The organism is Pseudacidobacterium ailaaui (assembly GCF_000688455.1).
GTDB lineage: Bacteria > Acidobacteriota > Terriglobia > Terriglobales > Acidobacteriaceae > Pseudacidobacterium > Pseudacidobacterium ailaaui.
On record NZ_JIAL01000001.1, the window covers coordinates 57,672 to 115,342 of the forward strand.

41 protein-coding genes, 1 tRNA gene and 1 pseudogene (2 of these 43 cut by a window edge) are annotated in these 57,671 nt (G+C 55.7%); 29 read left to right on the forward strand and 14 right to left on the reverse strand.

Features of this window, described 5'->3' with window-relative positions:
- The 15 genes from N655_RS0100285 to N655_RS0100360 all read left to right on the forward strand — a co-directional run.
- Positions 1-721 carry the 3' portion of a hypothetical protein gene (locus N655_RS0100285; protein ID WP_155987441.1) on the forward strand. 179 nt of this gene lie to the left of the window's left edge, so 721 of the gene's 900 nt are visible here — the last part of the coding sequence; its start codon lies off the left edge, out of view; it ends in the stop codon at positions 719-721.
- Positions 722-750: 29 nt separating this feature from the next.
- Positions 751-1,410 carry an SEC-C metal-binding domain-containing protein gene (locus N655_RS0100290; RefSeq protein WP_162173458.1) on the forward strand — a complete coding sequence of 220 codons (660 nt, stop codon included), beginning with the start codon at positions 751-753 and terminating at the stop codon, positions 1,408-1,410.
- Positions 1,411-1,951: 541 nt separating this feature from the next.
- The gene (locus N655_RS0100295; protein WP_026441388.1) at positions 1,952-2,908 is read left to right on the forward strand and encodes an ArdC family protein; all 957 of its coding nucleotides are present in this window, start codon (positions 1,952-1,954) and stop codon (positions 2,906-2,908) included.
- Positions 2,908-3,318 (forward strand): DUF6908 domain-containing protein, encoded by a 411-nt coding sequence (locus N655_RS0100300; protein ID WP_026441389.1) that lies wholly within the window; start codon positions 2,908-2,910, stop codon positions 3,316-3,318. Before N655_RS0100295 ends, N655_RS0100300 begins: the two co-directional genes overlap by 1 nt.
- Before the next feature lie 75 nt (positions 3,319-3,393).
- Positions 3,394-4,995, forward strand: a complete 1,602-nt coding sequence (locus N655_RS0100305) for a ParB/RepB/Spo0J family partition protein (RefSeq protein ID WP_026441390.1) — start codon at positions 3,394-3,396, stop codon at positions 4,993-4,995.
- A 225-nt stretch (positions 4,996-5,220) separates the two neighbouring features.
- A complete protein-coding gene (locus tag N655_RS0100315) occupies positions 5,221-7,905 on the forward strand; it encodes a type I restriction-modification system subunit M (protein WP_026441391.1) in 2,685 nt (894 codons plus the stop codon).
- Complete coding sequence (locus N655_RS16490; RefSeq protein ID WP_049961153.1) at positions 7,902-8,738, forward strand: restriction endonuclease subunit S; 837 nt, start codon at positions 7,902-7,904, stop codon at positions 8,736-8,738. Before N655_RS0100315 ends, N655_RS16490 begins: the two co-directional genes overlap by 4 nt.
- 118 nt (positions 8,739-8,856) lie before the next feature.
- Positions 8,857-10,380 (forward strand): IS21 family transposase, encoded by a 1,524-nt coding sequence (gene istA / locus N655_RS0100325; RefSeq protein WP_026441392.1) that lies wholly within the window; start codon positions 8,857-8,859, stop codon positions 10,378-10,380.
- Complete coding sequence (gene istB, locus N655_RS0100330) at positions 10,377-11,156, forward strand: IS21-like element helper ATPase IstB (RefSeq protein ID WP_026441393.1); 780 nt, start codon at positions 10,377-10,379, stop codon at positions 11,154-11,156. Before istA ends, istB begins: the two co-directional genes overlap by 4 nt.
- 267 nt (positions 11,157-11,423) lie before the next feature.
- Positions 11,424-11,690 carry a restriction endonuclease subunit S domain-containing protein gene (locus tag N655_RS0100335; protein WP_026441394.1) on the forward strand — a complete coding sequence of 89 codons (267 nt, stop codon included), beginning with the start codon at positions 11,424-11,426 and terminating at the stop codon, positions 11,688-11,690.
- Between the two features lie 12 nt (positions 11,691-11,702).
- A complete protein-coding gene (locus N655_RS0100340; RefSeq protein WP_026441395.1) occupies positions 11,703-13,463 on the forward strand; it encodes a DUF262 domain-containing protein in 1,761 nt (586 codons plus the stop codon).
- On the forward strand, positions 13,460-16,588 hold the full coding sequence (locus N655_RS0100345; RefSeq protein WP_026441396.1) for a type I restriction endonuclease subunit R: 3,129 nt from the start codon (positions 13,460-13,462) through the stop codon (positions 16,586-16,588). The genes N655_RS0100340 and N655_RS0100345 overlap by 4 nt, the downstream gene beginning before the upstream one ends.
- Positions 16,585-17,271 (forward strand): M48 family metallopeptidase, encoded by a 687-nt coding sequence (locus N655_RS0100350; RefSeq protein ID WP_026441397.1) that lies wholly within the window; start codon positions 16,585-16,587, stop codon positions 17,269-17,271. The genes N655_RS0100345 and N655_RS0100350 overlap by 4 nt, the downstream gene beginning before the upstream one ends.
- A gap of 280 nt (positions 17,272-17,551) precedes the next feature.
- Positions 17,552-18,370 carry a type IV toxin-antitoxin system AbiEi family antitoxin domain-containing protein gene (locus N655_RS0100355; RefSeq protein WP_162173459.1) on the forward strand — a complete coding sequence of 273 codons (819 nt, stop codon included), beginning with the start codon at positions 17,552-17,554 and terminating at the stop codon, positions 18,368-18,370.
- Positions 18,367-19,233: a nucleotidyl transferase AbiEii/AbiGii toxin family protein gene (locus tag N655_RS0100360; protein WP_026441399.1), complete on the forward strand. Its 867-nt coding sequence runs from the start codon at positions 18,367-18,369 to the stop codon at positions 19,231-19,233. Before N655_RS0100355 ends, N655_RS0100360 begins: the two co-directional genes overlap by 4 nt.
- 371 nt (positions 19,234-19,604) lie before the next feature.
- Here N655_RS0100360 and N655_RS0100365 read toward each other — a convergent pair whose 3' ends face one another.
- Both N655_RS0100365 and N655_RS21125 read right to left on the reverse strand, forming a co-directional pair.
- Positions 19,605-20,882, reverse strand: coding sequence for a tyrosine-type recombinase/integrase (locus N655_RS0100365; protein WP_155987442.1), 1,278 nt, complete (start codon positions 20,880-20,882; stop codon positions 19,605-19,607).
- A gap of 49 nt (positions 20,883-20,931) precedes the next feature.
- On the reverse strand, positions 20,932-21,207 hold the full coding sequence (locus N655_RS21125; RefSeq protein WP_432757641.1) for a helix-turn-helix domain-containing protein: 276 nt from the start codon (positions 21,205-21,207) through the stop codon (positions 20,932-20,934).
- A gap of 265 nt (positions 21,208-21,472) precedes the next feature.
- Here N655_RS21125 and N655_RS0100370 point away from each other — a divergent pair, with 265 nt between their 5' ends.
- From N655_RS0100370 to N655_RS16495, 3 genes and pseudogenes are all read left to right on the forward strand, one after another.
- On the forward strand, positions 21,473-22,465 hold the full coding sequence (locus tag N655_RS0100370; RefSeq protein WP_026441401.1) for a LysR family transcriptional regulator: 993 nt from the start codon (positions 21,473-21,475) through the stop codon (positions 22,463-22,465).
- A gap of 426 nt (positions 22,466-22,891) precedes the next feature.
- Positions 22,892-23,056 (forward strand): annotated as a pseudogene (locus tag N655_RS20810) (DUF1738 domain-containing protein); the annotation flags it as partial.
- A gap of 29 nt (positions 23,057-23,085) precedes the next feature.
- Positions 23,086-23,385 carry an IclR family transcriptional regulator domain-containing protein gene (locus tag N655_RS16495; protein ID WP_049961154.1) on the forward strand — a complete coding sequence of 100 codons (300 nt, stop codon included), beginning with the start codon at positions 23,086-23,088 and terminating at the stop codon, positions 23,383-23,385.
- Between the two features lie 46 nt (positions 23,386-23,431).
- Here N655_RS16495 and N655_RS0100385 read toward each other — a convergent pair whose 3' ends face one another.
- The 4 genes from N655_RS0100385 to N655_RS0100405 form a co-directional block, all read right to left on the reverse strand.
- Positions 23,432-25,462, reverse strand: a complete 2,031-nt coding sequence (locus N655_RS0100385; RefSeq protein ID WP_049961155.1) for a right-handed parallel beta-helix repeat-containing protein — start codon at positions 25,460-25,462, stop codon at positions 23,432-23,434.
- A 194-nt stretch (positions 25,463-25,656) separates the two neighbouring features.
- Positions 25,657-26,502 carry a hypothetical protein gene (locus N655_RS0100395; protein WP_026441403.1) on the reverse strand — a complete coding sequence of 282 codons (846 nt, stop codon included), beginning with the start codon at positions 26,500-26,502 and terminating at the stop codon, positions 25,657-25,659.
- 114 nt (positions 26,503-26,616) lie between these two features.
- Positions 26,617-27,876 (reverse strand): tetratricopeptide repeat protein, encoded by a 1,260-nt coding sequence (locus N655_RS0100400; protein ID WP_026441404.1) that lies wholly within the window; start codon positions 27,874-27,876, stop codon positions 26,617-26,619.
- An 89-nt stretch (positions 27,877-27,965) separates the two neighbouring features.
- A complete protein-coding gene (locus N655_RS0100405) occupies positions 27,966-31,292 on the reverse strand; it encodes a TonB-dependent receptor (protein WP_049961156.1) in 3,327 nt (1,108 codons plus the stop codon).
- A 408-nt stretch (positions 31,293-31,700) separates the two neighbouring features.
- On the opposite strand from N655_RS0100405, the gene N655_RS20140 reads away from it, so the two are divergent.
- Positions 31,701-31,874 carry a transposase gene (locus N655_RS20140; RefSeq protein ID WP_081823488.1) on the forward strand — a complete coding sequence of 58 codons (174 nt, stop codon included), beginning with the start codon at positions 31,701-31,703 and terminating at the stop codon, positions 31,872-31,874.
- A gap of 213 nt (positions 31,875-32,087) precedes the next feature.
- Here N655_RS20140 and N655_RS16500 read toward each other — a convergent pair whose 3' ends face one another.
- The gene (locus tag N655_RS16500) at positions 32,088-33,092 is read right to left on the reverse strand and encodes a phytanoyl-CoA dioxygenase family protein (RefSeq protein ID WP_069955795.1); all 1,005 of its coding nucleotides are present in this window, start codon (positions 33,090-33,092) and stop codon (positions 32,088-32,090) included.
- Here N655_RS16500 and N655_RS0100420 point away from each other — a divergent pair.
- A complete protein-coding gene (locus N655_RS0100420; RefSeq protein WP_026441406.1) occupies positions 33,091-33,846 on the forward strand; it encodes an SDR family oxidoreductase in 756 nt (251 codons plus the stop codon). The two genes, N655_RS16500 and N655_RS0100420, sit on opposite strands and share 2 nt — an antisense overlap.
- Before the next feature lie 9 nt (positions 33,847-33,855).
- Here the strand turns inward: N655_RS0100420 and N655_RS19570 are convergent, their stop codons facing one another.
- Entirely contained in the window at positions 33,856-34,674 is an 819-nt protein-coding gene (locus N655_RS19570; RefSeq protein ID WP_026441407.1) for an AraC family transcriptional regulator, read from the reverse strand.
- A gap of 148 nt (positions 34,675-34,822) precedes the next feature.
- On the opposite strand from N655_RS19570, the gene N655_RS16510 reads away from it, so the two are divergent.
- The 7 genes from N655_RS16510 (at position 34,823) to N655_RS16525 (ending at position 48,120) form a co-directional block, all read left to right on the forward strand.
- Positions 34,823-36,184 carry a glycoside-pentoside-hexuronide (GPH):cation symporter gene (locus tag N655_RS16510; RefSeq protein WP_044933717.1) on the forward strand — a complete coding sequence of 454 codons (1,362 nt, stop codon included), beginning with the start codon at positions 34,823-34,825 and terminating at the stop codon, positions 36,182-36,184.
- Between the two features lie 12 nt (positions 36,185-36,196).
- Complete coding sequence (locus tag N655_RS16515) at positions 36,197-38,665, forward strand: glycoside hydrolase family 31 protein (RefSeq protein WP_049961157.1); 2,469 nt, start codon at positions 36,197-36,199, stop codon at positions 38,663-38,665.
- Positions 38,666-38,928: 263 nt separating this feature from the next.
- A complete protein-coding gene (locus tag N655_RS0100440) occupies positions 38,929-39,636 on the forward strand; it encodes a hypothetical protein (RefSeq protein WP_026441408.1) in 708 nt (235 codons plus the stop codon).
- A gap of 590 nt (positions 39,637-40,226) precedes the next feature.
- Positions 40,227-43,889 (forward strand): TonB-dependent receptor, encoded by a 3,663-nt coding sequence (locus N655_RS16520; RefSeq protein WP_044933719.1) that lies wholly within the window; start codon positions 40,227-40,229, stop codon positions 43,887-43,889.
- Positions 43,890-43,958: 69 nt separating this feature from the next.
- Positions 43,959-44,951, forward strand: a complete 993-nt coding sequence (locus N655_RS0100455; protein ID WP_026441410.1) for a tetratricopeptide repeat protein — start codon at positions 43,959-43,961, stop codon at positions 44,949-44,951.
- A gap of 2 nt (positions 44,952-44,953) precedes the next feature.
- Complete coding sequence (locus N655_RS0100460) at positions 44,954-46,711, forward strand: tetratricopeptide repeat protein (protein ID WP_044933722.1); 1,758 nt, start codon at positions 44,954-44,956, stop codon at positions 46,709-46,711.
- 41 nt (positions 46,712-46,752) lie between these two features.
- Positions 46,753-48,120: a sensor histidine kinase gene (locus N655_RS16525; protein WP_044933724.1), complete on the forward strand. Its 1,368-nt coding sequence runs from the start codon at positions 46,753-46,755 to the stop codon at positions 48,118-48,120.
- Here the strand turns inward: N655_RS16525 and bshA are convergent.
- Positions 48,045-49,232 carry an N-acetyl-alpha-D-glucosaminyl L-malate synthase BshA gene (gene bshA, locus N655_RS16530; RefSeq protein ID WP_044933726.1) on the reverse strand — a complete coding sequence of 396 codons (1,188 nt, stop codon included), beginning with the start codon at positions 49,230-49,232 and terminating at the stop codon, positions 48,045-48,047. The two genes, N655_RS16525 and bshA, sit on opposite strands and share 76 nt — an antisense overlap.
- A gap of 94 nt (positions 49,233-49,326) precedes the next feature.
- The gene (locus tag N655_RS0100475) at positions 49,327-50,166 is read right to left on the reverse strand and encodes a ChbG/HpnK family deacetylase (RefSeq protein ID WP_238324404.1); all 840 of its coding nucleotides are present in this window, start codon (positions 50,164-50,166) and stop codon (positions 49,327-49,329) included.
- Between the two features lie 114 nt (positions 50,167-50,280).
- Here N655_RS0100475 and N655_RS0100480 point away from each other — a divergent pair.
- Positions 50,281-50,357 (forward strand) — tRNA-Val (locus N655_RS0100480).
- A gap of 247 nt (positions 50,358-50,604) precedes the next feature.
- Positions 50,605-51,855: a flavodoxin-dependent (E)-4-hydroxy-3-methylbut-2-enyl-diphosphate synthase gene (ispG, locus tag N655_RS0100485; RefSeq protein ID WP_026441413.1), complete on the forward strand. Its 1,251-nt coding sequence runs from the start codon at positions 50,605-50,607 to the stop codon at positions 51,853-51,855.
- A 21-nt stretch (positions 51,856-51,876) separates the two neighbouring features.
- On the opposite strand, the gene trmFO is transcribed toward ispG, so the two are convergent.
- The 4 genes from trmFO to N655_RS0100505 all read right to left on the reverse strand — a co-directional run.
- Positions 51,877-53,220 carry a methylenetetrahydrofolate--tRNA-(uracil(54)-C(5))-methyltransferase (FADH(2)-oxidizing) TrmFO gene (gene trmFO, locus N655_RS0100490; RefSeq protein ID WP_026441414.1) on the reverse strand — a complete coding sequence of 448 codons (1,344 nt, stop codon included), beginning with the start codon at positions 53,218-53,220 and terminating at the stop codon, positions 51,877-51,879.
- Complete coding sequence (locus N655_RS0100495) at positions 53,217-53,705, reverse strand: GNAT family N-acetyltransferase (protein ID WP_026441415.1); 489 nt, start codon at positions 53,703-53,705, stop codon at positions 53,217-53,219. The genes trmFO and N655_RS0100495 overlap by 4 nt, the downstream gene beginning before the upstream one ends.
- Before the next feature lie 72 nt (positions 53,706-53,777).
- The gene (locus tag N655_RS0100500; RefSeq protein WP_044933728.1) at positions 53,778-56,867 is read right to left on the reverse strand and encodes an efflux RND transporter permease subunit; all 3,090 of its coding nucleotides are present in this window, start codon (positions 56,865-56,867) and stop codon (positions 53,778-53,780) included.
- A protein-coding gene (locus N655_RS0100505) for an efflux RND transporter periplasmic adaptor subunit (RefSeq protein WP_044933729.1) crosses the window boundary here: on the reverse strand, positions 56,860-57,671 show its 3' portion. 469 nt of this gene lie beyond the right edge of the window; 812 of the gene's 1,281 nt are visible here — the last part of the coding sequence; its start codon lies beyond the right edge, outside the window; its stop codon occupies positions 56,860-56,862. The genes N655_RS0100500 and N655_RS0100505 overlap by 8 nt, the downstream gene beginning before the upstream one ends.

Consider the following 57,671-nt stretch of genomic DNA (forward strand, 5'->3'; position numbering starts at 1 on the left):
GGAATCGTATGATCTCGATATTGTCTGCTACCTTCCATCGGAGAGCGATGCCGCTGGAAAAACGCTCCAGGAAATTTACGAGAACATCCGAAACTGCCTCAACAAGAGCTATTACGTCGAGGAAAAGACCTCGGCGCTGCGGCTTAAAGGCAATGCGGCAGACAACTACATGCGCGACTTTCATATCGATGTCGTGCCTGGGCGATTCACTGACGAAAGTAAGTCGGATTGCTTCATCTACCAGAAGTCTGCGGAGAAATGCCGTCTAAAAACCAATCTCGACACCCACATTGCGCACGTGAAAGGAAGCGGTGTTGTCGATGCGATCAGGCTACTCAAACTTTGGAAAACGCGGAAGGGGCTACGCGTCAAGCAATTTGTGTTCGAGCTCCTGATCATCGACCTACTCAGCGGAATGAAATCGAAGCCACTCGCGGATCAACTCCTCCATGTGTGGAACGAGATCGCTGACCACGAAGAACCAATTCACGTCGAAGATCCCGCGAACCCGAACGGCAACGATCTCACCGACGTGATGACTACCGTATGGGCAACGCTCCGTGTAGCTGCGACCGACACACTCAATACGATCAAATGGTCGGGTTGGGAAGCGGTATTCGGTTCGGTGGCGGCAGCGAAGTCTTTCACTGTTGCGGAACGGGCACAACGCGCCACGGCGTCCGTGAGCACACCGAACAGGCCGTGGTGCCCACGCGGATGAAGAGGTCTTGGTACGAGAAGAACCCTGGTGTGCTGCGCGATATGGAGGCGGAGATTGCGGCGAGGTATCCGGACCTACGGGTGGTGATGGAGCAGGGCACTGTTTATATCCGTGGCAGCTTTCCCATCATGGACGCAACGGATGTGCTCGATCGCTTTCAGATCGAGATCGAACTGCCAGCAGATTTTCCAGAATCCATTCCGGTTCTTCGGGAGGTTGGCGGCAGGATTCCGTGGCACGAGAACCGACACGTGAATAATGGCACCGGAGAAGCGTGCCCGATTGTTCCCGAAGAATGGCTGGTGCGAACGGAGCGCGACTCGATACTCGCATTCTTGGACGGTCCTGTGAGGAACTTCTTTCTCGGGCAGATTCTTATCGAAGCTGGGCAACCGTGGCCCTTCGGAGAGCGATCGCATGGCATTGATGGACTCTTTGAAGCATACGAAGACATAACTGGGATTTCTGACCGGAATACCATTGTCCGTTATCTCGAATGCCTAAGTCGAGACGTCTTTAAGGGACATTGGGCATGCCCGTGTGGGAGCGGCAAGCATCTGCGCAATTGCCATTTGGAACAGCTCAAAGCCCTACAAGCGAAAGTTCCTGCATTCGTTGCGCGAAGCGCACTTGCAAGAATTGACGAGCAGCTTCAATTGCGGCGAGGAATCCGAAAACACAAACGCTGATCTTCTTGGAGTTTATCCAGTCAATGCTGCGAAAAAGCAAGAGAGCCGCTCAGTCAATATCACCGGATCAATCTCCCTTTTCCGTTATTGTGCAGTAGAACATACATTACCTTTTGGCCACATACATCCGACAACCTATCATCTCCGTCCCCGGCGGGGCTGCTGAATTTGTAGCAGGCTGCTGGCGCCCTTCCCCCACTGCGACCGCCGGTGAGACTGGCGTTCTACGCTTCCCATCCATGCGGGCCTGTGTCCTGCCCGCAACGCCGACCCTGAAAAACAATGCGGTGCAGCCTTCGGCTGGACCTCCGGTTCGACATTCGTTTCCCTGCGAACTCTAGGCTTCGTTCGGCTCCTTCTGTCAACCCCGCTTGTGCAGCTCCGCGCGGCATACAGCGCCGTGCTCGCTTCCGCGCCCCTTCGGGCTTCGGGGGTTGACAGCGCCTCTCTGCGCCCTTTTCGCAGCTATGAAACGAATGTCTTTTTTTAGCCCTCCCAGGGCTGAAAAACGGCAAATCCCACTCCGAAGGAGCCGAAGATCATGACCTACGCCAGCAACAGCACCGCCAACACCGCGCCGCACAGCAACAATGCGGCGCTACGCGGCGAATCCCCCTACCAGCAGCGCACTACCGAGCGCGAAAACCCCGCGCAGCAACTCATCAAGCAGGCCGTCGAGTTCCTGCTCCAGCAGCTTGAAGCAGGCAAGAGCGAGACCTTGACCGCGTATCTGGCGGCGATGGCCCGCTTCCACAATTACTCGTTCGGCAACATTCTCGCCATTGCGCGGCAGCGCCCGACCGCAACCCGCGTTGCGGGCATCCGTACGTGGAACGAGTTGGGCCGGTTTGTGAAGCGCGGCGAGAAGGGCATCCAGATTCTCGCCCCAATCATCGGCCACCGGCGCAGGAAGAATGCAGCCAACGAGGAGCAGGATGCAGACAGCCAGGCGAAGCCCGCGCCCGTGCTGATTGGCTTCCGCGCGGTTTACGTCTTCGATGTCTCACAGACCGAAGGCATGGACCTGCCGGAGTTCGAGCACAACATCGGCGGCGAAGTCGGCGCACACCGCGACCGGCTGATTGCTTTCCTCAACGCGCAGGGCATCAAGCTGGAGTTCAACGAGAAGATCGCCCCGGCGCTTGGCGTCAGCTACGGCGGACGTATCGCGTTACTGCCCGGCCAGTCGAAGGCCGAGGAGTTCACCACGCTGGTACACGAAACGGCGCACGAGCTTTTGCACAAGACCGAGCGGCGCACCATGACGACCGCGACCGTGCGCGAGACCGAAGCCGAGGCCGTGGCCTTCATCGTCGGCCAGGCCGTCGGCCTTGAGATGGGCACCGCCAGCAGCGACTACATCCAGATGTACGCGGGCAACGCGGCGCTACTGACCGAGAGCCTCGAAGTCATCCAGCGCACCTCTGCCGTGATCCTCGGAGCCATTCTCTCCGAGGACGCGGCCAGCGAGAGGAACTCACTCGCGGAGGTGGCGTAATGAAAACCATCCTCCAGATTCTCGCGGCGGCGGGCGGGTTCCGCCGCAACCTCTATCTGCGCATCGAGAACCCGCCTTATATGGCGCTTGTCATCGAGGCCACGCCGGAGCCGGGTCCGCTCGGCGCTCCGGCCATCTCCATCGCGCACTACGGCGAACTGAACGGTGACCTGATGCGCGACCCGGAGATGTGTTTCGAGTTGACCAACCCGGCGCGTTTGGGCTGGATGATGACGCCGTATTACTTTCGCAACGATTACCTCGGCATCGAGCAGTTTTCGCGCATGCGCGACGCACAGAACTACATCTTCTATCCAGACCTGTTTCACCAGCACGAAAGCTTTGCCCGCACGTGGGACCGCAACTTGCGCGCGCAGAGGTTCCTTGAGGCATTCCAGCGCAGCCGCTAACCCGCCAATCACCGGGCGGGTTCACGTGGCCCGCCCACGCCTTCACGCAAGACAACCTGAAAAGGAGAATCGATCATGACGAACACCATGCAGTCTGAATATCGCAACCTGCCGCTTGACGCGCTCACCGAGTCGCCAAACAATCCCCGCAGGAGCTTTGACGAGGCCAGCCTGAACGAGTTGGCCGAGTCGATCAAAGCGCAGGGCATTCTTGCGCCGCTTGTGGTCCGGCCCGTCGATCATCACTTCGAGATCGTGGCCGGTGCCCGCCGCTATCGCGCCGCGCAGCGGGCTGGACTCGAAACCGCGCCGGTGCGCATCGTCGAGTTGACTGACGCCCAGGCGCTCGAAACCAGCATCGTCGAGAACCTCCAGCGCCGCGACGTTCACCCGCTCGACGAGGCGCAGGGCTTCGCAGCCCTGATGCGCCTGGAAGAGCCGAAGTACACCATCGAAATGATCGGCGCAAAATGCGGCAAGAGTCCGGCATACGTCGCCGCTCGCCTTCGCTTGACGGAACTTGCCGCGCCTGTCGCCGAAGCCTTCGCCAAGGACGAGATCGGCGTCGGCCATGCGCTCTTGCTGGCCAAGCTGCAACCGGCGCAGCAGGAGGAAGCCCTCGCCGCTTGCTATCAGGAGCAGTACAGCAACGGCACCGGCAAGCCGAAGCGCATCCTGCTCCCGGTCCGCCACCTGCAACAGTGGATCGAGCACAACATCTTGTTGAAGCTTGCCGCCGCGCCTTTCTCGAAAGAGGACGCCGCGCTTGTGCCCGAGGCCGGCTCGTGCGTCGATTGTCCCAAGCGCACCGGGCACAATGTTCTGCTCTTCCAGGGGATCGCGTCGCAGCATGATTCCTGCTCCGATCCAAAGTGCTACGCGGCAAAGGTAGACGCGCACGTCCGCCAGACCATCGCCGCCAAACCTAAACTTATTCAGATCAGCACAGCCTACGGCCCGGCGAAGGCCGACAGCCCGGTTGTGCCGCGCAACAAATACGTAGAGGTTCGCACCGACAAGCCCACTAACCAGAAGCAGCGCGACTGGCCGGAGTACAAGACCTGCAAATTCACTACCGAAGCCATCGTCACCGAGGGCAGCGAGAAGGGGGAACTGCGGCGCATCTGCGCGAATCCCGATTGCCCGATTCACCACGCCCGCAAGCAGCGGCCCGCGAACGATGCGGCATTCAAGGCCGAGCAGGAGAAGCGCCGCCACGAAGAAGCCATCGCACAGACAACCGGCCTCCGCGTCCTCAAAGCCATCGGCGATGCGGTTCCGATTCGCCTGATGAAGCGCGACCTGCTCTTTACCGCCGAACGTCTCACCGCCGCGCTGGACGAGCGCCGCATTGCAATCCTGCTACGGCTTCACAGCGTCGGCAAGGCCAACGGCACCACCGACGCCCCGGCCAAACTGTTTGCGTCCTTTCTCCGCAAGGCCGACGAGGGCACGCTCGGCCGAGTTTTGGTCGAGGTTGCCGTTCTCCAGTCGGCCCACTCGCCGACCGACGCCCCCAAAGCCCTCCACGAAGCTGCCGAGTTCTACAAGGTGGACGTGGCCGCAATTACGGCCAAGGTCAAGCAAGAGTTCGCGGCGAAAGAGAAGGACAAAGAGACGAAGAAGGCCGCGCCCAAACCAGCACCCAAAGCCGCCAAGAAGGCCGCAGCAGCGTAACCGTCAACCCCGCAAAACCTCATCGCGGAGCCGGCAAACGGCTCCGCATTTTTATGCTCAGCGCCCGTCTGCCCGCCCTCATTCGCGCTCCCGCCACGGCAGGAGGCCATTTTCCCCCGCCCGACGGTCACGCCCGCGCTGCGGAGCAGCGCACTCTTCCAGAAACAGAATCAGCACCGGCACCAGACTTCCTTGATGCGTGGAATATCATTGGGACACGCCATTATGGACCGCGAAAAAATCACTCTATCCAAACTCGAATCGTTCCTCATGGGAGCCGCCGACATCCTGCGCGGCAAGATGGATGCCTCTGAATTCAAAGAGTTTATCTTTGGGATGCTCTTTATCAAGCGTCTGTCCGACGAGTTCGACCTCAAGCGTGAACACCTCCGCAAAAAAGTATTCGCCCACATTACCGATCCCGCGCTCCTGGCGGAGCTACTCGAAGACAAATTGTCCTACGGCGAGACGTTTTTCGTTCCCGTCAGAGCCCGCTGGAATGAGCCGTGGGCAGATGAGAGCGGCGACCTGGTGCCCGCCCTCAAAGATCTCAAAACTGACATCGGCAATATGCTCAACAAGGCGCTCGCCGCCATCGAGGACACCAACGACGATCTCAATGGCGTCCTCAAGAACAACATCAATTTCAACGCAGTAAAGGGGCAAACGAAAATCCCCGACCAGAAGTGGAAGGACCTCCTTGACCACTTCAACCAACCCGATTTTGTGCTGGTCAACGACAACTTCGAGTTCCCCGATCTGCTTGGAGCGGCCTACGAATACCTCATCAAGTATTTCGCAGACAGCGCTGGCAAAAAGGGTGGAGAGTTCTACACTCCCGCCGAAGTGGTCCGGCTCCTGGTTCAACTCGTCAAGCCGCAGGCCGGCAACACCATCTACGATCCGACCGTCGGCTCCGGCGGCTTCCTCATCCAGAGCCATCAATATGTGGAGGAGCAAGGCGAAGACGCCAACAATCTCGCCCTCTACGGGCAGGAGTCCGCCGGAACCGTCTGGGCCATCTGCCGGATGAACATGATCCTGCACAACATCACGCGGGCCACCATCGAGAACGGCGACACGCTGGAGGACCCCAAAATCCTCGACCACGGCCAGATTCGCCGTTTCGACCGTGTCCTTGCCAATCCGCCCTTCTCGCAGAACTACAGCCGCGCCGCCATGAAATTCCGCGACCGCTTCCGCGAGTGGTGCCCGGAGACCGGCAAGAAGGCCGACCTGATGTTCGTCCAGCACATGCTGGCCAGCCTCAAGTCCGATGGCCACATGGCCACCATCATGCCCCACGGCGTGCTCTTCCGCGGCGGCAAAGAGAAGCTCATCCGCGAAATCTTCATCAACGACGATGTGATCGAGGCCATCATCAGCCTGCCGCCCGGACTCTTCTACGGCACCGGCATCCCGGCTTGCGTTCTCGTCATGAACAAGAGCAAGCCCGACGAGCTACGCGACAAAATCCTCTTCATCAACGCCGACCGCGAGTACGCCGAGGGCAAGAATCAGAACAAGCTCCGCCCCGAGGACATCGAGAAGATCACCTATGTCTTCACGCACAAGCGCGAGATCCCCAAATACAGCCGCCTCGTCCCCAAAGCCGAAATCGTGGACAAGCACGACTACAACCTCAATATCCGGCGCTACGTGGACAACACGCCCGACCCGGAGCCGGAGGATGTGCAGGCGCATCTCATCGGTGGCGTGCCTCAGGCTGAGGTTGCGGCCCGTCAGCCGGACTTCGCTAAGTTCGGCGTGCAGACCGATTCGCTCTTCCAGCCGGAACGCCCCGGCTATCTCGCCTTTGTTCCGGCCATCGCAGCCAAGTCGGCTATCAAGGCCACGCTGGAGGCCGATCCCGCGCTGCTCGCCACCATTCAGGCCCACGGCCAGGTGCTCGCCAACTGGTGGAGCATGGCCCAGAACGACTTTGCCGAGCTGCGCAACGGCAAGAAGATGCCCGAGGTTCGCCACGAACTGCTGACGACACTCAAGGAGAAGCTGATTCCCCTAGGCGTGCTCGACGAGTTCCAGAGCGCCGGAGTCTTCGTCAACTGGTGGCAACAGATTCGCTACGACCTCAAGACCATCATCTCCTCCGGCTGGCACCACTCCCTCATTCCTGACTCTTACCTCATCGCTGCTTTCTTTCAGGCTGAAGCCGATGCCATCGAAAATCTGGAGGCCGCCATCGCCGAGGCGCAGAGCGAACTGGCCGAGGCCGTAGAAACCGCGCAGGAAGTCGCAGCCTACGAGCCTGAGGAGGATGAGACCGTCACCGCCGCCGTCATCAAGAAGGCGCTCAAAGAGCTGATCGACGATCTCGCGAGCAGCACCGGCGCCTCGGCCGGCAAGGAGCGCGAAGGGCTGCAAGCCCAGCTCAAGACGATTACAGAGATCGAGAAACGCATCAAGGACGCAAAGGCCACGCAGCGCACCCTTGCCAGCGAGCTGGAACTGAAGATGCAGCTCAAGCGGCTGGGCGGCGAGGAGTTCAAGGCAGACAACCAAAAACTGCTTGCTCAGGTGGATGCAGAGCTGGCCGGCCTTGACCCCGGCAAGAAGGACGAGAAAAAGAAGATCAAGGCGCTTGAAAAGGACAAGGCCACGCTCCAGGCGAAGATTGCCGCCACGGATGCGCTGCTGGCTTCGATCGGCGGCCAGCTCACGGACGACGAAGCCAGGACTCTCATCCTCAAAAAGCTCCATGACCTCGTCAGCACGGAACTCCATCGCTATCTGAATGCCGAAAAGCGGCGTCTCGTTCAGGCGGTCGAGAATCTTTGGGACAAGTACGCCGTCTCCGCGCGTACGCTGGAAGCGAGTCGCGCCGAGACACTCAACACGCTGAATGATTTTCTGGCTGGATTGGGGTATTTAAGGAGGGTTGGACAATGACCCTTCCAGACACTTGGCAAACGAAGACATTAAAACAATTGGCTTCAATTAACTACGGTAAGTCTCCTGCGCAAATCTTGGATGATTACGGACAGTATCCTGTCCTTGGTACAGGGGGAGAAGGGCGCCAAGGAAACAACTTCTTGTATGAAGGCGACTCCATCATCCTTGGGAGAAAAGGAACGATTGACCGCGTCTTCTTCGCCTCAGGAAAATTCTGGACAATTGACACTGCGTACTACCTCAGCAATTTCGTTGAGGCACTTCCTCGTTGGTTGTTCTACTTCTTACAAACGCAAGTTTTGCGGCAACTGAACGAGGCAACAGGCGTTCCGAGCCTAGCCCGCGAGACACTTTACAAAATTCAGATTCCGACGCCACCTGCTATTGAACAAGCCAAGATTGCTGAGATACTTTCGACGGTGGACCGGGCGATTGAGCAGACGGAGGCGTTGATTGCCAAGCAGGAGCGCATCAAGACCGGCCTGATGCAAGACCTGCTCACACGCGGCATCGACGAACACGGCGACCTCCGCTCCGAATCCACCCACCCGTTCAAAGACTCCCCCCTCGGCCGCATCCCAGTCGAATGGGATGTCTGGAGGATTAATGAAATCGCTAAGGTTTCCTATGGTATTTCGGATGCCATCGATACAGACAACAAAACCGGAATCGCGACGGTCATGCTGACTTGTATTTCAGCTTCAGGCGAACTTAACCTAAACCCCAGCCTTCTAGCCTATACCTCCTCAAAGATCATAAGTGGGAGGGATATTCTCGAACCCGGAGATTTACTTTTTAACTGGAGAAACGGCAGCCAGAGTCACCTCTGATTTTGGCATTCTGGTCTGGCCCAGCCGCGGCAGTTAACTTTGGCCCACCTGAGAGGGTGTTGGCTACGCTTCGAGGATGGGGCGATGGAAGCGTAGCTGGCTGACCAGGAGGGAGAAGGTGGAGCTTTTCGAACAGATACGCCGGGAGTATGAGTTCGGCGTTGGAACGATCGCGGGTGTGGCGCGGAAGCTTGGCGTACACCGGCGCATGGTGCGGGAAGCGCTCGGCAGCGCAGAACCCGCAGCCCCTAAGCCCCAGCAGCGGCGGCTTCGCAAGCTGGACGGAGTCACCGATTTCATCGATCAGATACTTCGAACGGATATGGCGGCACCGCCCAAGCAGCGGCACACAGCGCGTCGCATCTTTGACCGGCTGCGAAGCGAGCTGCCGGATTTCAGCGGCAGCGAGCGGACCATACGCGGCTATGTGCAGCGCCGGCGCCAGCAACTGGGCCTTGAGTACCGCGAAGTGTTCATCGCCCAGACCTACGACTGGGGATCTGAAGCGCAGGTCGATTGGTACGAGGCCTGGGCGGTTCTGAGTGGCGAGCGGGTTAAGCTGCAGGTCTTCGAGATGCGCTCGATGGCCGGCGGGGCGAGTTATCACCGGGCCTACACCAACGCCACACAGCAGGCTTTTCTTGAAGCTCATCAGCTGGCGTTCGCCTACTTCGATGGCGTTTTCCGGACGCTGCGCTATGACAACCTGAAGAGTGCCGTGAAGCGGATCCTGCGCGGTCATCGCCGCGAAGAGACCACCCGGTTCATCGCCTTCCGCTCGCACTGGCGGTTTCAGAGCGAGTTCTGCAACCCGGCCCGCGGCAACGAGAAGGGTGGCGTGGAAGGCGAAGGCGGCTACTTCCGGCGCAACCACTGGGTGCCACTGCCGGAAGCTGGCAGCCTGGATGAGCTGAACGCATATCTGGAACAGTGCTGCCGCGATGACCAGAACCGCATCTTGGCCGGACGTTCGGAGACGGTTGGGGCGGCGATGCTCACCGAGCAGGCGTACCTGCTGCCGCTCGCGACCGAGCCGTTCGACCTGGCCGAGATCAGCTTCCCGACCGTGGACGGACTGCGCTCGGTGCGTGTGCGGACCAACCGCTATTCGGTGCCGTTGCGGCCAGGAACGATCGTCGAGGCTCGCGTGAACGCCGACTCGGTCGAGCTATGGCATGAAGGCAAGCGCGTCGCCCGCCATGAACGCTGCTACAGTCGCCAGCAGCAGATCCTGGATCTGGAGCACTATCTCGATGTGCTCGAACGCAAGCCCGGCGCCTTGGCCGGTTCGACGGCTCTGGCCCAGTGGCGCCAGGCCGGGCGCTGGCCAGAGTCCTTCGACCGGCTGTGGCAGGCGCTGAACGTTCGGCATGGCCGCCAGCATGGCGCACGGCAGATGATCGAGTTGCTTCAGCTGGGCACTGGCCACGGCTGGGAGCCGTTGCGCTCCGCCGTGGAACAGGCGCTCACGCTTGGCTGCCATGATGTAGCCGCCATCCGCCACTTGATGCTGGCGGGACATCTTGATCGTCCCACAGTGATGTCCGTCGATATCGGCCCGCTTGCCCGTTACGAACGGCCGATGCCGGTGATGACCAGCTATGACCAGTTGCTGAGCCACTCGGCGGAGGTGACGGCATGAAGGCATCGACCGAGAACCTGGAACAAGCCGCGGTCCAGCAGCAGTGCCGGTCCCTGCGCCTGCCCGCGGTTGCCGAACAGTGCGCACCGCTGGCCGACGTTGCCACCAAACAACGGCAGACTTATCTCCGCTACCTTGAAGCTCTGCTCACCGCCGAGTTGGAAGAGCGCGAACGCAACACCATCGCCCGGCGTATCAAGGATGCTCGCCTGCCGCGCATGAAGACGCTCGATGAGTTCGACTTCAGCAAAGCACCGCAAGTACCCGCAACCAAGATCCACGAGTTGGCCAACGGCGGCTATATCGAACGCGCCGAGCCGGTGATCCTAATCGGCGACTGCGGGACCGGGAAAACGCATCTGTTAACTGGCCTGTGCGTGGCTGCCTGCAGGCAGAAGCGCCGCGTACGGTTCGCCACCGCGGCGGCTCTGGTGAACGAACTGGTCGAGGCCAAGCAGCAACTGCAACTTCGCCGCGTGCTGGCACGCTGGGAACGCTATGATCTGATCGCTATCGACGAGGTTGGCTATGTGCCGATGGCTGAACTAGGCGCCGAGTTCCTGTTCCAGGTCATCGCCGAGCGGGCTGAAAAGGCGGCGGTCATCCTCACAACCAACCTGCCCTTCTCCGAGTGGACCCAGGTGATCCCCAACGCCCGCCTCTGCAAGGCGCTGCTGGACCGGATCACGGATCGCGCCCACATCATCGAAACCGGCGCCGACAGCTACCGCTTCCGGCGAACGGTCGAGAAAGGACGGGTCAAACCTGCGGGCTAATCGCCGCCCCCGCTGGGCTTCGGGCTTCCGCTACGCTCCAGCCCGAAGCCCAGCGCATCTCCATCCCTCTACGCTGTCCAGCAACTTGCCCCAAGTGGGCCAAAGTTAACTGCCACAGCTGGGCCAAGAAAACTTGCCAAACGCAACCTCGGGAAAACCGCATATTTCGACAGCACTGAAGTATTTACTCATGTTGGTTTTTTACTCAAGATCAGAACGCTTAGAAGTAAATGCGATCCAAGGTACCTATGGTTTTTGATGAACTCAATGAAATCCAACGGCTATTTTCTAACCGCGAAGATTCAAGTAAACAACACCTTCAATAGCGGTGAACTCAACGCGGTTTTTGTTGCCTTGCCACCACTGGCCGAACAACAGGTAATCAAGAACCATCTGGATTCAGCCGAGGCGGCAATCAGGCAGTCACGTTTGGAACTCCATAAACTTGGCGACATTAAGACCGCACTCATGCAAGACCTGCTCACCGGCAGGAAGCGCGTTACTCCCCTACTGGAATTGGAACTTGCCCAATAAGAGAGGAAGAGAATGCCGAACAAGAACGAGATCAAGAGCGAAAAGATTCTGGTCAAGGATGTCTTCTCGACCATGTGGTTCCGTATCCCGGAGTATCAGCGCCCCTACATCTGGGGAAAGGACGAGGTTAACGAACTGCTCGATGACCTGACCTTCGCCAGCAAGGACAAGCCCGACAGCGAATACTTCCTCGGCTCGTTCGTCTTCCAGTTCAAACAGGCACATTCCGAGCAGGAGTTCAATGAGAATGACCTGCTCGACGGCCAACAACGCATGACGACTCTATTGATGCTGCTGGCCTGCATCCGTGACGCAGCTACGAATCAGCTCGCCAAAAACAGTTGCCAGAGTCGAATCTACCAACAAGGCGACCCTTTCTCAAGGATTCCTGAGCGAAACCGTCTTATCTTCGCTATTCGCGAAGACGTGCAGGAATTCGTAGAAATCTACGTGAAAACACCGGGAGGGACCAACAAGACTGAGGAACTCGAAAAACTCACCAAATCGCAAGCGGACACTTCAATACAAAACATGGCGCGGGCCATTCTGGAAATTCGGCAATTTCTTGGGAATCCTGAAAATGGCATCACGCCAGAAGAGCTTTTGACCTTCCTACTCAATAATGTCCTGTTCATCTACGTCGCTACGCAGGATCTGGAAGACGCCTTTCGTCTGTTCACGATTCTGAATGATCGCGGCGTTCCATTGCGCAATAGCGATATCCTGAAATCGCTCAACCTCGGAGAACTGGACAAGGATAGCGACAAGATTAAATATGCAAAGCTGTGGGAGGAGGCCGAGAGTTCGCTGGGCGACGACTTTGACCGATTCCTGAACCACTTGCGCACGATTTTGGTTAAAGACAAAGCTCGCCTGAGCTTGCTGCAGGAATTCGAAGATAAGATTTACTACCCCAAGGAGAGGGAAAAGGCAACTGGACAGAAGAAGCCTGCTCTGCTGAAGAAGGGCAAAGAGACCTTTCAGCTTGTTGAGCGATATCTGAAGCATTACAACGATCTTCTCGGCGGCGGAAACTACGAAGAGACCGGGAACTCCTTCAAGTTCGACAACCTGGTCAAAGTAATGCTGACTGGTTTGCCTTCAAGTGATTGGGTGCCTCCACTGCTCCTTTACTACGACAGATTTGGATACCTCGGACTGCTGGACTTCCTTATTGAGCTGGATAGGAAATTCTCTGCTGATTGGATGACTCAACTAACTCCAACCGAGCGCATCGAGAACATGAATCAGGTGATTCGGGTTGTCGAAGGTGCTGAATCAGCAAAGGCTGTGCTCGCGAATGCCTGTTTCCAATTCGATGCGGCCGGCCTGATGCGCACTGTGAGCGGTACGGTATACGGCAGAAAGTATACGCGCTACCTATTACTGAAGTTGGACTTCATTTATAGCGACCCAGGCCAGTTGATGTCGATTCAAACGCCCTCTGTCGAACACATTCTGCCTCAAACACCCAAAGAAGATAGCCAGTGGGTCATTGACTTCACAGAGCAGCAGCGTGACGAGTGGACAGACAAGCTGGGCAATCTTGTTCTGATCACGCGGGCAAAGAACTCATCCCAAGGACGCCTGAATTACAAGCACAAGAAAGCAAAGTATTTCAATGGCTCCATCACAACTTGCCCAAATTCCCTGCGGGTGTTGCAGAACAGTCAGTGGACGATGGCAGAGTTGGTGGATAACCACAAGAAAGTGTTGGGCGCTCTAGCGACGAATTACGGGATTCAGATTACGCAGGTTGAAAGCGCGCAATGATCAACGAACGGTTAGCAAAAGAACTGAAGCTCGACGAGCGGAACCACGTCGAGAAGCCTCTGCTGGACCAGTTGCATGGGCTGGGCTGGACGATCAAGGATCTCGACAGCAAGCAGCATCCTGAAGACACCGGCCGGGAGAGCTTTACCGATGTTGTTCTGCTTCCCATTCTGCGCCGGCAGTTAAAGGCGATCAACGACTGGCTGGAAGACGACCAGATGGACGAGGTGGTGAAGCAGCTCACGGCCAGCTTTCCATCGACGAGCCTGATCCAGAACAACCGTCATGTCTTCAACCTGCTCCAGGAGGGCACCAGCGTCAGCGAAAACCGCAAGACGGGCGAAAAAAGCCCAACGGTGCGCTTCATCGACTTTGCGCATGGGGAAAACAACGACTTTCTTGCCGTTTGCCAGTTCAAGGTGTGCATCCTCGGCACGGAGCACCACATCATCCCGGACATTGTTCTGTTTCTAAACGGGCTGCCGGTGGTGGTGATCGAGTGCAAGTCGCCGAAGGTGAAGGAGCCGATTCCGGAGGCTATTGAGCAACTGCTCCGCTACAGCGAGCAGCGCGGCAGCAAGGGCGAAGGCAGCGCCCCGCTCTTTTACTACAACCAGTTCGTCGTTGCCACCTGTCGCCAGGAGGCCAAGTTCGGCACCATCACCACGCACAGCGAAAAGCACTTCTATCGCTGGTCCGATCCCTTTCCCCGAACCGTTGACGAACTGGAGCACGGCGGCACGAGCCCCAACGACCAGCAGCGGCTGGTGGCCGGGATGCTTGCGCCGGACAACTTGCTGGACATCATCCGCACCTTCACGCTCTTCTCAACCAACGACAAAGGCGAGACGATCAAGATCGTCGGGCGCTATCAGCAGTTCCGCGCAGTAAAGCTGGCCGTGAAGCGCCTGAAGGAAGGCAAGACGCCACGCGAGCGCAGCGGCATTATCTGGCATACGCAAGGCTCCGGCAAATCGCTGACCATGATGTTCATGGTGCGCGAGATGTACCGGCATCCTGAGCTGTCGCAATGGAAGGTTGTCTTTATAACCGATCGGACCCAGTTGGAGGAGCAGCTTTCCGATACCAGCCAGAGCATCGGCTACACGGTGAAGGTGGCCGACAGCATTAAGAAGCTCAAGGAGCTGCTTGCCACCAACTCGTCCGATCTGGTGATGGCCATGATCCACAAGTTCCGTGAAGCAGATTTGACAGAGACCTTCCCGGAGTTGAACACCAGCCCGCATATTCTGGTGATGACCGACGAGGCGCACCGCTCGCAATACAACATGCTGGGAGCGAATCTCGACAAGGCGATCCCGAACGCGACGCGCATTGGCTACACCGGAACGCCGATTGAGAAGACGGAGCGCGTTTTTGGCGATTACATCGACAAGTACACAATGCGCCAGTCGATTGAGGACGGCGTAACGCTGCAAATCGTCTATGAAGGCCGCACCCATAAAGCGGGAGTGACCGATGCCCTGGGCATGGACATTGCCTTTCACGATGTATTCAGGGATTACACGCCGCAGGAGTGCGTCCAGATTCTCGGCTACGGTTCGCGCGATGCGTACCTTGAGGCCAAGGAGACAATCAAGGCAAAGGCAAGAGACATGATCGCCCATTACGTCGAGCACGTCTTTCCGAATGGCTATAAAGCACAGATTGTGGCCACTTCACGGGAGGCAGCCGCGCGCTACAAGGAACACGTGGATGCGGCGCTCGCCGAAACGATCGCAGAATTGAAGAAGGCGAATCCAAGGGAAATTGACATTGCTTTGCTGGAGCGGATGAAGACCGATGTGGTCATTTCCGGCAGGCAAAACGATACCCAGGACCTTGCTCCGTACACCGACGCATCCAGGCACAAGACAACCATCAAAAGCTTCAAGCTGCCCTTCGGCGCGGAAGATGAGGGCGTGAATGGCGATGTCGGTATCGTGATCGTCACCAATATGCTGCTCACGGGCTTCGATGCGCCCATCGAGCAGGTGATGTATCTGGACAAGGTCATCGTTGCTCACAGCTTGCTCCAGGCGATTGCCCGGGTGAATCGCGTTGCCGGCGCGGCTAAAGAGAAGGGCTTTGTCGTCGATTACGTGGGTGTTGGACACCACTTGAAAAAGGCCCTCGACACCTATGACGAGCGTGAACAGAAAGAAATGCTGAACACGCTGAGCTTTCCGGAAGAAGAACTTAGGGCGCTGAGGGCAAGCAGAGACGCAGTCATGGAATTTCTCAACAAGAACGGCCTGACTGATCTGACGGACCACGACGCATTCTTCGATCTCTTCTATGACGAAGACCTGCGGTTTGAATTCATGACGCTCTTCCAAACATATACGCGATGCCTGAACGTAGTCTTTCCCGCCAAGGAAGCGTTGGGCTTCATGCCAGAATATGAAGCGCTTGCGGAGGTCAATGTCCTTGCGGGAAAACATTGCAGGGATGCGCGGCTGAGCATGAGGGGCATCCCTCCGAAACTTCGGAAAATTACTGATGCCTTTCTTGAGTCGCAGGGAATCCAAGTAAAAGTTGAGCCTATCTCAATCCTGGATGAAGATTTCCAAAAAGACGTTAGCAGCCGGACCCGGACGAAGACAAAAGCAGCAGAGATAGAGCACGCCATTCGTCACCATCTTGATGTTGAATTGAATGACGACCCAGACCTGCGGGCTTCGTTTGCAGAGGCGCTCCGCTTGATTCTTGCGGAGTTCCAGGACAACTGGAATAAGGTTTATGAGGAGTTAGAAAAACTTCGACTGCGGATTATCAATGCCGCAAAAGAGCCGACATATGGCTTGCACCGCAAGAAGCAAATGCCATTCTTCCGAGTACTCAAAAAGGAGATTTATGGTGAAGCCGAGCTGGACGACGATTCAATCTCTGCACTCGTTTCGCTTACACAGCAAGTCTTCGGAGAAGTCGAGCGCGAGTTGAAGCTGACGGGGTTCTGGGAGAGCATACCTGCGCGAAACAAACTGAGGGCAGACATTCAGAGAACGCTTCTACAAACAGAGTTTTCCAGGCTGCCAGGGATCGTGCAAAACCGGACCCACATCGTTAGCCGAATTATGGAAATCGCCGAGAAGAACAGCGACGCGATTCTATACGCCGCATGAACGATCTGGAATACAAAATCGTGCGATCGCCGAAACGAAGGACGCTGACTATCACAGTCGAGCGAGACCGGACGATCATCGTCCATGCGCCAGAGAACGCTTCAGACAAAGCGATAGCTCACGTGATGAATAGCAAGCGCCAGTGGATTTATGGGAAGCTCCATCACGAGCAGAAGTATCAGGACCGAATTCATCCTCCCGGCAAGGAGGTAGTGAATGGAGAGTCAGCACCGTATCTTGGCAGGGATTATCGAATTGAGATTGCCGAGACCGAGAGCGGTGAGGTGGAATTTTCCGATGGTTTCAAGGTTCCCGTTTCACACCAGAACAAAAAGCGTGCAGCTTTGAAGTCGTGGTATATCGATCGGGCAAAAGAGACAATCCTGCTTCGTGTTAACGCAGCTGCCAAAGAACTGGGCGTCAAGTTCAAAGCCGCAAAGATCGTTGATAATCGATATCGCTGGGGATCTTGTACGGTAAATGGCGCTGTGAACTTCAATTGGCGACTCATCAAGGCACCGATCTTCGTAATCGACTACGTGGTTGTCCACGAACTAGCGCATCTGTTGGAAAACAATCATACGGCTCGGTTTTGGAACATTGTTCGCGCGGCCTCTCCCACGATGGCAAAGGCGAAGGCTTGGCTAAAAGAGCACGGACAATGTCTTGAGGAAGAGGTATAGCCGCTGAACTTCCGAGATGGATTTTATACTTTACCGCAAGCCGCTTTTACAGGCGGCGCTTCACGAACCGCAGCGATGACGTTTGATGGAGAACGAAAATGGAGGTCGGACGCTTTCAGGCCGCGCATTGCTCAGCGTAATGAAAGCGCCAATCCTGCAGTGATGCATTCCGTTCTGGTGTGTCTGTCTTCTGGTATATTCAAACAATCTGTTAGGAGTGATTTCCTGATTATATGCAAAATAATGCTTTTTTAGATTATTTTTGTGTATGATTGGGGAGATGGCATCGCTTGAGTCCTACCTAGATCAGCAGCTCGCTCAAGGGCGCGCTTACTTCACCAAAGAAGAGGCCAGGAGAAGACTCGGCTTATCGCCGTCTGCGTTTGCCGCAGCCGCTCTTCGGCTAGCGAAGAAGCGCAAGCTCATCAACGCTCGCCACGAGTTCTACCTGATTCTACGCCCCGAAGACTGGAGCCTCGGTGCGCCAGACCCCGTCCGCTGGATCGACCCTCTGATGCAGCACCAACGCACCGACTATCGCGTTTCACTCCTGCGCGCGGCGGCGTTTCACGGCGCATCCCATCAGGCCGCAATGGTATTCCAGATTGTTGTTCCAAAGCAGCTTCGCTTGCTTGAGATCGGCCGCCACCGGCTGCAATTCCTCTACCAGGCGCCGGGAATCTTCGAACAGGTGAATCGGCCGGAATGGCTGGACAAGATCAAGACCGCTGAGGGCTTCACTAAAGTCGCTGGGGTCGAGCTGACTCTGCTGGATTGCGTGCGCTACTTCCATCAGGCATCCGGGATTGCCGGAGTCGCACAGATCGTGAAAGACATCGGGGGCAAAGCGGCTCCGCGCAAGCTGGCGAAGATCGCTGGGTTCTATGAGAACTCTGCGGTTCGCCGGCTGGGGTATCTGCTCGATCTGGCAGGCCACTCCCGGCAGTCGGCGGCGCTGGAGCCGTTCGCGGCCCAGGCGAAATCGTTCAAGCCGCTTGACCCAGCCATCCGGCCGATTCAGGAAACCGCTGCGAATTCCGCCGAGAGAAACACCAAGTGGCGTCTCACGATTCATGAGCCGGTGGAGGTGGACTTTTGATTCCCGACGCATACCTCATCGAGTGGACGGCAAAGGCTCCGTGGCCCGACATGCGGCAAGTGGAACAGGACCTCATCATCAGCCGTGCCCTCTGTGACCTGTTCAACGCCGCCGAACTGCAAGGCAAGATTGCCTTCCGCGGCGGCACTGCGCTCCACAAGCTGCTCTTCGCGCAACCGCTGCGGTATTCCGAAGACATTGATCTCGTCCAGACAGAAGCGGAGTCGATTGGCTCTACGGTCAATGCCGTGCGCAAGGCCCTATCGTGGCTCGGCGACTGCAAGAGGGAACAGGCCGGCCATTCCATTCATCTCATCTTTCGCTATACTCCCGAAGCGGACGCGAGCACGAAGCTCAAGCTCAAGGTTGAGATCAACACTCGTGAGCATGTCTGCCTGCTCGGACTGAAGCGCTACCCATTTTCTGTAAATAGCCGTTGGCATAAGGCGGAGGCAGAGGTCGTCTCGTTCGAGCCGGAAGAACTTTTCGGGACGAAGCTGCGGGCACTTCTGCAGCGGCGCAAGACCCGTGACCTGTTCGATTTGTATGAAGGACTGAAGCAACTGAATCTGGACTGCGGCAAGCTTCTTGCCTGCTTCGACCACTACCTTGCGCTGGAGGGCACGCCCATACATCGTGCCGCTGCGGAGGAGCGCATGCTGCAAAAGTTGGAGCGCAGCTTGACCGAGGACATTGAGCCGCTGCTTCCGGCCGGAGTCCGTTTTGATGAGCAAGAAGCGCTGCGAGCCTTTGCCATGGTGTGGGCGGAACTGATTGTCCATATCCAGGGCGAGGCGTGGAAGCTTTCGGCGAAGATCATCGATGATCTTCGAAAGAAACACTTCCCCAGTCTGCTGCGGTGACAGCTCGCACAGATGGGGAATGGAACAAGAACCCGAACCGATACATATGAAAGATCCGAAACCACTGTCCCGCAGTTTGTCCCAAGCGTCAGTATGGCGATCATCCTTCGGTTCCTCCACGATCAGGCTTCGAGAACCGGGCTGATTTTGAGGATTCTGACCCAACTTCTGACCCAGAATCGTTGTGGGATTCGGCTAGGCCGGAGTGCTATTTCCGGGGTCAAACCGAGGTTCAATTGCGCGCCGAAAGGGCTCCAAAAACGACTTCCGGCGTCACGCTACTCCGCAGAAAGCATTGATACTCCAAGGGTTACAAGCCGACTGTTAACCGAAGGGTTGTAGGTTCGAGTCCTACCTGAGGAGCCAATAAATCAACAATTTACGACTTCCCCACCATTCGGCTTCGCCAAACTTCGCCAAATTGCATCAGGACCTTTAAGGGTTCTCCCCTTCAGACCCAACTCTGCATTTGGCATCTCCCAGTCGCCGAGCACCGCTGAGGTGCGCGAGTTCACGGCAGCGAGAACGCTTCGTTCGATGGTCTGAACGTATACGTCGCCCGTCGTCTTGATGCTCGCGTGCCGCAATATCCCCTGAGTGTCCTTCAGTGTTCCGTGCTGCTGCATGTCGGTCCCCAGCGTCCGCCGCATCACTTGAAACGTGACCAGGCGATCAGGAATTCCGAGCTTTCGAGAGACCGGGCGAATGCGCCACCGGAGGAAGTTCTTCCCCCACCTCGGCACCGCCTGGCCCTTCCGCTCCCCTCGCCCAAATGTCGGAAACATTAGAGCCTCTGGTGAGGAATCCTTGGAGAGCTTTCGCCAAGACTCGATTACGGGTCGAATCCGCTCCGGAACAGGGATAGGAGTCTTGCTCTGTTTGGTTTTCAGACGGCCGTTGTAAAACTGCCCCTCGTAGGCGGTTCCGTGGGGCAGAAGAGCGTCGCCGGTCCAGGACTTCCATTGCAGCCCCATGACCTCGCTGGCTCTCGGTCCGCAGAAGATTCCGATGCACAGCAGGCAAAGATCGTGCACGTCCTCGATAGCTCCAATGAGGGCAAGGATCTGTTCCCTTGTCATCACGGGCTTTTCTGCCATTTTTGCCTGAGGCATGGTCACGTCTTCTCCTGGGTTTTCGGCGATGTACTTGTGCTTCTTTGCCATCCGGGTGATCGCCCGAATGTTGGAGAAGCAGGAGCGAACTACAGAATCCGAATAGCCCTTTGCAGCCATTTCGTTGAGAAAAATCTGAATCTGAAACGAATTCAGCTTCTTCAGCGGCAGGTCTCCAAATTTTGATACCAGATAATGCTCAAGCTGGTAGCTATTCGTCTTGCGATATGCAGGGCTCCATTTGCCCTGTCGCATTGGAATGTAGCGTTCCTTCACAAACCAGCGAAACGTTACTGAGTCATCGGAAGGAATTGCGGGCATTTCGGCGAGCATGCCGCATTCCTTCAGAATCTTCTCACGCAACAATTGCTCCGCCTTCCACTTCGGATTTCCCGCCTTGGGGCAGATCGCGACGTTGCGATACTTTCGGACCTCCTTCCCGTCGGCGTCCCGACCGTAAATCACATATTTCCCATACCACTTTTTCACCTTCTTCCCGCAAAGGTAGACGGTGCCTTGCTGATATTTCATTGCCATTGCGCTCTCCGTATTCTGCTTCCGGTCCTGGTCGTGGAGAACAATTCCTTCATACACCACTACGGCGCAGAGGGAAAGAGCTTGTGGTATTCAACTCTTGCATAAAGGCTTCGACATCCTGTTTCCGATATCGCATCAACGGACCGAGCTTAACGCCGCGGATTCGCGGCGAGCGCCTCGTAGTGTGGTCCCGGACCCAACGTTCGGAGACGCCAAGCCTTACGGCAACTTGTCGGGCGTTCAATAGCGGCTCATCGTCGGTGTCCGACGACGTGGACGGCGATTCTTCTAAGGGATAGCGATTCTGCAGGATTGATGCGGCCATGAGTGACCTCGATTAGGGGAGTTTGAAGGAGGCGCGCTCCGCCGGAGTCGAGATGTCCGATCGGTTTTGCCCCGCCTTTTCATCAGCGTCCGCCGAAGCTGCTCCACTGTCCAAGACTTCTCACCGATGACGCCATAGGCCGGACCGATTGCAGATTTGCGCGCAGTCTGCTCAGGTCACCAAAAAGTGACCTATTGACGCCGATGATTCGTCACCGCAACCTGAGATCGATACGTAATCACGAAAGAAGCACGGTAAGGTCCCTTTGACGTTTCTGCCCTGGTTCCCCATGGAGGTCGTGGGCATATCTGACTTGCTGGAGTTCCGTTTGCTGAAGTACATCGCGATGATCGCCGAAACCGGCAACTTTACACGCGCCGCAGAGAAGCTGTACCTGGCTCAACCTTCGCTGAGCGAGCAGATCAAAAATCTCGAAGAGGGACTCGGGATTGAGCTCTTCGACCGCAGCGGGAAAAGAGTGGAACCAACCCCCGCCGGCCTCGTCCTCATCAGCTATGCCAAAGGAGCCGTTCGCGAGCGCAACGAGATCGTGAAAGCCGCACGAGCGATTCATCAAGGGGAAGTGCCGCCGTTGCGTCTCGGCTTTTCCAGCTTTGCGCCCACCGTCGTTCTTGAAGGATTGCAGCGGCTCTACGAAAGCGTCTTTCCGGCGTGTCCTGTGCATTTGGCTGGAGGCAATGCAGCGCAAATTGTGGAACGCCTGAGAAATAAGACACTCGACTGTGCACTGCTTCCCATGCCGGTAGAAGGAGACGATCTTGCTGTGTTGCAGATTGGCAGCACGCCGTTGGTCGTTTGCATGAGGACTGACGATCCGCTCGCGCAGCTCACCGAGATTCGGCCATCAGAAATGGCCGACCGGCTCACGGTATTCCGTGACCCGGAGAGTCACCCTTCAGCGCACAAGCGGCTGCTTGAAATGCTTGCTGAGTACGGTGTTCGACCCCAGGCTGCCTGTGCTGCAGCGACACCCGCCGAGGTGCAATGGATGGTACAGAAGGGCTTTGGCCTTGCGCTCATCAGCGGACAATTGAAATTGGAACCGTCGCTGACCACCCGTGCAATTGCTGGCGTCACGTGGACCGCTGACACAGCGTTCGTCCATCACGCGGCGGCGTATCACCTCGCACTGCCATTACTCGTTCGACATCTACGGAAAGGTGGCAATCCCAAACCTCGCAGATCGGAGCAGCGCAAGAAGAACCAGAGTGCGGTTCAATTGGAACTGCTGACATAAGGCCCTGCCTCTACATCAACACAGGGCCTACAACTTACAGTCAATGAACTCGTTGGTCTGTACGCGGCAGGCAACAACCAGTTTCGGATTTGCTCATCATGCGGATATGGTCGCGCTTGTCGGCCAGGTTCTTTTCCGGCAGTTAACGGTGATGGTCACGTCTCCATCGACACCACCAACATCTATGCCGAAGTCGATCTGGAACGCAAGGCACAGATGCTGGCGCATAGCAATGCACTCTCCACCCCTGCCGTCTCCAAACGGCCCTGGAAAGACAACCCATCTCTGATGGCCTTCCTCCGCTCTCTCTGATTACTTATGTTGCGCAAGCAGCGCTGCACAGCCGCATGATTACTGGGCCTCAACGCTGCTACGCAAGATAACTTCCTGCGCAACATAAGTGCGCTTATGTAGCGCACAACATAAGCACACGAGCTTCTGCACAAAAGCGAACGCCGCACGATGACCACCGCCACGGTGCGGGAGACAGAGGCCGAGGCCGTGGCCTTCATCGTTGGACAGGCCATCGGCCTTGAGATGGGCCGTGCATCGTCTGACTACATCCAGATGTACGCGGGAAAGCAATTCTTGCGTTTCAATCGGCAGACACCATCGATCGCATGCTGGAAGCTTATGGACTTATCAAACGTATCGAGCACAATATTATTGACCGTCAGGCCCTGTGGCCCGAGCTGGAGCGAGTCCGGAAAGAAGGCGTGGCTTTTGACCGTGAAGACTCCATGCTAGGAGGCCTCTGCATTGGAGCACCCATCCGGGATGCCGATGGGCGTGTGATTGTGGCCCTGAGTGTCTCCACTCCGATCCAGCGGATCCCGCCCGACCGGGAAAAGCAGGTTCAGGAAGGTGTGCTCAGGGTTGCCCAGGCTGTATCTGTTGCTCTGCTTGCCGCGAATGGTTGAGTCGGCAGACAGAGCAGCAGCTTTTAGTAGACGAGCCTTGACCACCTTATTCTGGCTGAATACCTGATTCGTTGATGACTTTCTGCGCTTCTGCAGGCCACTCTTTGTTCGCAACCAAATGGTCCTGGAGGATGAGACAGTCGCTTTCAGGAATCCAGCGTTCTCCGGTTTTGTCCGAATTGTGCCAGTTGCCGATGGCGCGATTGTCAGAGGTAATTTTCAAGGCGTAGAGCTTGCCCACTGTATTGGCAAATAACCAGAAGCCCTGCGTCTCTACGACATTGTTCAGCAGGCGGATGTGCTTGCTGCCTTCATCCGTGTAGAGGCCGATTCTGTCTCCGAGATCGAAAAGGTAGTTATTCCGGATAACGGTGCCTGGAGAAGAAGACAGATTGTAGATGGCCCCGCCATCGACGAAGTATTTCTTCACGCCATGTATGCGGTTATAGGCGACAAGATTGTTTCGCAGGATGGTCGGAGTCTGGAATACAGGATTGACTGTATAGCCATGCTGGTTGTCCCGGTAGTTCGGGTTACCGCCTTGATCGTTATAGCCCCATCCCCATCCAATATCGATGCCGTCATACATCAGGTCTGAGACATCGTTGTGAACAATCTCAGCCCCATCAAAATATGTGCTGAGGATGCCGGCGTTGTCTTTGTAATCCAGGCTGACAGTGCTGACATAGTTGTTGTCAATCATCAGATGACGGTTAGTCATGCGCGGATCAGACGGGTGATGAGCGTCCTTTTGAACTCCACCTGCCAGGACCGCCGCGGCAGACAGAACTGCGAAGTGGCAGTGCGTAACGCGCACGCCATCAGTTCCCAAGCCAATTCCGCTTGCATTGGACCCGGCATCGTTACCGATCCCAAGCCCGACCATGCCGAGTTGGCTAAAGCTGTCGTGGTCGAATGTAACGTTATGCGCTGCGGCTACCTGGATGGCTGCGGGAATCTGCGACCAGTGCTGGCGCATGGATTCAAATTCCACGCAGCCGCGATTGCAAGTCTGGAATGCGTTGCTGGGGTGTGTTGGAGCTAGGTCCTTAAGGTAGGCTCCGCTTTGCTGGCTTGCAAAGCCGGTATTTTCAGAAGGCCCAAGCCAGGTGGTGTAACGAAAGCTCAGCCCTTTGAATGTTAAATTCTGTATCGGCTGCTTGTACGTGCCGGCAATGCTCAGCAATAATTGAAGGCGGGGCAGCATCACCGTAATATTATTGATGTCTCGATCTTCATCGAGCTTTACATAAAGCTTGCCCGCGTATGGATCGAGATACCAAAGATTGCGGTGAGGTTGTAGAACGTTCGGCTCCGACATGAGCTCCAGCGCATTGAGGAGATAGAAATGCTTGCCGTTATTTCGCTTTGCCTCGCTGGGCACATCGTAGCCCCAGGTGTTATTCGCCCACGAGGGCTGCGCCATTTTCAGAACTACTCCATCAGTAGTGGGCTGAACGCTCTCAACCGGCGCATAGCGATCGGTGAAGCTCCCAAGCACTTCCAATTCCATTTGAGACGGATTTTTGACTTTACTGAGCCAGGCGAGATTGCGGTTGTGAATGATGAGCTCGTCTGACGTTATTTCTATGTCCTCTGTCTTGATCTCCTTCGAGGTGCGGTCTCCGAGAACTCCGTCGAAGTACAACTGACGTGAATTAACGCCCGCAGGAACATCAGCTACATATATATGTTCCGCAGCCTTGTATACCTGCCAGCCGGTAACTCGAACTCCGCCGGAAAATATGGGGTGCGCTCCTGACGCAGCCTGCCATGTGACGTGATGGCTGCCCTGTCCTCCATCTTCGGAACGAAAATTCAGCGGGGCATCGAGAGAATATGTACCGTCTTCAATCAGCACGGTTACATCACTGGATGCATTCAAGGCGCGCACTGCGGTCTGAGCGCGTGCAACCGTCTGAAAAGGATGAGAACGGGTGCCGTCAGCGCCATCACTGCCATTGGTTGATACGTAAAGAGTCCTTGTTGTCTGCACATGACTGTAAACGGGCAGTACGGCAGTGTCACCCCCTAGGATGCAGAGGAGTGCCACGATTCGCTTTTGTCTCATCTTCATGACTTTATCTTTATTCTTCCTGTTGAAACTGGATTCCTTTCTCTGAGTTGCACAGCAAAAAGCGGTGCTGCTGGAGTTGGCTGCTTGCAGGTGGCTTCGGCATGCCGCTTAATGTATCGATGCGAAGAATGATTGCGCTTCTCATTTTGGGGCTAAATTCTTATCATTTTTTTGCCGCCCTAGCTTTTGACTCTTCAGCAGTCCATAGAGCACAAGCGGTTCCATAACTTCTGGATTTCAAGACGCAGTCTTTTGGCATCCTCCCAACTATCAGGGAAAGTCGAAAGCGCATAGCCGCCTTCTACCGGGCCTAGTTCAGGGCAAATAAAAATTTCCCGTTCATGGTTCCGATTGTCGGCGAGCCAGCACTCAAGCAGGGCAGAAGCAAAGGGAAGCCAGTCCAGAACCTCTTTTGTGAGCCCACCATCGCGGTTGGTGATGGGAATCTGAACATGATGGCCGTTGAAAGGACGGAAATGGAACTGTTGCGCGTTCTGGATCAGGTCAGGACGAACGAGGAGCCGCTTAACAAAGTTGTCCGGAACCAGATGCTTGACGACAGCGAAGTGGGAGAAGTCCCAGGAGATAGGCAGTAGCTGGCCGGTTGTCTGCTGGTACGCATTGGCCAGGGCATAGGTCTTTTCCGGTGTTTCTGTGCAGGTGCCGCGGTGCGATTCGATGGCAGGCAGCAAGCCCAGGCAATGACCCTCTTCCATGAGCGTGAGCGTTAACTGGAGAGCTTCAGCAGTGAGCACGTGGTCACCCGCGAGTTGAACATTCACATGGGTTGCGCCATACTGTTTGAGATCCTGTAGCAGACCGGGGAACGCAGAGGCCTGGTCTGAAGCCATGCCGCCAACAAAGATCAAACCCCTGCGCGTAGCAGCCTCATAGAGCTCAGGGCTTGGCGCCCAGCATACGCCATCAAAACCAGCTTCTTTGATTGCCTGTAGCTTTTCATCCAGGCTCCATTCGTTTTCCCGGGACGGATAGTGCATCAATGTCCACAGGTTTGCGATGTGACGCAGGATAGGCTTCATGACCAGAAAGACTCCTCATCGCCGCAAGGCGATTTCTGATAGTAGTTTGTTGTATAGATACAAGTTCTCAGAAATGTTCAGAGACATGAAGGCTAAATGGCTGGCAGCGGTGTTTTACGGATGAGCTTTTGTGCGAACTTCTGCCAAGGCTTGTCTCTGGTGGTCTTCCGCGATATATAAAGCTCGCTGTGCGGCGATATTTCCCGGGTCTTTTTGCAAAACTTCCTTAATCTCGGCGATTCCTTCACTCCAGCGATGGAGGCGGCAGAGCGCAAGGCCATAGTTCAGCCGAAAGCCTTCCTGTTCGGGGTTTAGTTCCAGGGCCGCGCGATATTTTTCTATGGCTTTGGCTAGCTCGTTCTGCCTCTCCATCTCTATACCCTCATCCTCAAGTCTTTGGGCTTCAAGAGAGTGTTTACCTGCCTCGTCTCCTTTTGCCGTCAGCGCCTTTACCTGGACCTGCAAATTCTTTGCTTCTTCTGTGAGGCCTTCTTTCCGGAGAGCTCGCTCCAGCTTGTAAAGTACTGCAACGGTTTCGGCGGGCATGTATTTGCGCGCCAGTTGCAGGTGGATAGCGGCATTATGTGCATCTCCCTGTGACAGATATTCAGAGCCTAATTCGTACTGCAATTCTGGATCGTGCGGAGCGTATGCGACCGCATGCTGAAAGGCTGCCAGGGCAGCGGCTTCATGATTTGCCGCTCGCTCAGTCCGCCCCAGAGCGAGCCAGGCTTCAGGATAGTCAGGCTTGAGTTTGGTAGCTGCGATGAGCTCTGGAATAGCTTTTTGCTCGTCGTCATGATCGGTGTAGATTTTTGCCAGCAAATAATGAGCAGTGGCAGCGGCAGGGCCGGAGGGATCGAGTGAAATGGCAGATTGCAGCTCTTTCATGGCGCTAGGCATATCGTTGGTTGCCGCCAGCGTCATGGCCAGATTGACATGCAGGCGCGCCTTTTGAGGATCGAGCACAATCGCCTGTTCGAATGCTTTGCGCGCTGCATCGAACTCCGCAAACCTGGTTAACGCTGTTCCCAGGGCAGCATAGGCCGAAGCTGAATCCGGGCGCAATTCGATCGCCCTGGTCAGATGTTGAATTGCTTCGGAACGCCTCCCCAGTAGCGCATTCAACTGCCCAAGAAGCACAAGGGCATCTGTATTGTCAGGGTCTGATTGAAGCAGATTCTCAAGAACGAGAGATGCTTTGTCATAAGACCCGATGGAAAAGAGATACTGTGCCTGACTTAACGGCGTATTTTGCGCATAGACCGGCGGGCAGAAACAAAGCACCGACAGCAGGAACAGAGACACACAAGGAAAAAGTGCGCTGCTTGAAAAGAGTTGAGATATTGCTTTGACCGGAAGGGATCGCCGCATCCCGATACTCCAGGTGAAAGCAGCAGGCACCGGTTAAAGTGCCTGCCGCAGTAATAGCGTTGAGAATCTGTTTCCATCCGGCAGCATACTCAGAAGGATAACCGGAGCGCAAATTGAAGCTGACGCGGCGGATTCTCTATCGAAGAGACCCTACCGAACCCACCGCCGTTGAGCGTAGTCCCTGGAGGCGCATAGTTAATGATGTTGAAGAGATTGAATGCTTCTGCCCGAAATTGCAGCGAAGCCTCGTCATGTACGGGGAAGCTGCGAAAGACCGAGAAATCGAAAGTTGTGGCATGGTCGCTGAACAGGAAGTTACGCGGCGCGTTGCCATATTGATGGTCAGGTATGCTGAATGCTGCCGTATTGAACCACTCGTTCAAAGTTGGGTGAGAAAGATGCGGATTTCCAACCAGGTTGGCGCGTGCATAAGAATAAGGCGTACCAATATTTGCCACATCACCATTGACCAGAACGGTGAATGGCTGACCTGACCGGATGCTGAAGATGGAATTCGTCTGCCATCCTCCGACAATCCACGCAAGCGGCCCCGAATTCAAATATGTTTTACCGGGACCAAGAGGAGGCTCCCACAGCATGCTTGCAGAGAAGAAATGCGGCACGTCGAAGCCCGAGAGCCCCCGGTTGGAGTCTGGGTCATAGTAATTCTGGATGCCGCCTCCGGGGCCATTCTCCGCGCCGAAAAAACCGCTCGATCCGTTATCGATGGATTTCGACCACGTGTAAGAGACCAGATATTGCAATCCATTTCTGAAGCGCTTATTCGCATTGAGCTGTAGTGACTGGTAATTGGCAGCACCGATGCTTCTCCCGAAATAGAGAGAATTTTCGTATGGATAGGGGCGTCTCGCGTTTACCTGGTCGGCATTGCCCGGACCAGGATAAAGCGCAGTGTTCGCTACACCTGTATAATCAAGATGATGTGTAGCGCTGCCTACATAGGCCATGGAAACTGCTAGGTCCTTGGTTACCTGGCGCTGAATTTCAAGATTCCACTGCTGCGAGAGCGGCACCTGCTTTTTGGGGTCTGCGTTCCAGTAATTGGTTCCCCATGGCGATGCTGCCGGGAGAGGCGCGGCGGAAAGCGTCTGCAAGTCCTGTAGATACGTGAGAGGCGCCCCAGTCGTCTGGTTGACTGCCAGGAAAGAGCTCTGCGCATCTGGCCAGTTGCCTACATGGTTGCCCATGTCCTGGATGAAGCCTGCATACTCGTCGTATACGATGCCGTAACCGCCGCGAATCACAGTTTCCGGATTGAGCGAGTAGGCAAAGCCGACATGGGGACCAATATTGGCATTCTGCGGGCAGCGAAATGATGCGCAGGAAGCAAGGGTAATGTGCTCTCCGTAAGGAATATTCGCCAGGTTCCCGTCACCTGGAATGCAGGGTGCTTTGCCGGTGGTGTTGCATGGTGGGGGCAGCTTGCTCCCACCGATTACATACTCGCCGGTATTTGCATCAAAGCCACTGTAGAGGGCTCCGGTCAGGTTGCCGATCGGCTGTCGCTTGTCATAACGGAGACCCAGATTCAGCGTAAGTTTTTTTGAAACAGTCCATTGGTCCTGCGCATAGATGGCCCATATCGGGAAAGACATGCTCCAGTTCTGATTGAGAAATGCCTGCTGCGTCGGCAGGCCCAAGAGCGCTGATGCCAAAGATGCGCCAGTCGAGCCTACGTTATTCGGGTCGGCGGTCGTATCGTTGATGAAAGAGTAAGTCTGGTCAGAATACGCGCGGGTCTCGTACTGCTGCAGAAGCCACTGGAAGCCGAAGCTGAAATGATGATTGCCTTTGAGCCATGAGACATTCGCTCCGGTTTGATACACATGATCCTGCTGGTTGACCAGATTTTCACCCGCGCTCGACCACGGCATCTGCAGAACCAACTGTGGTATGCCATAGGTTGAAAGGCCCGAAAATCCAACTTGCTTTGCTGCGCCTGGACCGTTTGAAAAGAGCTTGTTCTGGATGATCGGTGTAGCCGAATACCCAAACTTTACGTCGAGGACCAGCGATGGGCTGAATTGATGAATCCAGTCGCCACCTGTATTATTGCGCGGCCGGTCGGTGATAGTGTTCAGCAGGCGGGTTACCGGAGTTGTATCTGTATTATGAAAGCGCGTAAAGCGGCCATTGATCACATCTTTTGGTCCAAGCGTTTCGTCGATCCTGACCTGATAGGTGTCGCTGTCATCTACCTGGGGCTCATCTTCGATGGCGTTATATTGAGGGACAGCAGGATTGGAATAATTTGGCCGATCGACATATGCCTGAAAATACGCCTGGGCCATGATGGAGATTCTGTTCGGCGGGATAATGTTGTCGGAAAATTGCTGGCGAACGAATCCGCTTGGAGCGGATGAGCTGGCCGTCGTTGTTTTCGGATCGTAGATGTTATGACCGATTAGAGAATGAGAGAAGTCGCCGGACAACTCAGCATCGGTGGGCACATAGTACAATGCCTGCGTCGCTTTTTTATAACGCCATCCTTCATAAGCAAAATAGAAAAATGTCTTTCCTTTGCCTTCATATAGCCTAGGAATCCATACAGGTCCACCCAGCGTGGCTCCAAATTCATTCTGATGAAATGCTACAGGGCCGGAACGGTTAGCATCAGCAAACGGATCGCGGGCGTCGAAGAAGTTATTCCGCAGATACTCCCATGCTGAGCCGTGGAAGGCGCTGCTTCCTCCCTTGGACACGAGGTTGATAATGCCTCCAATCGCGCCTCCATATTGGGCGTCATCGTTGTGTGACTGGACTTTGAATTCCTGCACGGCATCGACGATGGGCAGCACAGCATATCCGCTATAAATATTGACAGTGTTGAAGATACCATCCAGATAGTAGAGGTTCGACCGGTTCCATTGCCCATTTACATTAGGGCGAAAAACGGGGCTGCCGGGAATCGTTACATCGGCAAGATAACTTGTTCCTCCACCTGCACCCTGCTGGTTCTGCACCGGTGTTACGCCTGGAGTGAGGATGAGAAGCTGGGTAAAGTTTCTTCCATTCAGCGGCAGATCGTTTACCACTTTGGTCTCGATCACGGTGCCAAGCTCGGAGGTGGCTGTCTGGAGCTGAGGCGCCGAGCCTGTAACTTCCACCTGCTCTTCCACATTGCCGAGACTGAGCGTGTAATTGAGAGAAACGGTCTGGTTGACCTGGATTGGAATTGCCTGTTGTTCAACTTTCTTGAAACCCGCCGCAGTAACTACAATGGAGTAAGTGCCGGGCAGAATATTCGTGAAGACAAAGTGTCCATCCTGGTTCGAGAAAGTTTTTCGCTCAACTTTCGTATCGTTGCTGGAAAGCGTGATGGATGCCTGAGGAATGGCTGCTCCTGAAGGATCAGTAATCGTTCCATTCATCTCCCCTGTCGAAGTCTGCGCCATGATAGCAACTGGGGATAAGAGCAACATACCTGCTGAGAGTAAGAGTCCATTACACAAAGTTATTTTTAAACGTTCTGCTTTATGCATTCGTTTTGCGTCCTCCTGAACACGGCCTGACATGCCTTAGTAAATTGCGAGCGATGACGATGCTGACAATCACCGCTACGGGAGCAGAACCAGGGTAGTGATGCAGCAGCACAAGGATTCTTCGGTGCGTTTGCGAGGCTCGTCCTGATTCAGTTGAGCAATATACAAACCGCATATAAAGGCAGGCTTCTCATTTTGTCTGTGAGTTGATATCACTTTTTGTCGTTCGCGGATGAGGCAAAACCGGAAAGTTGTACCGGATGGGACTAGAAATACATTGGCGGTTAAGGTTCTCCAGGGGAAAAGCCAGGAGGAGTCAACATGCCGAAGAAACAGCACACAGATGAACAGATCATCTTCGCGCTCAGGCAGCATGAGGGCGGCGAGAAGACGGCTGATATCTGCCGCAGGCTGGACGTCAGTCAGGCTACTTTCTACCTATGGAAGATCAAGCTCGGGAGAACCTTGACCACCAAAATCTCCAGTTACCGCTGATCCAGAAATTCGGGGCGTCTCTCAACCACGAGCACTCTCACTTACCCGGACTAAACCAAGGGGGCGGCTCAAAAAGATATTTCAAAAGTGATAAGAACCAGTGGTATTTGCCAGAAAGGGAGAAAGCCATGCCGGTAAAGAACCGGCATGGCATAGAGGGGGCAGGCACGTTAACGTCAGACCGAAGCACTGGCGAGTGCTGCCGGGGATGTATTACACTGCCTTCTTCTGCGCGTCCGGGAATGGCCCGTACTTTTCAGCCGTATCGTTTGCATGATCGTAGATATTTTTCCCGTTCTTCAGAAAAGGAGTTGCCAGTGCCCACAGCTTGCCATCAGGCCGATTGATAGGCGCGGCACTGTATTGCGGCAGATAGATGCGCCGCATGCGATTGGTCCGGTTTGCTCCGCTGCGGTGAAGGACAAAGCTATCGAAGGCGACAATACTTCCAGCCGGAACGATCACTGGATCGCCAGGATCGGTTCCACTATAGCCAATGAGGTCGTTTGTTCCTTCTTCCTTGATATGGTCGATAATCTGCCCGCGTGTTCCCGCGCGCGAATGGGGCAGCAGATACACGGTGCCGTTCTCCTCGTTGACATCGTCGAGAGTGCACCAGCAGGTGACGTAAGGATCATGCCTAGTTGATGGATCGTACCATTTCACGTAGCCACTATCCTGATGCCATGAGAATTTCATGCCCTGCTCGGCGCCCTTGACAACCCACTGTTCGTGAAAGAGATAGGCTTCTGGTCCCACTGTAGCTTTTGCCACTTCGGCCATCAGGTCACTGAAAATAAACTGCCAGATGCGACTGCTCAACCGGTATCGGTTGTTGATGAAGTACCGCTTGCCGCGATGGCTCAAGTTGTCGGTTTTTACTCCTTTGGCATCCATGATTGAGTCATAGTAGCCAAGGTAGTAAGAGCATTCCTCGCGCAACATGGAGAGCATGTCCTGAGGAATTACTCCAGGAAGCATCATAAAGCCTTCCTGGCGGTATTGTTCCCTTTGTTCTGCGGAAATCGTAATCATGACAATATGCAATGTATCGAAATTGATGGTTCTCGGGCTTCTCACTTTTCGACAAGTTGCTATCACTTTTTGTCGCGGAACGTTGCTTTTTCTGTCCTGCGGTGTGATTCCTTCGAACCTGGCGGGAGTCTGGTTTGATGTACTCTTGAGGTGGTCCAGATAACTTTCAACAGGAAGACGCATGAGCACAGTAGATACTTCTCGTACAGCATTGGTAACGGGCGCCTCTCGTGGGTTGGGCGCAGCCATTGCGATAGAACTGGGAGCCATCGGAGCGAAAGTCGCCGTCAATTATTTCCAGAGTAAGACTGGAGCAGAGCGGGTCTGTGAGCAGATCAAGGCAAAAGGCGGAACGGCCCAAGCCTTTCAGGCTGACGTGCGGTGCGAAGATGAAATTGCGCGGTTGACAGATCAGATCAGTAAAGCTTTTGGCAGCATCGATATTCTTGTGCTCAATGCGACTGGCCCGCAGCCGCTTCTTTCCATCGAAGAGCAGACTTGGGAGTCCTATCTCGATCAGCTGATTTTTTTTGTGAAGTCTCCATTGCTGCTGCTCAAGAGCGTGCTGCCGGCAATGAAGCGGAAAGGCTTTGGAAGAGTCATCAATATTGGCAGCGAAGTTGTAGAGCTTGGCAATCCGCGGTTTGCCAACTATGTTTCGGCCAAGGGTGCGCAACTGGGACTGACCCGCTCCTGGGCGCGCGAGCTTGCTCCTGCGGGCATTACCGTGAACCTGGTAGCGCCAGGCTGGATTCCCACGGAACGTCACACGGATGCAACGCAGGAAGAGATGGACAGCTACACGTCGAATGTGCCGATGCAGCACATGGGAAATCCAGAGGCTGTAGCGAAGATGGTGGCTTTCCTTGCTGGGGATGGCGCAGGCTTTATCACCGGCCAGAAGTTTGCCGTCAACGGAGGCAACACGCTGCTGTAAGTTCCCCGTTTACCGAGGAGGTCTGATCTGCCGGTATTGCATGGGAGAATACCCCATGACGTGCTTGAACACTCTGTGAAATTGCGGGTAACTGCCAAAGCCAGCTTCAAGCGCTGCTTCCAGCATGTTCTGACGCTGGCCTGTCCCATAGATCTGTAGAAATCGCTCGACGCGTTGCCGATTGCGGAAATCGACGATAGTGAAACCGGTTTGCTCCTTGAACAGCCGGCTGAGCCGAGTGGCACTGAGGCCGGCCTGATGAGCCAGATCATCAAGAGTAAGGTTGCCGAGAGTGTCACGAATAAGATGGGCGGCTCGTTCTACGGCAGGATGCACATCGCGCACTGGAACATCGCGGGCCCTTTCAAAGCTGAGCCATGAAGAAAGCAATCCATACGAGAGCCCGGCATTTAGAAAATTCGTCTGCTCCGATGCATTGCAGAGCTCCGTAAACAGATCTTCAAGCCGGTCCAGGTCATGCTCGGCGAGGCGGCGGCAGAATTCTCCGGCCGGCTCTTTTTGAAGAAGTATGCGGGTTTTTGCGTCGTTTGCGATTCGCCGCACCATGCGTCGCTTGAAGACGCCGATCCACATTTCGAAGTCCGGTGTCTGCTCAAAGAGCAGGTGCTCCTGAGCGGGGAACAGCCACAACAGGTCTCCGCGCCGTATGCTGTAGCGCCGGTTTCCGAGGAGGTACGTACCGCTTCCGCGGGTGACAAGGTTCAGCTCCAACTCGGCATGGTGATGCCGCTTATGGGCGAGCCCAAGGTTACGATAATGCCAGATGCTTCCGTCTACTTCTGGCGGGAGGTTAAGATGTGTACGCATAGCGACAAAAAATGATAACAATTTAATGGAGAAATGAGAAGCCTGTTGCAGGCAGTCGTCATTTAGAGTTTCCGGTAGGGGGGAAGCTCTGCGAATTGATGCCTGCCAGGCTCAATACCAGGAAGTGACTCAGGAAGTCTCCGGAGTTATGAAGAATTCCGTCCTCACGACACGCCTCAGCTACACTGCCAGCGAGGTCGCCGGGCAGCTTATCTTTTGTGTCGTCTCCTTTTATCTGCTCAAATTTTATACCGATGTCTACGGAATATCCGCGGCCGCGGCAGGCACAATTCTGTTGCTGGCGCGTTCTGTCGACGCCATTGATGCACCATTATGGGGGATTCTTTTTGATAAGACACATAGCCGCTGGGGAAAGAGCCGGCCATGGTTTCTCTGGCTTTGCGTGCCTTTTGCTTTCTTCGGCGTGCTCACTTTTGTAACACCGAGTTTTGGCGCAATGGCAAAAGTTATCTATGCGGCAGCTACCTACGTGGTCTGTAGCATTCTCTATACAGGAATCAATACTCCTGTTACTTCTATCCTCTCCGCCCTGACCGGGGATACCCACGAACGGATTACACTTACCAGTTTCCGTATGTTCGGGTCGAAGCTAGGGGTGCTGATTGTTAACCTGACCGTCCTGAAAATGGTTACATGGCTAGGGCGCGGGAATGACCGCCTCGGATTCATGCTTGTTATGCCCATGTATGCCTGTGGAACGGTTCTGCTATACCTGCTCGCCTTCCGTAATTTGAAGGAAGTCGTAACGAGCGAAAAACATCGCCTCTCGATCCGGCAGAGTTTTGCCGCGCTCCATGGAAATGGGCCCTGGTTCATCATTTTCTTCAGCAGCTTTTTCTTCTGGATTGCATTCGTCTCGCGCATCTCGGCGGCTCCCTACTTTTTTCAGTACGTGCTTCGCCGCAAAGATTTGATTTCTGTGGCGAACAGCCTGGATGTGATATCGCTAGCCACGATTGTTCTTCTACCGTGGTTCTGCCGGCGATTTACAAAGCGCACAGTGTGGGTGGCCAGCCTTGCGGGGGCGATTGTGAGCCAGGTCGTAATCCAGGCTGGGGTTGCAGAATCATCGTCCGCGATTGTCATGACCGGGTGGTCTCTCGGGTTCCTCACCAGCGGCGTAGCAATGGCGATACCGTTCTCGACCCTTTCTGACAGCGTGGATTACGGAGAGTGGAAACGGGGTGTTCGAGCCGTTGGTCTGCTCACCGCACTGGGTGCGGCATTTTGCCTGAAGGCAGGAAGCGGCCTGGGAGGAGCGTTGCCGGCATGGATTCTCAGCTGGTATTCGTATGTGCCGAATGTGGAGCAAACGCAGCGCTCGCTCCACGGCATTGAATTGAGCTTTATCTGGCTCCCGGCGCTTTGCTACGCACTGGCGGCGATTCCTGTGTTTTTTTACTACCGATATGAATGCCTTGAGCTAAGGATCCGCAAGGAGCTTGAGCAGCGCCGCTCCATGGCTACAGCGATCAGCAGCAGCGTATAAACCGGAGAGTGCATGTTTGCCATTGAAAGCAGCGATGAATTCGCCGTGCTCACATCAGAGACTGGACACCGCCTGCGTATTGGGTTTCCGGGCGAATCAATTGCCCGCATTACCTATGTGGAAAGTCAGGAGTTCAGCGATGCGACGAGCAGGATCGTTACAGCCGAAAAGAAGTACTTTGCGCCCGCAATCAGCGAGGATAGGGGCTGCTATTACCTAGCTGTACCAGCCTTGACGCTGGTTGTGGACAAGCAAACCGGGTCTATCCGCTACCAGGACGCAAGGGGCAGGCTGCTGTTCCGCGAGCCTGAGCGCGGCGGCAAGTGGCTTACGCGGAAGAAGATTTATCGCAATGTCTTTAAGCCAAACAAAGAAATTACCTATGGGCTTGGGATTGATGGCGCGCGGGCCATTGTTTCTCCGGATGAAACAGTGTTTGACCGGGAGGCTTTTGAAGCCAAGCTAGAATTTGTTTTCAGCAAGGGTGAAGCACTTTTCGGCCTTGGCTCTCATGAAGAAGGCTATGGCAACCTGCGCGGCAAATCACGCGAGCTGTATCAGCAGAACATGAAGGCAGTCGTACCGTACTTTGTGTCTTCGCGCGGATATGGAGTGCTCTTTGATTGCTGCTCGCTCATGACATTTCACGATGATGCGCTGGGCTCCTACCTGTGGGCGGATGTGGTGAATGAGCTTGATTTTTATGTTATTGAGGGGAAGACGTTCGACGAGATTACACGCCACTATTATGAGCTGACTGGCAAACCTCCTATGCTGCCCAAGTGGGCTCTGGGATACGTGCAATCGAAGGAGCGGTATGTGAATGCGCGCGAGCTTGTGGACGTGGTTAGCGAATACCGGCGCCGCCGCATTCCTCTTGATGTCATCGTGCTTGATTGGAAGTCGTGGCCGAACGGTGCGGGTTGGGGGCAGAAGTCGTTTGACACAATTCGCTTCCCCGATCCGGATGCCATGACGTCAGAGCTGCATGCCATGGGCGCTCGGCTGATGGTGTCGATATGGCCAATTATGACGGGCGGATGCTCCAATCAGATGGAATTGCTTGATCGCGGCCTTATGCTGGGCAATCAATCGACATACAATGCCTTTCTTGCAGAAGCACGCGAATGCTACTGGCAGCAGGCCAGGAACGGGCTCTTTGATCATGGCGTGGATGCGTGGTGGTGCGATTGCACGGAACCTTTTGAGGCGGACTGGGCTGGTGCAGTGAAACCGGAGCCGCACGCCCGGCTTGCGATCAATACGCAACAAGCGAAGCGATATCTCGATGAAGGTGAGATCAACGCATATTCTCTCATGCACTCACAATGCATCTATGAGGGGCAGCGCAGGGCAACAAGCGCGAAGCGCGTTGTCAATCTAACAAGGTCCTCATATGCGGGACAGCACCGCTACGGCACGATAACGTGGAGCGGCGATATTTGCGGTACATGGGAGACGCTGCGGCGCTCTATCTCCGAAGGCTTGAATTTCTGCGCGACCGGTGAACCGTACTGGACGCTCGATATCGGCGGCTTTTTTATCGATAACAAGCGGGAGCTATGGTTCTGGCGAGGAGACTATTCCGAGGGTTGCCGCGGTATTACCGGTATGGAAGCGATGGAGCCCGATCCTGCCGATACAGGCTGCCGTGATCGTGGCTATTGGGAGCTCTACACGCGATGGCTGCAATATGCAGTCTTTCTGCCGGTGTTCCGCTCTCATGGAACAGACGCAGCGCGTGAGATATGGCGTTTCGGTGAGGAGGGCACTCTTTTCTACGATGTCATTGCGGAGTTCATCCGGTTGCGCTACAGGATGATGCCTTATCTGTATTCGCTTATGGCCCAGGTCACCCTCTCGGGTTCGATGATGATGCGTCCTTTGGCGCTGGATTTTCCCGATGACCTGAAGACGCACGAAATTACCGATCAGTATCTTTTCGGGCTGTCGCTTCTGGTCTGCCCTGTCACGACGCCCATGTACTATGGCCGGAACTCGCAGCCGATTACAGACACTTCTAAAACGCGGCCTGTGTATCTTCCGGCAGGGCATCGCTGGTTCAACTTCTGGACGAATGCTGTGTATGACGGGGGGCAAACGATTTTGGCTGATGCTCCGATCGAGAAAATACCCCTCTATGTGCGCGCAGGCACGGTTTTTCCGATGACAGAAGTGATGCAGTATACCAGCGAGATTCCGGATGCAGCATATGAAATACGAATCTACTGTGGGGCCGATGCCAGCTTCACCATCTACGAAGACGATGGCGATGGGTATGACTACGAAAGAGGGGCATTTGCCCTGGTTCATCTCGTGTGGAATGAAACACCGGGAGACCTTCTCATTTCTGCGCGCGAAGGCCAGTTTCCTTCTCTCGTGAAAGAGCGCGATTACAGAATAGTCTTCATCTCAGCTTCAGACTCCTCCATAAAAACAGTGCGATATCGAGGAGAAGAGGTTTGCGTCAGCATTGCATAACGCTGTGCCGACGATACGAGGTGTAATGCAATGACAAGCTTTTCTGTTTCCTATCCTTGTTGAGAGTCGGGTGCGGGTGAAAGGCGATTCGAAGACTGGCGGACGATCAGTTATCTTGGATTTCAGATAGCCGCCGCCTTGGGGAGGGTTCCTTGAACTTAGAAGCAACTGCGTTACACTAACTATCTCTTCGGTCTAAATCATCGGGCATCCCAGCATATGGTTGCAGTTTCATCACTGCAAATGGGAAGGGAGATGTGAGAATGCATACTCTCATGCAATGGAGTATCTTGGCGCTAATCGTAGGTTTGCCGATGTGGCAGGCAACTCCTGTGAATCTTGCTCAAAAGAATCTCATAGTTAACCCTTCGCCGAGCAAGGGGACAGCTTTAGAACAGATAGTAGAGATTGCGAGACACAATCACATTCCGCTAGGTGTTGTAGTTGACGGCGGCGAGATTTGCCAAAGGGACCTGAAAGTAAAGATGCTCTCAAACATGACGCTAGACTCGCTAGTGCAACAAGTGAATGGGCAACTGAATGAATATCGGTTGACCATCGACGGCGGGACCCTGGCGCTACGTCCCATTGCGCTGCGGAGCAATATCAACAAATTGCTTAATCTGAAGATTACTGACTTTCGAACACATGAAGGAACGATGCAGGCGCTGGGTATCAATTTGTGGATATGGATTCGGGCGGTTTTTGAACCGAAGAGTGGGAGTGTAGTAAGCATCATCTCCAATCCAGACAGCCCGATCATATCGGGCTTTCACATCCCTGGTCCCGCAACCGTCGAATACCTCCTGAATCAGATCGTCAAGCAAGATCCCGGGGGAGTGTGGATCCTATCTGGTCTTACTGCTGACTGGGAAACATCACAAAGAGATCCAATCACTGTGACAGACTACTCCGAAGAAGAAGTACAGCGTGATGCGGTGGATGCGTGCCGTGCAGCCGCAAAACCATAGAGGCGGGCTCATAACAAAAATCGCGCTCAGAAGAATATCTGGTTCGATGGGACGCAAATGGGTAAGAGAACTCGGGCATTTTCTAATCAGCTTAGCTGCTAAACGCTGCCCGCATAGCGGAGTTGGTGCGATTGCCGCCCTTCTCAAGATGGAACTGAGATTTTGGATTGAGCTTTTCCGCCCTGCGTTTATTTGAATGGCTTCGTGCAGTGTCGAACATTGATACCAAGCTGAAGAAAATTGCAGAGAAAACTATGCATTTCAATAAATGCTTTTATCTTTGCAGCTTCTTCAATGTACACGGTTACCTTGTCACGTCGATTCCCGCGAATGTTCCTACCCTTCCTTGACAGTCGAGTTTTCAGATCGCTATATTTCGCAAGGCAGAGGCAATGTACCTCTGCAGAGAACAAAACCACGAACAGCATCAGTCCTGCTGTTACCTGATGTATTTGATGGAAACATCTTTCAACAGGTGAAAAAGAGACCGCGCTCTTGTCTACTGCCTTTCTGAAGTTTGGAAAGGGGCAAAGACGGTATGGCGGGAGCAGAAAAATAACTTTAAGCAAGTCTTTTTCGGGAGACCAGAAATGATCACTCGCACATGCAAGGCCCTGGCCTGCGGCCTGGGTATTGCTCTTCTTTCACTTCTTCCCTTCTCATCTCACGCACAGGCGATTTACGGTTCCATCTACGGAACGGTCACTGACAATACCGGGGCCGTCGTACCGAATGCTACCGTAACGATTACTGATGAGGCGAAAGGAACATCGACCACCGTACAAACGAATGGCTCTGGCGCCTATACCGTCGATCACCTGATTCCGGACAAGTATGACGTAAAGGTGGAGGCCTCGGGCTTTCAGACCTTTGAAGCCAAAGGTATTCAGGTGTTCGCAGACGCGGCGCCTAAAGTAGATGCTCAGCTCCAGATCGGTGGTGCATCGCAGACGGTGACCGTCAATGCCGATGCAATTCCGGTACTGAAGACCGACCGCGCTGATGTTTCTACAGAATTTACGACCAAGACCATCACGGACCTGCCCATACCTGACCGCAACTTCACCAACATCCAGTTGCTTCTGCCGGGCGCGCAGCCTCTGGGCTGGGGCCATGCTGCATCAGAAAATCCGCAGGCCAGCAAACAGATCCAGGTAGATGGACAGGCCTTTGGCGGCGTCGCCTTCCAGCTGGACGGAACAGACAACCAGGACCCTATTCTTGGAATCATCGTCATCAATCCTCCTCTTGACGCACTCTCTGAGACGAAGATCACGACGCAGAACTTTGACGCTGAGTTCGGCAAGGCTGTTTCGTCATTTGTAATGGCGCAGACCAAGTCCGGATCCAACAGCTTCCACGGTACGGCCTACGACTACCGCGAAAGCAACGCCAACCTTGCTCGCGACCCTTACACACAATTCCAGCCGGACCCGGTCACGGGCCACTTTCTCCCTCCAGGCTTGAAAAACCAGTTTGGCGGCACACTGGGCGGCCCCATCATCAAGGACAAGCTCTTTTTCTTCGGCGACTATGAAGGAATTCGCCAGAAGGTGGGCATCTCTTACACCGCAACGGTTCCCACCAAGTTGTTGACGGCCACCTGTCTCGGCCAGCAGACGGGGCCCAGCGGCATTCCTGGCTGCGACTTCAGCGAATATCCGAACACCATTTATCAGCAGACACCATCCGGCCCTCAACCCTACCCGGGAAATGTCATTCCGACGGCCCAGCTTTCTCCTCAGGCCCTGGCGCTGATGAAGCTCCTTCAGCCTTATGCTCCAAACACCAGCGGAGCGCTCAACGGCACCAAGAACAACTATGCTGCCAGCGGCACTGGAGGATTCAACTCTGACCAGTGGGGCCAGCGCATTGACTGGCAGGCGACGACCAGGACCCATGTCTTTGAACGCTTCAGCCGCTTTACAGACACCTTGACCGGCAAGACCATGTTCGGTGCCGCAGGCGGTCCTGGCTTCGGGCTGCAGGGATACGGCGGCACATCCAAGGGCGCCAATGACAGTCTGGCTGCAGGTTTTGACATGGCCCTGAGCCCGTCACTGCTGACTGACTTCCGCATCGGCTACTACCGCTATAACATTGTCACTGCCAAATATGATCAGGGAACAGATTTCGCCACCCAGTTGGGCATCCCTGGCCTGAATACGGGCAGCTCCTTTACCAGCGGCGCTCCCGCATTTAACATTGCGGACTCCGACCGGTCTGGAAACGAAACCGCAAACAACGCACAGTCGCAGGGACCCCAATACGGCAGCGGGTTGAACATCAACCGTTGCAACTGCCCTCTGACTGAGAAGGAAGACCAGTTCCAGATTGTAAACAACTGGACCAAGATCATCGGCAACCATTCCTTCAAGTTTGGGGCCGACCTGCGTTATGCCCGCAACCTGCGCGTTCCCAGTGACACCAACCGTGCTGGCGAGCTCCGGTTTGATCCCGGTCCAACTTCCAACGGCTCTACCGGAGGTCTGGGTTTTGCAACCTTCGTTCTGGGGGATGTCACTAACTTCGGCCGCTATGTCAGCGTCTCTACGAACGCCAAGGAGTTCCAGAAGCGTTTCTTCTTCTATGGGCAGGACACTTGGCGTGTGACCTCTAACCTCACACTCAATCTCGGTGTTCGCTATGAGCTCTACTTCCCTGAATCGGTAAATGCAAAGGGCAATGGCGCGCTCATGAACCTGAAGGACGGCTACCTGCGGGTCGCCGGCTATGGCAACATTCCGAGCAACATGGGATGGAGCCCGGCAACCAATGCCTGGAACCCTCGTATTGGCCTGGCCTATCAGCTCGATCCAAAGACCGTCATCCGCGCGGGTTATGGCCGCAGCTTTGACATTGGTGTCTTTGGTTCGATCTTCGGACACGTTGTCACCCAAAACCTCCCCGTCTTGGCAAACCAGGCAGTCTCTTCCCCGAACACTCTCAGTTATGCATTCAATCTCAGCTCCGGACCGCCAGCCAACGTCTTCCCGACGGTGCCTTCCAACGGACTGCTCCCTGCTCCGGGATACGCAGTCAGCCCCAAGGCCCGGCCAAACAGTCTGCGGCTGCCCACTCTGGATGCCTGGAACCTCAGCATTCAGCGTGCCCTTACACCCACGCTTTCTGTAACGATGGCGTATGTTGGCAACAAAGGCACCCATACTCTGAGTGCGGGTGACGGGAACAACACTAACCCGAACGAAGCAGGTATTTTCCTGCCTGCGTCCTATAGTGTCAATGGGCAGACCCTGCACTATGACCCCAGTGTCAACCCCAGCACGCTGTATCCCGGACAGACCATCCCTGGCATATCCACCAATAACGGCACAGCAATCTCCAATTTCCTCTCACGTTACTATGGTGGGACCTTGGCGGCCTGCCAGGATCCAAATTACGCAACGCCGTCGGGCCTCACGCCGGGTATGTGCGGCTGGACCAATGGCATCAGCTACTATGGCGATGATCAAGATACAGAGTTCAATGCTCTGCAACTGAGCATGGCCAAACAGTTGACTCATGGCCTGTCCTTTAATGTGAACTATGCATGGCAGCGTGGATACAACTTCAACAGCAGTTATGCCACTTGGGACAGGACTGCTGTGAAAGGACGCGATGACAGCATCCGCGAACAGCAGATCATTGGCTATGGCACCTGGAACCTTCCCTTCGGGAGAAACCAGTGGATTGGCAGCAATGTTCCTCGTTTCGTGGATGAGATTATTGGTGGCTGGCAGTTCAGCCCTGTCATTACCTGGTCCACAGGCCTACCCTTCACTGTTGGGTATACCAACTGCGGCCTGTCCGTTCCGGGAGACGCACCATGCTATCCCAACGGAAAGGCTGGGTATATAAAAACACATCTCACAGCCTTTGACCCAGTAAGCCATACCCGTACCTTCTTTAGTGGAGTTACCTGCTCGGATCCAAAGGCAGGACTCACCCCAACCTCACCCTGCGGTCAGTTCACCGCCCCAGGGTTGGACCAGATTGGCAACATGGGAAGAAACAGCGTCTTCGGACCGCATTTCTTTAACGGCGACTTGTCGCTGCAAAAGAACTTCCCCATCTATGAAAGCCTGCTGGCACAGTTCCGCGTAGATGCCTTTAATGGATTCAACCACATCAACGCTGGAAACCCCGGACAGACGAACATTGACGGCGGGCCGTTCACCATTACAGGCGAACCGGCACTCAACGTCTATACCAATCCGCGACAACTGCAATTTTCGCTGCGTCTCCAGTTCTAACGGGAACGCGGCCTTGCATGAGGGGAGCAAATGCTCCCCTCTTTTAATTTCGATAGACTTCCTTCAGCCATGTACAAGTTTTTCCTGTTTTGTCTGATGGGACTGCCTCTCTGCTACCTGATGGCGCAGCCAGCCGGGCCTTCGCTCAACCATGCCCGTCAGCTATGGGTCCAGGGCAGGCTTGACGAAGCGCTTGCTGAAACTGAGGCGCTCCGCAAAGTGAATCCTGAACCGGCGGAAGTGGAACGCCTGCGCGGCTTTATTTTTTATCAGCAGAACAAACTGAGTGAAGCGGACTCGTCTTTTGCTCTGGCCCTCCAGCAGGACCCCAAAGACAAAGATGCAATGGAAATGCGCGGCGTGACCCTGTTCCGCATGGGGCGTGCAGCCGATGCCATTCCATTCCTCGAAGCAGCTCGCGCCTCCATTCCCGGAGCAAATATCGATCCCAACTACGTGCTGGGGGCTTCTTATCTCCAGGTACAGCGCTATGATGATGCCCGCCACGCCTTTGCCGCCCAATATGGATTTGCCCCCGACTCCGCACCGGCTTTTCTTTTGACCGCACGCATGGCCCTGCATCAGGAACTGGTGGCAGCCGCCGAGCAATCTGCACAGAAGGCATCGCAACTGGACCCGAAACTGCCCGGTGCGCACTTGATTTTGGCCGAAATTGCTCTTGCCCGGGCCGACACGACCCGGGCCATTGACGAGCTCGAAAAGGAGCAGGCGCTCAATCCGCTAAACGGAGAAATCTATGATCGGCTCGGCGACGCCTATGTCCGGAATGGTCAATACGACAAGGCGCAACAGGCGTTAAACTGTGCTGTTCTGCTGGAACCAAATGCCACCGGGCCCTATATCCTTCTGGGAAAGGCCCTTCTGGGGCAACAGAATCCGCTCATGGCGGCCATGTATCTTGAACACGCGCTTAAGATGGACCCCGGCAATTACATTGCGCATTCCATTCTGGCGCAGGTCTATCGCGCCGAGGGCCGCAAGGACGACGCAGCCAGAGAATTTCAGATGGCCGAAAAGCTCCAGTCAGGAACACAGCACTAGTGATGCATCGTTGGAATACAAAAGGGAAAGTCCCACTCTCGATCTATGCGTTGCTGTGGCTAACGTCGGGTTTCGGCAGTTCTTTGTTTGCCCAGCAAACCACCCGGTTGCATGAAGCCGATGCTGCATTCCGGGCCGGATATGCCGCGGCTGCGAGCGGCGATCTTGCCACAGCGCGGCAGCAGTTTGAACGCGTGGTTCAGCTGGCGCCCCAGATCGAAGAGGGACACAGCGCCCTGGGCAGCGTCCTCTGCCAGACGGGGGACTACGCGGCGGCCGTGCGGGAACTCGAAAAGGCCCTGGCACTCAAACCCGCTGACAAAAGTGCGCAGGAAAACCTCGCGATCGCTTATACACAAACAGGAAATCCACAGAAGGCACTTTTGCTCTTTGAAAAAATTGACAGTGCTGACCCGCTCGTCCTGGCAGCCTATGCCCGCGCCCTCGCAGCCACGGGCCGGCTGCCCGAGGCCCTGGACAAAACACAGCGCGCCATCCGTGAGGCGCCACAGAATGCCGTGCTCTATGATCAGCTTGGCACTCTTGAAGCGCAGACGCAGAACTGGCCAGAGGCCAGAAATGCCTTTGAACACGCCCTTCAACTGGACCCTCATCTTGCGGCGGCACACATGCATCTGGGCGCGGCCTTCAACCATATGCAGCAGCCGCAAAGCGCCATTCCTGAGCTGACCGAGGCCCTCCATTTGGACCCGAAGAATGCAATCGCCCATCTGGAGCTAGGCAAGGCCCTGGCTGCAAGCGATCAGGATGATGCAGCCATTCCACACTTTCGGCAGGCCCTCTCTCTGGACCCGTCTCTCACTGAGGCGGCCAATCAGTTAGCAATGGCACTGCAACGCACTGGCCAGGAGAATGAGGCCATTCCTCTTTTTCAAAAGGTCATCGCTGCTGATCCTGCAAACACTTCGGCGCTTACCAATATCGGGCTTGCTCTTGTGCAGACCGGCCATGCCAAGGATGCCGTTTCTTATTATCGTCGTGCACTTGCACTGGCCCCCCAGGATGCGACCACGCATCAAGACCTGGGGGTCGCCTATCTGCAGCAAAGCGACATCGAGGATGCAATCCGCGAGTTCCAGGCAGCGCTGGCCATCGCACCGGACACTCCGCAGCTCCACTACAATCTGGGCCTGGCATACAAACTCAAGGACGACCTTGCTCGTGCCGTCCCAGAGCTTGAAACCGCAGCCAGACTCGACCCCTCCTCTCCGGACCCGCCTTACACACTCGGTGTGCTCTACATGCAGCAGGGACGCTTCGATGACGCGGCAGCAGAACTCAGGACCGCTCTGGATCGCCGGCCCGGCAATGGAGATGGCTGGGCCCTCCTGGGCAGTATTTACAAGCAGCAGGCAAAGTACGATGATGCGGCTAGGGCCCTGCGCATGGCCATCCAGCTGTTGCCCAATCAACCCGGCCCCCATATCACGCTGGCCAGCGTCCTGCAGGAACAAGGCAAGCGGGAAGAGGCCGCGGCGGAGCGGAAAATCGCCGCAGACCTCACTCGCGTGGCGGTGAACCGCCAGCGGGCCATTTTTGCCACCAATACCGGCAATGCGCTGTTACAAAAGGGAGAAGTCGCCGATGCCATCTCCCGCTATCAGGAAGCCATCAGCAGCGATCCGGCCTATGCCGAAGCACACCGCCAGCTGGCCCTCGCCTATGAAAGGCAGGGACGTTCCGCTGATGCCGATGCCGAACGAAAAAAAGCCGCAGCTTTAGAACCAGGCCATCCATAGACGGCTGTACATGCGTACCTTTGCTCCACTAGAGTGAAAGCGTGTACGAGCCGAAGCTCATCCTGATTACTCTGCTCATCAAGCTGGGTGTGGCTGCTGCTGTATCCAGCGCCCTGGCCCGCGCCCGCACCTTTCAACGGCTCCTCTTTACGGAAGACCGTAACGCCGGACAGACCCTGGGCCTGCTGGCTTTTATCTGTATTCCGCTCACACTGGGGGTATGGGTGCGTGTTATCGTGCCTAACTTTTATGCCGCCGATATCTCCTTTGAAACAACCGTCCTTCTTGGCATTCTTATGGGTCCCTGGTCAGCACTGGCTGGCGGGGCGATGCTGTCGCTGCCGGCCATGCTGCACCATGAATATCTCAGCCTGCCTTTTAATCTGGCCGTAGGTGCCATCGCCGGAATGTACGGCCGTTTTGTGGAAGAAGAAGAAGTCTGGTCTTTCTCTCCTTTTGTCGACCTCAGTATCTACCGGTGGATACGCAGAAACCTGCGCAAGCCGCGCTTCGACCGCCAGGTCCTGCTGCTTGCTTTGATTGTCGGCCTGGAGATCTGCCGCGGCTGGATTAGCAGCATGTATCCCCATCGCCTCTTCGCTCTAGTGGGGCCTTCCTGGCCCATACGAGTGGCCGTATGGGCCTGCTCTGCCATGGTAGTCGGCATCCCTCTCAAAATATGGAACGCCATCCGCATTGAACAAAAACTCGAAGAGCAGAAGCGATTGCTGCTGGAGGCGCGACTGGATGCTCTCCAGCGTCAGATTAATCCCCACTTTCTTTTCAATACGCTCAACTCGATTGCCTCCCTGGTGCGCTCACGTCCGGAACAGGCGCGGGAGCTGATCGTCAGGCTGGCCAACATCCTGCGCGCTTTGCTCAAGGAGCATGACTCCTACGTCCTTCTGCGTGACGAATTGAGCTTTACCGATGATTACCTGAGCATCGAAGTCGTCCGCTTTGGTCCGGACAAGCTCAAAGTTGTCAAGGAAATTGATCCCGCCACGCTGGACCTCCCGGTGCCCAGCATGATTCTGCAGCCGCTGATTGAGAACAGCATCAAGCATGGTCTGGAGCCGCGTATCAGTGGTGGCACCATTACTCTCCGGAGCCGGCTGATTCAGGGAAAGCTCCTCATTGAAGTGGAGGACGATGGAGTCGGTATTGCTCCCGGACGTTTTCACTCAAGTGGCGTCCTGCGCCAGGGCACGGGAATCGGCATGAACAATGTGCGGGAGCGGCTTGAAGTGCTCTTTGGCGATGCTGCCAAATTTGATGTCACCAGTCGTCCCGGACGGGGCACGCTGATTAGTATGGAGATGCCCACAGCAAATTATGATGACGGCGAGACAACCGGCGAGACAACCTCGCCCGTCATGTCCCCGGCCCGCTCCAGCACCCGCTCATAAAAATTCTCGTAGAGCGGAATAATTTTGCTGGAGCAGAAACGCTTTTGTGCTGTCTGGCGGGCGGCCTCTGCCATGGATTGCAGTTTCTGCGCATCGGTAAGCAGCTCCACGGCGCCTTGGGCCATCGCTTCCACGTCCCCCACGGCAAACAACCTGCCATTGACGCCATCCTCGATGAGTTCCGGCACTCCTCCTACCCTGGTCGCGATTGCCGGAACACGGCAGGCCATCGCTTCCAGGGCCGCCAACCCGAACGACTCCAGCTCGCTTGGCATGAGCATCAGGTCTGCCAGAGGCAACAGATCATTTACGCTGTCTTGCTTGCCCAGAAAATGCACGCGCTCCTGGATACCATGGCGTTTGGCCAGCCACTCAGCCGCCGAGCGGTCTGGACCGTCTCCCACAAGCAACAAATGCGCAGGCACAGATTGGTTGACACGAGCCATAATTTCCACTGCGTCCGTCACCCGCTTTACAGGGCGGAAATTTGAAAGGTGGACCAGAATCTTTTCATCGGAGGCAGCATAGCGCGCACGTTCCTGGCGTCGTATCTCCTCGGAAACTGGTGCATAGACATCACAGTTTACGAAGTTTGGAATGACCTCGATTGGACTCTTGGTTTTAAACTCCTGAATCGTACGTTCCTTCAGATATTGAGAAATTGAGGTGATCCCGTCGCTCTGCTCGATGGAAAACCGAGTAATCGGCAGATAGGAACGGTCGAGTCCGACAAGCGTAATGTCTGTGCCGTGAAGGGTCGTCACAAAGGGAAGATGGCGTCCACGTGCAGCCAGCATCTGCTGGGCCAGCAACGCGCTTACCGAATGGGGAATGGCATAGTGCACATGCAGCAGATCAAGCCCATAATACTCCGCCACCTCTGCCATCCGTGAGGCCAGCGCCAGATCATAGGGGGGATACTCAAACAAGGGATAATTTGAGACTGGGACCTCATGGTACCAGATTCCTTCTTCACGCCCAGTAAGCCGGAACGGCTGCGAATAGGTGATGAAGTGCACCTGATGGCCGGCGCGTGCCAGTTCAATACCAAGCTCCGTTGCTACAACGCCGCTGCCACCATATGTGGGATAACAGGTAATTCCGATTTTCATGGGCCGCCCGGTTACTGCATTTGACGATGACGCCAGTGTACCGGATTCAGAACAGCACATCTTTTCATTAGGTATGGAGAGCAACTCGGCCTTTTTATAGCTGCCCAAAATGGATGACCTTTATCTGCGCGCCGGGAACGGCTTTGAGCAGTGCCCTGCGCTCGATATCCCGCGACTCCCGAAGCCTGGTCCGCTGCCGCTGAAGGTCGGCATCGTTGTACCCGGGATGACAGACCAGCTCCCAGGTCCCCTCTGGCAGGGCAGAGAGAAGATGCTCTGCAGTTGGCTCATCCAGTGAGCCGGTGGCCAGCACTCCGATGGCGCCGTCCGTTGTCATCAATCCGGATTTCCTGATTTCCCGGGCAAAGGAGGCGCTCTGAGAGCGTAATAGCCGCACCTGCATCTTCCGGACCCGCCCCGCTCTGCTGGTGGCTTGTAATGCCCAATCCGGTTCAAAAGGGTTTCGGATGGCCTTCACCCCGCACGCCAGAGCAGCACGCACTAGCGGCCGGAGGACCCGCGGAAACATATGTGTATGTTTATGGGTATCGACGTGGGTCACAGAAATACCGGCCAGTTGCAATTTCCGGATCTGCGCAACTGCCTCTTTCTCAATGTCGGTTTCAGAGATCCGTCCGCAAAGCAGGTCGGCAACAAAGGCGCCCAGCTTGGGCCGGAATTCTGTGCCGCTCACCAGTGAAGGTATCTCCCTGACAGGAAGTGCGGGAATGCCATCCACCAGCACCACATGGCAACCCACGCCGAGCGAAGACATCTGTGCGGCCTGTGAAACCGCCTCTGCAAAAGGGCCATCTGGGGCTGTGGCCATTAAGGTCGCGGAGGAAAGCGCGTTTGCAGCATGTAGTTCTGCCACAGCACGATTGATACCTGGAGTTAAACCGTAATCATCTGCGTTCACAATCAGGCGGCGCACAAGGCACAGTCTACCAGTGATTCTCCAGCCTGAAGCAGGCGGCAGATCAGAATCCTGGTTGCGCAACCGCCATACTTTGCTTCTTTCCCTGCTAGAATAAAAAAGTCCTTTCCGGGGCGGTTAGCTCAGTTGGTTAGAGCGCCTGCCTTACAAGCAGGAGGTCGCAGGTTCGAGCCCTGCACTGCCCACCATCCCTACCCGGGTTACGCATGCGCGAAAGATTCCGCTGTACAGCTCCGTGACCGACATCCCACACTGCTCCTGAGAACATGGGTGTGGAAGCCGGGACCATGACCATGCAGCCCTGATCAGACTCCGGCCGTGAAATCAAAGAGATACTTTCTGTTTTCTCCGATAAGGGACCCTCTGCTTTTGGAAGACCCGTTTTATGGATTTCTTCCGTACTTTTGTTCCTTGTACACTGATATTGAGGAATTTATGCCAGTCATTCAGCGCAGAAAAACCGTCACCGTCCGGATAGGCAATGTCCGCGTCGGTTCCGAGGCGCCCGTGGCCGTCCAGTCCATGACCAACACTGATACCGCCGATGTTCCGGCGACCATTCAGCAAGTGGCCGCATTGGCTGCCGCTGGGTCAGAACTCGTCCGTGTAACAGTGAACAACGACGATGCTGCCCGGGCCGTACCCTACATTGTGGAAGGGCTGGCAAAGGCCGGGATTCACGTCCCCATCATCGGTGATTTCCACTACAACGGCCATATTTTGCTCAAGAAATATCCGGACTGCGCCAAAGCGCTGGCCAAATATCGCATCAATCCGGGAAATGTCTCCATTGGACGCAAGGACGACGACAATTTCCGTACCATGATTGAGTGCGCAATCGAAAACGACAAGCCGGTCCGCATTGGCGTCAACTGGGGTTCCCTGGACCAGGCGCTTCTGACGCGCCTGATGGATGAAAACTCCCGGCGCCCCGACCCTCTGGATGCGCGCGACGTCATGATGGAAGCCATGTGCCGCAGTGCACTGGATTCGGCCGCAGCCGCTGAGCACTACGGCCTTGCCCACGACAAAATCATCATTAGCGGAAAAGTCAGCGGCGTCCGTGACCTGATTGATGTCTATGAGATGCTGGCCAGCCGCTGCGATTATCCTTTGCACCTTGGCCTGACCGAGGCCGGTATGGGCATGAAAGGGATCGTCGCCTCCACGGCCGGACTGGCCCCGCTGCTGCTGAAAGGCATTGGCGATACCATCCGGGTCTCACTCACGCCCAAGCCGGGCGGAGACCGCACCGAAGAGGTGCTCACGGCGCAGCAGATTCTGCAATCCCTGGGAATCCGCAGCTTCACGCCCCAGGTCACCGCCTGCCCCGGATGTGGCCGTACCACCAGCACCTTCTTCCAGGAACTGGCCCAGCAAATACAAAACTATCTGCGCGATTCCATGCCCGTCTGGCGGCAGCGCTACCCAGGCGTTGAGGAGTTGAAGCTCGCCGTCATGGGCTGCGTGGTCAATGGACCCGGCGAATCCAAACACGCCAACATTGGCATCTCGCTGCCCGGCACTTTCGAGGAGCCGAAGGCCCCGGTCTATGTGGATGGCCGCCTGCTGACCACCCTGCGCGGCGACACAATTGTCGAGGACTTCAAAAGGATCCTCAATGAGTATGTGGAAACACGCTATGGTAGCCGCTCAGCCACAGAAGAACTTGTCTCTGCGCATTGATTTCTGCAAGAGAACTGCCGCTTAAAAAGAGTGGACCGCTGGATTGACTGCTGTCTGCCACCATTGTGCGAACGCCGCCAATGCGCGTTCGCACTGCACACGGTGGCGTTCCTTTTTGTTCCGTATCTCTTTCCGCAATTTCTCTTCAAGAGGCACCAGCAAGTCAAAGGTAATATTGGCCGGCTGAAAATTTTCAGGATCGGCGTGGGTGATGTAATGCACCAGCGCTCCGAGAGCCGTGGCCCTGGGAACAGGCACCGGTCTTGCGCCCAACGCCGCATGTGCTGCATAGAGTCCCGCCAGGAAACCACTGGCAATGGATTCTGTGTATCCCTCCACGCCGGAAATCTGCCCCGCAAAGTAAATGTTGGGATACTCGCGCAGATTCAGCGTCTCCATTAATACGCGCGGAGCATTGATGTATGTGTTGCGATGAATCTGCCCATAGCGCAGAAATCTCGCCCCTTCCAGGCCGGGGATCATGCGCAGCACCCGCGCCTGCTCGCCATACTTGAGATGGTTTTGAAAGCCGACCAGATTATACGAGTCAGCGCGGAGATTTTCGCAGCGCAGCTGCACGACCGCATATGGCGTCTTTCCCGTTCGCGGATCGCGCAGGCCAACGGGTTTCATCGGACCAAACCGTAACGTATCGCGACCGCGCCGTGCCAGCTCCTCAATCGGCAGGCAGCCTTCAAAATAGCAGAGCTTTTCCCATGCTTTTTCCTGCACCGTCTCCGCGGAAACCAAAGCATCATAGAAGGCGTCGTATTCTTCCTTCGTGAAGGGACAGTTGATGTAATCTGCCGTGCCTTTGTCCCAGCGTGCTGCAAAGTAGACGCGGTCCATATTGATGGAATCAGCTTCCACAATCGGACTGATGGAGTCATAGAACGCGAGGTGGCTGCTTCCCGTCAGGCGCGCAATCTCTTCCGATAGCGCAGAGGACGTCAATGGCCCAGAGGCCACAATTGTGATACCGTCCTCAGGACCAAGCCTGGTCACTTCCTCACGATGCACATGGATGCGCGGCTCCCGTTCCAGGGCTTCCGTTATCTGCCGCGAAAACTCTACGCGGTCCACTGCGAGAGCGTGCCCGGCAGGCACAGCACTGGCGTCAGCACATGCCAGCAGGGGCGACCCTGCCCTGCGCAACTCCTGCTTCAGTAGCCATGGGGCGCTGTTTTCGCTCTCAGACTTCAAAGAATTGGAACAGACGAGCTCTCCAAAGTCAGCCGTTTGGTGCGCCGGGGTTGAACGCACGGGGCGCATTTCATAAAGATCAACCTCCACGCCCATGCGCGCAGCAACCAGAGCTGCCTCCGGGCCCGCAAGCCCTCCGCCAATCACCCGAATCCGGCTCACGCCCGCACCTCATCGGCCGCAGCCAGTGCCTGCAATGCCTGGTCGGTCACGCGCATGCGCCGCCATTCCTGCAGCAGGGTGGCCCCAATCGAGTGATAAAACCGGATGGCAGGCCCATTCCATTCGAGCACGTCCCATTGCAGCCGTTTGCAGCCGCGCTTCACAGCAACCGCAGCCACCTCACGCAGCAGGGCCTTTCCGATGCCTCTGCCGCGGAACTCCGGACGCACGAACAAATCTTCCAGATGCAGACTGGGGCCCTGCCAGGTAGAGTAAATCGGGAAGTAAAGAGCAAACCCCGCAGCCTGCTGGTCTTCCTCCGCAATCAGACACTCGTAATAACGGTTTTCTCCAAAGCCGTCCCTCAGCAATTCCATTTCGGTGATTCTCACCGCGTGTGGCTCGCGTTCATACTCGGCAAGTTCTCTGATGAACGAGTAGATCAAAGGAACATCGGCTGGCGTAGCAGAGCGGATATGCGTCATAAGGTACTGTTTCTATTTTATGAGAACAAGGCCCTGCCGCCCTGCTCGAAGCAGGAGACAAACCGATCTGGATCAGAGCATTTCCCGACTGCGCGTCAGATAGTAATAGACCACAGGAGTCACCACCAGACTCAGCACCATGGAGATGCACAGTCCTCCGATGACCGCAATGGCAAGCGGTTGCAGCATCTGGGATCCGGACCCAATGGCAAAGGCCAGTGGCAACATCCCGCAGACGGCGGCAATTGCAGTCATCAGAATGGGTCGCAGCCGCCGCTGCGCTGCATGGACCATCGCGTCACGTGGCGAAACCCCTTCCGCACGGAACTTCTCGTCCGCATCCAGCAGCAGGATCCCATTTTTCGCCACAATTCCGATGACCATGATCAGGCCCATAAATGAGGCGACATTGAACGTGGTGCCAGTAAGAAGCAGTGCAAATACGACCCCAGCGATCGAAAGTACAGACGAGGCAAGAATCGCAGCCGGCGCTGCGAAATTTCGGAACTCCGTCAACAGGACCCCAAATACCAGCGCGAGCGCTAACAGCAGCACTCGCATCAGATCATGAAACGACTTCTGCTGTTCCTCGTAGGTCCCTCCATAGGTCACCCGCACATTCGGTGGCAAATGGAGACCCGCCACTGCCTGCTGCACCTGTGCCATCGCCGTACCCAGGTCTGATCCTTCCAGCCTGCCCGTGACGACAATCATCTGCTGCAGGTTTTCCCTGCGGATTTCATTCTGCGGCGGCAATTGTTGAATATTTGCCAAGGATCCAAGAGTGGCGGTATGCCCCGTGCTGCTGTTGAAGACCGTATTTTCAATTGCCTCAAGAGAACTGCGCGTTGCCTCGCCTAATCGCACACGAATCGTGTAAGGCCGGTTGTTTGCAATCAATGGGTCCGTTGTCGGGATGCCATCCAGAATACTGGTCGCATCCTGAGATACCTCCTGCGGCGTGAATCCAAGGCGGGCTGCAACCACTGGGTCCACCTGAAAATTCGTTGCAGGACCACTGATTGTGTTCTCTACCCCATTCTGCACGTCCACGACACCCGGAATTTTGCTGATCGTATCTGCGACCCGCTCGCCTAGCTGGTTCAACAGGTTCTGATCATTGGCAAAGATTTTGATCTGGATCGGTTCCGGGGAGTTCGACAAGTCGCCGATCATGTCCTGCAGGACCTGCGTAAATTCAATGTCCAACTCCGGTTCGGAGGCCCGGATCTTTTCGCGGACGTCCGCCATGATTTCGTCAATTCCCCGGTCGCGGTCTTTTTTCAGCTTTACGGAAATGTCCCCGGTATTTGCCTCTGTGACCGCAGCCAGCCCTAACTGCAGCCCGGTCCTCCGCGATGTACTCTCCACCTCCGGGGTCGACTGCAGAATACGCTCCACATGCTCCAGCACACGATTGGTCTCTGACAACGAGCTTCCGGCTGGCATGATGTAGTCCAGAATAAAGCCGCCCTCGTCCATCTCCGGAAGCATGTCAGAACCCAGCGACTGATAAGCAAACCATGTCCCAAGAATGAGGACGATGCACCCGGCAGCGAGCAGCAGCGGTCTTGAAAGCGCCAGATTAAGGGCCCGGCCATGCCATCCCATCACCCGACGCAGCAAACGGCCCGGACCGGCATGACGCTCTTGTCTCTGCTCGCGTAGCAGAACAAGACCAAGTCCCGGCGTCCAGGTCAGGGCCAGCAGCAGGGACGTCAACAACGCCGCCGTCATGGTTACTGCAAGCGCACGGAAGAAGCTTCCCGTCACTCCGGAAACAGAAATGAGCGGCAGAAAGACAACCACCGGTGTGATCGTGGAGCCAATCAGTGGCTTCGTGATTTCCGCCAGCGCCTTGCGCACTGCCTCCACCCGCGTTTCGCCGGAGTCGCGGTGCAGGACGATGTTCTCGACCACCACAATTGCGTCATCAATCACCAATCCGATGGCGGCCGCCAGACCACCGAGGGTCATCAGGTTAAAGCTCTCGCCAATCACCCAGAGAAAGACAATCGTAACCGCTACTGTTACAGGAATGACGAGCCCGGCAATGATGGATGAGGTCCAGTCGCGCAAAAAGAGAAACAGGATGACGCAGGCCAGCACAAGTCCAATCAGAATGGCGTCGCGCACACTCGAAATACTCTCGCGCACCAGCTCCGACTGGTCATAGAAGGGCGCGAGCTTCACTCCCGGCGGAAGCTTCTTTTGGAGCTGTTGCACCTCATCGGCGACTGCGTTCGCCACAGCCACGGTATTACTGGAAGGCTGCCTTGTAATGTTCAACAAAACTGCAGGCTTGCCGTTCGCCGTGACTACGGTGTAAACAGGCAGCGTGCCCGGCCTCACATCTGCTACATCGGCCACGCGGACCGGGGCCCCTCCCGGCGTGGTCTTGATGACCAGCTGGCCCAGTTCAGAAGCACTGTGTACCTGTGCTCCTACCAGGCCCAGAATGAGTTGATGGTTCTCCTCATACAGGCCGGGAGAATCAATGATATTGGATGCCTGGATTGCATTCACCAGGTCCGTAATGGTCACGGCGGAAGCCTGCATCCGCGCCATGTCCGGCACCACATGAAATTCAGGGACCTGTCCTCCCTGCACCGTGACCATGCTGACTCCGGCAACCCGGTTCAGTGGCGGCTTCAACTCATAGGTCGCTAGCTCCCACAGCTGGGTCTGCGAAAGGGTGTCCGAGGTGAGGCTGTAGCCAAGGATGGGAAATGTGGCAAAGGTCAAACGGTTGGTCGTAATGCGCGCCGTGGGCGGCAGTGTTTGCTCAACTTTTGCCAGCGCCGCATCTACCAGTTGCAGCGTGCGGAACATGTCCACATTCCAGTTGAAAAATAGGCTTACTTCCGCCGACCCGCGGCTGGTTGTGGACCGCACTGTCTCCAGACCGGGAACGCTGTTCACCGCATCTTCTATCGGTTTGGTGATGGTCACCTGCATCTGCTCAACCGGCATTACGCCGTTGTCCACGCCGATCACCACGCGCGGAAAATTCGTCTCAGGAAAAACAGAGATGGGCACCTGAAACGCCAGATACACTCCCACCACGGTAAGAACAACGGCAAAGAAAAAGACTGTCCGCACCGAGCGCGAAAGCCAGAAATTCTGTGTTTCCGGCACCACCAAAGGAGGGGTGCTAATCATCGTCTCCACCTCTCTGATGCGCCGCAGGCTTTTCTTGGCCAGAGGAAGCCAGCTTTACCCTGGTTCCATCATCCAGACTGTATGCGCCTTCAGTAATGACCATGTCCGCCGGCGTAACACCGCTCATGATCTGGACTTCTTTCTCGTCCCGGATTCCCGTCTGCACCCGCCTTTTGTGCGCCACCCCATCTGGACTCATCACCATTACGGAGGTGCTGCCGTCCTGTGCCGAAAGCAAGGCACTGATCGGGACCTTGACGGCATTGCTCACGGCCTTTGTCTGTATGGCAACATGGACCGGCGTGCCTACTTTCAAGGCACCATCTTTGTTTTCGGCCCTTACCCATATTTCGATGGTTGTGCTGCCAGGATCGAGCGCCGGGCTAACCAGTGAAACCTTGGCCGGCACGGTTTCTTCCATTCCTGGAACAGTCACGACTGCCGGGTCGCCCACTTTGAGCTGCTGGGCCAGCAATTGCGAAATGTGCAGCTTTGCCAGCAGCGCCGAAGTGTCCATCACTGTCAGCAGTGGCGCCCCTGCCGCCGCTGTTTCGCCTGCAAAGAGCGGTCGGTCCGTCACCACTCCATCAATCGGGCTACGGATTTCCGAGTAGCTCACCTGTGCTTCTGCGCCAAGATATCTGCCTTTGGCAGACTCCAGCTGGCCCTGCGCCGCCTTCAGTGCCGCCTCACGGCTGACTGTCTGCATGGAATCAAGGTGCTTCTTCGCCGAATCATATGCCGCCTGCGCCTGTACCAGCGCAGCCACTGCAGTGTCCAGATCGCGGCCCGGAATCGCCCCTT

Excerpts from the sequence above, each read along its gene's own strand:
- N655_RS0100315 (WP_026441391.1), top strand. The coding sequence starts at position 5,221 with ATGGACCGCGAAAAAATCACTCTATCCAAACTCGAATCGTTCCTCATG.
- N655_RS0100500 (WP_044933728.1), bottom strand. The coding sequence starts at position 56,867 with ATGATTAGCACCCCTCCTTTGGTGGTGCCGGAAACACAGAATTTCTGG.
- N655_RS21125 (WP_432757641.1), bottom strand. The coding sequence starts at position 21,207 with ATGGCCGCATCAATCCTGCAGAATCGCTATCCCTTAGAAGAATCGCCG.
- N655_RS0100405 (WP_049961156.1), bottom strand. The coding sequence starts at position 31,292 with ATGGCGCAGACTTCGACAGGGGAGATGAATGGAACGATTACTGATCCT.
- N655_RS0100295 (WP_026441388.1), top strand. The coding sequence starts at position 1,952 with ATGACCTACGCCAGCAACAGCACCGCCAACACCGCGCCGCACAGCAAC.
- N655_RS0100495 (WP_026441415.1), bottom strand. The coding sequence starts at position 53,705 with ATGACGCATATCCGCTCTGCTACGCCAGCCGATGTTCCTTTGATCTAC.
- bshA (WP_044933726.1), bottom strand. The coding sequence starts at position 49,232 with ATGAAAATCGGAATTACCTGTTATCCCACATATGGTGGCAGCGGCGTT.
- N655_RS16515 (WP_049961157.1), top strand. The coding sequence starts at position 36,197 with ATGTTTGCCATTGAAAGCAGCGATGAATTCGCCGTGCTCACATCAGAG.
- N655_RS16520 (WP_044933719.1), top strand. The coding sequence starts at position 40,227 with ATGATCACTCGCACATGCAAGGCCCTGGCCTGCGGCCTGGGTATTGCT.
- N655_RS0100355 (WP_162173459.1), top strand. The coding sequence starts at position 17,552 with ATGGCATCGCTTGAGTCCTACCTAGATCAGCAGCTCGCTCAAGGGCGC.
- N655_RS0100385 (WP_049961155.1), bottom strand. The coding sequence starts at position 25,462 with ATGAAGATGAGACAAAAGCGAATCGTGGCACTCCTCTGCATCCTAGGG.
- N655_RS0100335 (WP_026441394.1), top strand. The coding sequence starts at position 11,424 with ATGAAATCCAACGGCTATTTTCTAACCGCGAAGATTCAAGTAAACAAC.
- N655_RS19570 (WP_026441407.1), bottom strand. The coding sequence starts at position 34,674 with ATGCGTACACATCTTAACCTCCCGCCAGAAGTAGACGGAAGCATCTGG.
- N655_RS0100340 (WP_026441395.1), top strand. The coding sequence starts at position 11,703 with ATGCCGAACAAGAACGAGATCAAGAGCGAAAAGATTCTGGTCAAGGAT.
- N655_RS0100365 (WP_155987442.1), bottom strand. The coding sequence starts at position 20,882 with ATGGCAATGAAATATCAGCAAGGCACCGTCTACCTTTGCGGGAAGAAG.
- N655_RS0100460 (WP_044933722.1), top strand. The coding sequence starts at position 44,954 with ATGCATCGTTGGAATACAAAAGGGAAAGTCCCACTCTCGATCTATGCG.
- N655_RS16495 (WP_049961154.1), top strand. The coding sequence starts at position 23,086 with ATGCTGGAAGCTTATGGACTTATCAAACGTATCGAGCACAATATTATT.
- ispG (WP_026441413.1), top strand. The coding sequence starts at position 50,605 with ATGCCAGTCATTCAGCGCAGAAAAACCGTCACCGTCCGGATAGGCAAT.
- N655_RS0100455 (WP_026441410.1), top strand. The coding sequence starts at position 43,959 with ATGTACAAGTTTTTCCTGTTTTGTCTGATGGGACTGCCTCTCTGCTAC.
- N655_RS16510 (WP_044933717.1), top strand. The coding sequence starts at position 34,823 with ATGAAGAATTCCGTCCTCACGACACGCCTCAGCTACACTGCCAGCGAG.
- istB (WP_026441393.1), top strand. The coding sequence starts at position 10,377 with ATGAAGGCATCGACCGAGAACCTGGAACAAGCCGCGGTCCAGCAGCAG.
- N655_RS20140 (WP_081823488.1), top strand. The coding sequence starts at position 31,701 with ATGCCGAAGAAACAGCACACAGATGAACAGATCATCTTCGCGCTCAGG.
- N655_RS0100300 (WP_026441389.1), top strand. The coding sequence starts at position 2,908 with ATGAAAACCATCCTCCAGATTCTCGCGGCGGCGGGCGGGTTCCGCCGC.
- N655_RS0100440 (WP_026441408.1), top strand. The coding sequence starts at position 38,929 with ATGCATACTCTCATGCAATGGAGTATCTTGGCGCTAATCGTAGGTTTG.
- N655_RS0100400 (WP_026441404.1), bottom strand. The coding sequence starts at position 27,876 with ATGCGGCGATCCCTTCCGGTCAAAGCAATATCTCAACTCTTTTCAAGC.
- N655_RS0100420 (WP_026441406.1), top strand. The coding sequence starts at position 33,091 with ATGAGCACAGTAGATACTTCTCGTACAGCATTGGTAACGGGCGCCTCT.
- N655_RS16490 (WP_049961153.1), top strand. The coding sequence starts at position 7,902 with ATGACCCTTCCAGACACTTGGCAAACGAAGACATTAAAACAATTGGCT.
- N655_RS0100350 (WP_026441397.1), top strand. The coding sequence starts at position 16,585 with ATGAACGATCTGGAATACAAAATCGTGCGATCGCCGAAACGAAGGACG.
- N655_RS0100305 (WP_026441390.1), top strand. The coding sequence starts at position 3,394 with ATGACGAACACCATGCAGTCTGAATATCGCAACCTGCCGCTTGACGCG.
- N655_RS0100345 (WP_026441396.1), top strand. The coding sequence starts at position 13,460 with ATGATCAACGAACGGTTAGCAAAAGAACTGAAGCTCGACGAGCGGAAC.
- N655_RS16500 (WP_069955795.1), bottom strand. The coding sequence starts at position 33,092 with ATGCGTCTTCCTGTTGAAAGTTATCTGGACCACCTCAAGAGTACATCA.
- N655_RS0100395 (WP_026441403.1), bottom strand. The coding sequence starts at position 26,502 with ATGAAGCCTATCCTGCGTCACATCGCAAACCTGTGGACATTGATGCAC.